Here is a 57,671-nt window from a genome sequence, read left to right on the forward strand (position 1 = left end):
GCGCTGCCATCTGCGGGTATTTGCGAAAGTTGCGTAATGGCTTCGCTGAATCCGCCGTTGCTCATTATGACTGCCACTATAACCGCTGTTATGCCAATTAACATAACGATGCCCTGTATGAAGTCGTTCATAACCGTTGCCATATAGCCGCCAATAACAACGTAGATGCACGTAATTACCGCCATTCCTATAACGCACACATCGTAGGGCAGCGCAAATGCCATACCGAATAAGCGCGAAAGCCCATTGTAGACGCTAGCAGTATATGGAATTAAGAAGACGAATATGATAGCCGCTGCAGCAATTCGTAATGCTTTGGAATTGTAGCGCTTTCCAAAAAATTCCGGCATAGTTTGCGCGCCAAGGCGATGCGTTATCTCGCGTGTGCGTGGACCTAATACCCACCACGCCAAAAGGCTGCCAAGTATTGCGTTGCCAATGCCAGCCCATGTGGCTGCTGTGCCGTATTTGAATCCGAATTGTCCAGCGTAGCCCACGAAAACTACTGCGCTGAAATAACTGGTGCCGTAAGCGAATGCGCTCATCCATGGACCCACTTTGCGCCCGCCAAGCACGAAGCCATCAACCGTTTTTGTGGTTCTATTGCAGTAGATTCCTACTCCTACGGCAATAGCCACAAACACAAGCACCAATAATATCTTAGCGACCATTTAATTCTCCTTGATTTTGAAACCTTGAAATGAACAGTGTAAGAATGAAGGCGCACGCGGCTTTTGCGTGTATCCGAGCATAAAAAATGGCCCGGGGCGAAAACCCGCGTGCCATCAATATCGGTAAACCAAATGAGGAGGAGTGCTAACACAGCATTCAGCCATGTGTTCGCTCATAACAGCACAAGCTGTTTCGCAGATACATTTTTGGGCAAAATGCTGCGTCATAATAGCGCAGTTGCCTGCAAACATAAATTCTGTATTTCCTGCATTAATATTCATGGGCGATACTTTAGCACAATAAAGTGATTGTGGCACTAATTTTTTTAACAGGTGGAATATCTAAGTGTTGCCTGCTTTTTGTCGTGCAAGCGCAAATTGGTCTTTATAATGACTGGCAATGGATAAGTTGGGGGTATCTATGAGCGAAAGACCATCGGCGCACACAGGGCGCAGCCAAGCTAGGCGCAGCCAGCCGTCGCGCAATCATGCCGCATATCGACAAGCTACGCACCAAACTACGCGCAGCCATGCAGCGTATAGCCAACCTGCACGCAAGTCGCGAAAAACTCCTGTATTGGCAATTATTATTGTGTTGGCAATAGTTATAGCAATTGTTGCACTAGGCATATTTGCCCTGAAAAGCTGCACCAATTCGCCCTCGGATGATGCAGCTAGTACGCTTCCTATAACACAAAAAGACACTGTAATATCGGAAGAGGTTATGGCTGAAGATGTTGTAATGACACTAGGTGGTAGTCGCAATACTTATGTACTTAAAGGCGAAGAATACTTAGAGGCGGGCTGCCATGCGGTAGACCCAGATGCACAAAATTCGCCAGACATAACATCTACCGTTCAAATATCTGGCAATGTAGATACATCGGTGCCGGGCACTTATACCGTAACTTACACCGCTAAAACTGAAAATGGGCAAGTGGCTGTGGCTGAGCGCACCGTACATGTGGTGGAATCTTTTGAAAGTGGCAACGCTGCTAGCATTCCGGTATTCATGTATCACTATCTCTACAATCCGGCAGCGCCGCCCGACGACATGAATAACAACCTTCTTTCCATAACCGATCTTGAGGCGCATCTGCAGTATCTTACGGAAAACAATTACTACTATCCCTCATATCAGGAGATACGCGCCTTTGCCGAAGGAAACCACACGCTTCCCGCCAATAGCGCCACGTTAACTTTCGACGATGGAGAATGGAATGTGTACACGCTAGGTGGAGAGCTGTTCCGCAAATACGAAGTGCCGGCGACTATGTTCCTTATTTGCAAAGACGAGAACATTCCTGAACGTATTGTAAGTCAGGCTAACCCTTATATTTCGTTCCAGTCGCACACATATGGCATGCATACAGGAGGGTCAGGTATAGGTCGCGGCGGTTTAATCCACGCATCGTCGCAGCAAGAGATATATGACGACATAGTAAAAGCGCAAGAGATACTGGGCACGACAGAGGCTGTGGCATATCCATTTGGCGACAATAACGAAACAGCTTGGGCTGCGCTAGAACAAGCCAACGTGCAATGCGCATTCACTATAGAAAATCGCCGCATAAAACCGGGAGACAACCCTATGGCGCTGCCGCGTGTCCGCATTAGTAACGGCTACGGCAAAAACGCTTTTTCAGCGCTTGCCGCAGCCGATCCTGTTGGTTAATAGCGGCTGTCGAAAATACGCTTGGTTTTCTTCTCGCTTCGGGGAAGCTCGCCTAGCGGAACGCCTTTAGCTTCGGGTGCGCATCCAATTTTCGCTTTGAAAATGGCAGCAAGCTGTTCTTCGGCTGCTGTGCGCGCGTCGCCTTCCAGTGGTGTTTCGAACAGCACAGTAAGTACGTCGCGCCCACTAATGTTTTCAATCATTACTTGATATTCGCTAGATGTACCGTCGGTTATGGCAATTACTTCCTCAACTTGTGCAGGGAAGATATTGCAGCCCTTCACCTTGAACATGTCGTCGGTGCGACCGGTTAGTATATCTATGCGTGGATGCTTTTCGCCGCACGAACACTTGCAATCGCCGGGCAAGATGCGTGTAAGGTCGTGTGTGCGATAACGAATTAGCGGAGCGCCCTGTTTGCGAAGCGTGGTTATAACAAGTTCACCTTCTTCGCCGTCAGGCAACACTTTGCCCGTAACGGGGTCAACAACTTCTATGTAACAATAATCTTCAAATATGTGCATTCCACAATGTTCATCGCATGAAATGCCAATACCAGGTCCGTATATCTCAGTCAAACCATAAATGTCGTAGATTTCTATACCTAATTCATTTTGAATACGCTTGCGCATTTTTTCGCCCCAGCGTTCGCTGCCTATTACACCTTTGCGCAGGGAAAGTCGGTCGCGGATGCCGCGCTTCTGTATTTCTTCAGCCAAAAGAAGTGCATACGACGACGTAGCGCATAGCACGCTAGATTGCAGATCTTCCATCATGCGAAGCTGCTTTTCGGTGTTGCCCGGTCCCATAGGAATAGCCATAGCACCTAAGCGTTCGCAGCCTGCTTGAAAGCCTATGCCTGCTGTCCACAGACCGTAACCCGGTGTAATTTGCACGCGATCGAGCGGGGTAACACCAGCTATTTCAAAGCAGCGGGCAAACTGGATAGCCCAGTCGGTTACATCTTGGCGTGTGTAGGGGATTATTACCGGTGTACCCGTGGTTCCAGAAGACGAATGGATGCGCACAATTTCTTCGTCGGGCACCGCTTGTAGCCCTAACGGATATGCTGCGCGCAAGTCGTCTTTTTCTGAAAACGGTAACTGTTCAAAGTCTGCCTGAGAGACTACATCTTCTACATCTATTCCATCGAATTTTTTGGCATAGAAAGCCGAGCGATCTTTTATCGTTTTCAGCTGTTCGCGTATTAATTCGAGTTGCTCAGGCTTCATTTGCATAATAATCTATCCCCTCTGCTACTTTATTTATGGCATCTATATTCATTTGCGCGAATTGCGGCTTTACACACGCAAGTACTGCGCCTTTTAAGTCGTCTAGTGAAATTGGCATGCAGTATTTTGCTACAGCAGCTCCAAGAAGAATGGAGTTTAACACTTTTCGATTATCTCCTAAGGCGCTGGTTACAGCCATATCGTCTACAACTACAAGTCGATGATGCTGGCTTGCGCGCCGCTGCCCTTCGCGAGTTGCAGTAACTGAATTAGCTATACGGTTAGCTACATCGTTGTAAAACGTAAGCTTTATGTTTTCAATTATGTCTTGTGAACGGTATGGTTTCGATGTAAGAGCCGCAGCCACAGGCTCTACTGCAGTGGTTGCAGTTACCACCGTGCCGCCCGGCGCTAAATAGCCTAAACAGCGTGCAGCTTCGCCGGGTTCGAAGGCTACGATAAGGTTCGCTGTGCCGTGTGTGACTAAAGGTGCGTGTACGCTTTCGCCCAAATTCCCCATACGCACATGTGAAACTACGCTGCCGCCGCGCTGCGCCATGCCTATTGTTTCGGCGGTACGAACTTGCCAGCCTTTTGCGGCAGCCGCCATAGCTAACACCTTCGCAGCAAGCACGGTACCTTGACCGCCAACTCCGGTCAGAAGTATATTAACCACGCCCATCCTCGCTTTCGTTTGCGTTATCTGTGTCGGTGTCTGCCGGATCGTTGCCCTCTATTTTGATGGTCAATGTGCCGCCGAAAACCCGTGAAGCATTTATTTGAAGCGTATCGCTATTCTTTGCGCGGCTATTCGAATGAGACACTCTTCTCGGTCTTGCTTTAGGTCTTTTCACACGACTTGGCATTGCAGCATGTTTTGGAGTGTTTTCCTCTTCTGTAAGCTCTTGATGCTCTTCCAGTTTAGGCTGCTCTGCCTGTTCCGGTTCTGTTTCGTTTGCAGCTGGCGTATTTTCCGATGCGGCTTCTGTGTCATTTGCTGCATCTTCTAAGTGGTCATCTTTGCTTTCGGTTTCGTTTGTTTCCGGTTCATTTTCTGCGGGCAGGTTATCTGCATCGGCATCTTCATTAGTTTCATTAGTAATACTGCTAGCGTCTTCGCCAACGTTGGCTTGTGTGGCTGCATAGCTTTCTGCGTAAGCAGCATTTGTCTCTGCGCTTTGCGTTTCTTGCGCCTTTAAGGTTGCGGTCATATTTATTTCAGAAGGTTTTGACTTAGACGCCTCTAGCGTTACGGCACCTGTGTCGCGCGCGGCATAATCTAATATAGATGGTATTTTTATGGCACCGAACGGGCACACTTGCAGGCAAAGTCCGCATCCGTTGCACAAGCTGGTGTCTATAACTGCCTGACCTCGCATTCCGCTTTTGCGCCCGCGCGCGTCGGCGGAGAAAGCTATAGCAGGGCAACCGATGTCGGTTATGCAGCGTTTGCAACCGGTGCATTGCTCTGTGTCAACTTCAGCTGGAATGCCGAACGGTCTTAGCCATACGCAGGGGCTTTGGAAAATAATAGCTGAAGGTCCTTCATGCTTTAAGGCAAGCATAGATATTTCTTCTGCCTGCACCCTGTTCAAAGGATCAGCGCGAAGTATTACCTGAACACCTAATGCTTCTAGTACTGCTTCAATGCTAATGGGTTTGTTGTGTTCTCCCATAAGCGTGGTGCCAGTGCCGGGGTGCGGTTGTGACCCAGTCATAGCGGTAGTGGAATTATCAAGTATGACGAATGTTACATCGTGGTTGTTGTATACGGCATTTGCAATGCCTGTCATAGCGCTGGCGAAAAATGTAGAATCGCCTACAAAGGCTACCTGCTTTTTATTAGGCTCGGCAATGTGGAAGCCCTGCGCCATGGTTATACCTGCGCCCATGCAAAGACATGTATCAACGGCGTTAAGCGGCAGAGCGTTTCCAAGTGTGTAGCAGCCTATATCGCCGCACAGCATAGCATTTTCACGCTTTACCCCAATTTTATCCAGTGCGCCTTTTATAGCGTAGAAGCTGCCACGATGTGGACAACCTGCGCATAAGACCGGGGGTCTGGGTGGAAGCTCGTATGAGTAATGCAGCAATGCCTTTTTGCCTATTACATCTTCCATAAGCCGAAGAATAGAAAGTCTGTTTCCGTCGCGATCAACTGCTTCGCCCGGTTTGCGCCGCTGTTGCGATGTTGGAGTTTGCACGACTTGAGTAACAGCGCTGGCACTTTCTGCTTTCAAAGCAGATGCAGGCGCTTTGTAACGAGCGGCATGCGTTTGTTTGCGCCGTGCAGCCAACTGAGCCCGCTTTTGAGACATGCTTTCAGGAGCAGCGGAGTTTTGGCTGGCGCTATAGTCGGCAGCAACGCCTATCAAGCCAATTTGAGGCTCTTCTGCCGGTTTAGTGTCATTAACATGGTTTGGTAGTCTGTGCGCAGCACGCTTATCTTTGCCGTTGTGTTTTTTGTCGCCGCTGTCCGAATTGGAGGTTGTTGATGCAACGATTATTTCTTGCTTTGGCGCTTTCGTATACATGTCAAAGAAGTGCGAAATTGCTACCACTGCGCTCTCGGTAGAATTTTCCCCGCGATCAGGTGCTTCACCAGTAAGCTTGCCGTGCACATGCGCAGAAAGGAAGTTGTTAGACGCAGTTACCATAAGTCCTTCTTCAAGCACCGAGTCTAGTTCCTCAAGAACTAATATGTGCGACAAGCCATCCATAAAGCGTCGCAAAGGACGTTTTGCCAGCGGATACGGAATGCCCATCTGCATAAACCTGTACGGTGGCAGCGCAACGCCTGCGCGCTCGGCGCAGCGCTCTATCATTTCTAGAGCTTCAAGTGCGTATTGCGTGGAAACACCGCCGGTGAAAATGCCCAAATAAGGCTCTTCAGCTGGCTTGCTTTCTTCTGCAGTAGCCTTGCTAAACATGGGCAGGAACTGCGAAAAATGCGCATCTAGCGCGAATATGCGTGTCATATCGTTTAGTCGGTCAATTATTTCGCCGTGAGCTTGATAAGACCTTTTCGGGAATATGACCCAATGGTCGGGATTATGTTTGAAGCCGCCTGCGGGAAGAGGTCTGGCTTGTGTGGTGTCTTCTACATCGAAGAAAGTTGAAGCGTGGTTAACGCGCGTTGTAGGACGCACTATAACGGGCGTGCCGTATTCTTCAGACAGCTCGAATGCCGCTTTCATCATGGCAAAGCCCTGTTCGGGAGTGGCAGGGTCAAATACAGGCACTTTCGCAAATTCGGCAAAACGGCGCGTATCTTGTTCAGTTTGTGAAGATATAGGACCGGGATCATCTGCAACAAACAGCACTAAACCGCCGCGCACCCCCACGTAGTTGAGAGACATTAGCGCATCGCTGGCTACGTTTAATCCAACTTGTTTACAGGTGAAAAGCGCTCGTGCGCCCGACATAGATGCCGCTGCGCAAATTTCTAGTGCTGCCTTTTCGTTAGTTGACCACTCTACGTGCACGCCCAGCGCTTTGCCCGCCGCGCGTAAACGTGCCACGGTTTCTACTAACTCTGACGAAGGTGTGCCCGGATAACCTGCTACAACATTAACGCCAGCTTCCAGCGCAGCATGAGCGAAGGCTTCATTGCCCATCAGGAGTTTCTTGGTCATTTTAGCGTTCCGTCTGCTTCGGTGTGACAAACGAATTTCTCAGCGCTAATATGGTCCATCTGCATTCCTATTCTGCCATTTCGCGCTTGAATGCGACTATTTTCTCGCGCATCTGTGCATCGTTTTCGCCAGTTCCGGCACCCATAATTTGTGTGGCTAGTATGGCTGCATTCTTTGCGCCGTTTATGGCAACGCATGCCACGGGTACGCCACTTGGCATTTGAACCATAGAAAGCAGCGAATCTAGCCCGCCTAAGTCGCTAGTTTTCATAGGTACCGCTATAACTGGCAGCGGTGTGAATGCAGCTACTACGCCGCCAAGGTGCGCTGCTTTTCCGGCGGCAGCTATTATAACGCGCATACCGCGAGAAGTTGCGGTTTCTGCCCATTCGTGCACCATATTGGGTTTGCGATGTGCGCTGGCTATTTTTACTTCATAGGGAATGCCGAAATCGTCCAACTGCTGCATGCATGGTTGCATAGCTTCCATGTCGGACTGCGATCCCATTATTATGCCTACTAACGGTGTGTCGGTGTTCAATTTGCCCCCTCAAACACAATTAAATGTATTGTAATGCGCCATAGGCTTAAAGTCAGTCTCAACCTCGCTAAAGTTGGCTATTTCTGGCTGTGTGTCAATGCAAATGGCGGCAAAAGCGCAAACTAGTAGTGGTGCCATGTCAAAAATGGGTACGCAATAGCGCGCATCGTATACGGGAGATATTACGCAAAATGCTAACAGAATAAGTGTAGGCACCAGCAAAATGCCGCAGCGTAGGCGCCGTCGCACTAATACAAAAATTAAGCCGGCGGGCAGCCAGAATACATATGTAACTATTAGCAAAGGTAAATTAATGCCGGGAGTTTCGGCTATAGCGGTATAGGCATCGTCCATGCCGTGGCGCAACCAATCTAGTTCATCTGGATTCCATAGCATATAGCGGTCATTGTCGCCCATGTGCGTATCCACTGTCACCATGCGTATGTTGGCGAAAGCGGTGGGTGCCACGTAGTAGCCTGCCAGCGATGCGAATGCCGCTAAATAAGATTCAGGGTGGCGTATCCCCATGGATATATAGGCTTTCATATAATCAAGTAACTGCTCTGGGGTGGCATCTATGTTATAGCGGTATTTCACAGAATCGGCGAAGTCGAATTGGTATTCGTCGGCTAATTTATCGTAGTCCAGCACGTTTTGTACGGCGCGTTTTTCCGATGCCGATATCTCATCGCCATGATCGACCAAATAGCGTGCGGTTTGCTGAAAAAGAGGTCCTAGAATTTCTTGTTTACCACCCGGACTAATATTGGCAAGCGGAAATACTAGCAGCGGAAGCAGCAGCGCCATTGTTGCCACGCACGAGCCAGCCTGTATAAGACATGCGCGCACCGCGCCGCTTTCTGCGAGATGCGGACGCTTGCCGCGCCGTAGGACTATGGCGGCTATAAGCGCTGTGGGTACCACCATGAAAATGCCCATTTTTCGCGTAAGACACAGCAGTAAACCCAGTTCACAGAAAAGCACTATAGCGAAAGCGCCGCGCAAACTTGCGCCGCGTGTGCGTACAGCTTCGAAAAGCATTATGAAGTAGGGGATGCATAATGCTCCGAACAGGCTATCTTTTACCATACACATCGCCCATGTGCTTATAAAAGGCATTATGCAGAAGAATAGGTATGCGCAAAAACATAATACTAGTGGGCAATGGCGCTGGCGCATGTAAGCTACGGCGCACGTGAACGCTATGATATGCGCTACGCCTTGAATGCACACGAACGTGAATACGCCTAGCATCCAGTTGCCGGTTAGCAAATCGGAGGCGTATCCGAAGGCACCATATAGCAGCGTGGTTAGCACTGGATGATGGTCAACCAGCCAAGCATCGGTTATGGTCTGTTCGCGAATTTCTTCCCATGGAATTATCGATATAGGATGATTTTCTGGGTATATCTGATATATCTGGTAGTAGGTATCCCAGTATGTACCGCCCGGGTAATTCGCTATTAACCACGGTAGCCAAAACAGCGCCATTATGGCTGCAAATATAGCAATGCTTTTCAATTGCCAATGCGGTGTTAAGCGTGCTAGTAGCGGTTTGCGCTCGTTTGGTAAGCGGTCATCTTCGCGGGCACGTGTAAGACATACCCAGAAAAACAAAACATCCATTAGGAAGAACACAATGGCTGCCACAATTGTGAATATTACAATTAAAAGTATTGTTTGTACCGTATCGAAAATAGCCCAGCCGCTGCCCGCTACATAAGACACTCCAATTACACCGCATGTAGACACAACAATAGACAATGCCAGCAATACTAGCCAATCGCGCAGGTGCATTTCGTCTAATGCGTCAAGAATCAAAGGAACCTACTTAGTAACTATATAACAAGGTGAACTGCGTCGCTGTGCATTATCTCGCAGCGACGCAGTTCACCTTAACAATAACTGCAAAACTATTCTAGTCTTTTTCGCCCGGTTGACGCACGGTTATCTCTTGTTCCTTTACCGACACACGGCTATGTGGCGGTACGCTAAACGTAACGAAGGTGCTGCCAGCAATAACTGAGCCTTCGCCGATAACGGTTTCGCCACCAAGTACGCTAGCGTTTGAATAAATAGTCACATTGTCTTCTATGGTTGGATGGCGTTTTACACCGCTTAGTCGCTGACCGCCGCGTGTACTAAGCGCTCCCAACGTAACGCCTTGATACAGCTTTACATGGTCGCCTATTTCAGTTGTTTCTCCAATTACCACACCTGTGCCGTGATCAATGAAGAAATATTCGCCAATTTTTGCACCCGCTCCAATGTCAATGCCTGTGCCGGAATGAGCCAACTCAGTCATAATGCGCGGAATAATTGGCACGTCCATTTCGTAGAGAATGTGCGCTAGGCGATACACATAAATGGCGTATAGCCCCGGATAGCTAAAGATTACTTCCTCTTTGCTGCCTGCTGCTGGGTCACCTTCGTATAGCGCTTCCACATCGGTTAGCAAAACTTGCTGCACGCGCGGCAGTTCGTCAAAAAAAGTAGTACAGACTTCAGCGGCGCGGTCTATTATGTGACACGGTGCACATTCGCCGCAATGCCCAATATCTATTGTGTTGCCGCACGAGTCATCGGTATAAGTTAGGGCAATTATTATCTGTTCGCGCAATTTGCGCTCAATTTGTATCAGTATTTCGCCGATGAAATAAGTGGGGCTAGTGTTAGGAGAGAGCATCTCTTCGCCGAAATAGCCGGGGAAAACTACACGTCTTAACCCTTTCAGAATTTCCTTTACGGCAGTTCTGCTGGGGAAACGTAAGCCGGGTTTCGTGAAGAATATCTCGTCTGCCTCGTAGTTTTTTTCGATGGCAGTAACTATTCTGTCTAAATTGTCGCCGAACATGTTTTCCTTTCACCGCCGCTAGAATGCGTGGGTTTTAAGTAAGTTGGCTACATTAATTTTGATGCGCTATGAGTAGTTAAACCAAGGATGCACATAGTAATTCCGCGCATTAGCAATAGCACGCTTAAAAAGATAGCAAATGTGTCGGGCATAAAGACAAACATAAGTCCGCATAGTAGCGATATTATGCCGTTAACAAGCATGACACCCCAAGTTGAGCCCATCTTGCGCACAGAAATTGCTGTAACAATAGCTATTATGGCGTAAGCGATAACAAACATGCCCACTATAAATGGCAAAACGCCAGCCGTTACTATGGGGTGCAGCAAAAACATCAAACCCAGTATTATGCTGCATATTGCACTTACAATAGCCCAGCCAGACGTAAGACCTGTTTTGCGAAATTGGAAATAGTGAATTATGTCAACGATGCCGCCAACAAGCATTAATGCACCAGCCATTTGGGCTATAACTACCAGCGAAAGCCCGGGCCAGAAAAACATAACCAGCCCTGCAATAAAGAACAGTATGCCGCCGATAACAAGACCCCAATCGCGTTTTGCTTTTGTTCCAGTTTGCTCCGCCATAAGAACCACCTCGTAATCTGTTGTCGTAATTCGCTTTGAAATTACCTATTTACTTATTCGGCAGCCACAAATCCTATGACATTCGCTTTTGCGATAGCAAGCTGAGTAGCTGCAGCTTCAATACCTTTACGCTTAGTTACAAATTCCTGTACGCACAATATAGTCGATCCGGCTACATTGGCAACATAAGAAAAGTCGGCTTGTTTAGTTGTTGGTGCGGCATTCAAAATTACTATATCGTATTCAAGCTGCGCCTGTTCTAGCATTTGTGAAAGTTTGGGGCTATCAAGTAAAGCGATTGGGCTTTGTTTGGGGTTTCCGGCGGGTACGTAGCTGAAACCTTGCGTAATTCGCACGGCATCACTTAGCTGAATTTCGCCGGTAAGTACATCGGATAGACCGTTGCCATCGCTTGCAAGGTTTTCTGCAAGTTGCGACTGTCCGTTCATGTCGGCATCTACAAGCAAGACGCGCTTATCTGCCTGTGTGGCTGCTTCTGCCAATTCTGTACATGTTTGCGCCGAAAGAGCTTCGTTGTCTATAGAAAGCACGCATACGCTTTTGTGTTCGCCGCTTGCAAAACGTACATTGGCAAACAATTGCTGGCGGTCGAGCGCTTTTTCTTGCTGATTTGGTTTCGGAATGCGTCCAAGTAGTTGTGCTTCGTAGTCTTCTTCCATGTCGCGTGCGCTATGAATATTGCCGCGCACAAGATCCATGATTACAACTATGCATACTGCGGCAAACAGCCCGGCTAGAAGGGCAATGCCGGCGCTCTTCGTGGTGCTGGGGCTTTCATCTGTAGCGGCGGTGGCGCGTTTTAAGTCCATGCGTACAGTTATGTTTACAACTTCGCCAGATACGTTATAGCGGCTAAACGCCTTTATGAATGTGGTATTCAAAGCCCTGTTGGCTGCTTTTATACATTGATTAGGGTCGTTGCCTTCGGCGGTAATTGTTATAACGCGCGTACTTGTATTGGTGGAGGCTTTGACTTCAACACCATTTTTGGACTGCTGTTCAGCTGCTGCGGTGGCAAAACTGCCTACTCCGGCAGGTTCTGCAGATGCCGTTATAGTAGATGTTGCCGAATATTCGTTTGGCATAAAATACAGAACTGCAACGCACACTATAGCGCAGACAATAGGTAAGCCAATTACTAGCCATACGCTGCGTTTTATAAGTTTCCAAAGATCTAACAGAGTCATTTCTAAGCCCTTTCAACCTCAACAAACACTAAGGTATATATTAAAGCCCGAGCGCGCATAAAGCTGCATCTCGGGCTTATTGCATTACGTGTGAACAAGGGATTAATCCTCGTAATCTAGGTTAATCATTAGTGGTGCTTGTGGCAATGTACCCGTAGCGCTTATTTCGCCTATAACGGAAACATGCGCACCGTTTGTTACTACGAATGTGTTGGCGGTCAATTCAAAATAGCTAGTAACATACGTTTTTCCGTCTAGTATTACGCGAATAGTGTAGTCGGAGCGCAGCAGCACGCGATCGTCGCGATATTCGATAACTCCGGGAACTTCTACCAGATCTCCTGTGGAGCATGTAAGTAGCATATCGCCACCGTTTGCGCCTCCGGTGTTCTCGGAAGTGCTTCCGTTGCTTCCGTTGTTGTTTTCGTTAGTGGGTTGATTCTGGTTTGTGTTGGGGTTTTCGCCTTGATTATTAGGTGCTGTGCCTATCCAATTTACAGTGGGAACCCACCCTTTAGTCTCGTCCCAAGCTACACCTACATTAGCATCAGTGCGCATGTGGGTTCCGTCAGCATTAGTCTTGTCTAATGTAAATGTTACGTCTCCACCGGTTGCGCTTAAATTCGAATTTGCAGTAATTGCTGCGCCTTCATACTGAGAGGCAATATTAGCGTCGTAGGCTTTTAGCAATTCCGGTAATGCTGCTTGTAGTGCGGCTACATCGGCAGGACCGGTGGGCTCAACTTTTTCGCCAGAGGACTGCACAGATGGCTTTCCAGCTTCCCACTGGGAAGATGATGCGTTGTAAGTAAACGGCAATTGTAGCGTCTGATCTACGCGAACTGATTCATTTTCGAATACGACCTGAGCGGTAGTAGAGCACGATGTTTTCTGAGCATCTCCTGAGCCGCTGCTTGTAACTTCGCCTATTTGAATGTTGGAAATTTGTGGATCGTCTAACCCTTCGGTGTTTATATAGCTATAGTCGGAAAGGGTAGGAGCATTTATATCGGCTGATTCATATGCCTTTTCAACAACATCGGCTGAAGGAGCGTTCACGGTTACGCTATGCGGGCGGCTCATAATGTAGCAGAGCGCACAAATTAGCGCTATTGCCGCTAGAGCACATACAATTATGCCTGCAATCAAAAGCCCGTTGTGCTTTTTGGGCTGCTTCGGACGCGGACCAGACGGGTTGATTGCCCCAGCTATTGGATGATATTCGGGCATAGGAACCGCAACTGGAAGGTTGGGTTGCTTGGGCGCTGCTTCAACTGCGGCTGTTGGTTGTGCGGTAGCCGCGGCAACACCGGGTACTGCGACTGCGGGTGTTGGTGCAGGTTTAGCAGACGAGGGTGCTGCGGAAGATGCCGTTTGAGCATTAGGTGTTGTAGCTACAGGCGCTGATGCTGGTGCTGACTGCGCGTGCGGCTGATTTGCGGCTTGCCCATTAGCTGAAGCTGCAACTGGCATACGTACTGCGTTGCCGTTAGTATTTGTTATGGACGACAACGGAACCGATTTTACGTTTGACGAAACTGGTGTAGAAGCCGACGAAGTAATATGCGAATCAGTTTCGCTCATACGGTTTGCTGCCTTCCTATCTGTTAACGCAATGCGAATGTGTAAATAGCACATTACTCATGCTAATTAATTCACTATTGAAGACTATACTATAAATACGCATTAAACGCACGATAAAAGGAGTCGCGAACCGCCGAATGCCAGCCCATAGTAACAAGCAACCGCGCCAACATAAGCAAAATTTTATAGCGAAGCTTGCAAATCAATGGTTCGATCGTGTAGTGGGCGCAATGAAAGGCGATGGGCTTTCAGCTGCTGAAGCGGCGTATGCTCCACACCGCACTACTCGCGATTTTATTTGGAACACAGCTGGTTCGGCTGCATGGGCATTAGTATTTCCGGTAATGACTATGGTGTCTACTCAGGTTGTCGGAGTTGAGCAAGCTGGCATGATTTCGATGGCGTTTATAGTGGCGCTATTGCTTATGTTTATTGGAAATTTTGGTACCCGTGCCTATCAGGTATCCGATCTAAGCGAAGAACACTCTTTTGCCGATTATCAAGTTAGCCGTTGGATAACTTGCATCGCTATGTTGGTTGTTGGTTGGTTGTATTGCAGCATTCGCGGCTACGATTCCGAAATGTTCAATATTTCCATGGGCGTAATTTTATTCAAGTTTGTTGATGCTTTGGCAGACGTTTATGAAGGCAGGCTACAGCAGGTAGACAAACTTTATTTAGGCGGACTTTCTCAAACTATTCGCTCTGTTATAGCTGTACTTGCGTTTTGTATCGTAATGCTAATAACGCATAATTCGGTGGTGTCGTGCTATGCAATGGCTATTGCAGCTGTAGTTACTTTTGTGGTTATAACATGGCCACTAACGCTTATGGAAACGCCAAAGTCGAAAGGTTTTAGCCTGCCCAGTTTTATGCAGCTGTTTAAGGCTACGGCACCTCTTTTTGTGGCAATTTTCCTGTTTAACGTTATAGAAAATACCCCGAAATTTGTTATGGAAGGGTCGCTGGCATACGATAACCAGCTGTATTACAACGCGCTATATTTCCCGGCACAGATGATATTGATAGGCGCTCAGCTTGTGTATAAGCCGCTTTTGCTGCGCATGACTGGGGTGTGGCAAGATGCGGCTAAACGTCGAAAATTCGACTTGCTTATAGTGGGGCTAATGGGCGTTATAGTGGGAATAACGGCGGCGGTATGGGCTGTTATGGCATGGGTTGGTCTGCCGGTAATGAGCTTCTTATATGGTGTAGATTTTGAGCCGTATCGCGGATTGTTGTACGTAATGCTTGCGTGCGGCGGCGTTACGGCAGCTATTGATTTTTTGTATCAAGTAATAACTATTATGCGCAGGCAGCGCGATGTAACTACTCTTTATTTGGTAACGTTCGGATTTTCGCTGTTCGTGCCGCTTTTGCTGGTTTCGTTTGCGGGTCTAAGCGGCGCAGTTCTTAGCTACCTTATTGTTGAGTCTATTTTGCTGGTGTTGCTTACTTGGGAATACTTCCGCATTCGCCGCGATTTATCGCGGGAAGGACAAGTGCGTGCTTACTCGTCTGCCGCAGATGCTTCTCGGCATGGTTCGCATGCCGAACATACCGAGCGCACAATGTTTTTGGCGAGAGATGATGCGGATAATCCCGAGCAGGAAGATGAGCCTACAGATCTTCAGCCTAAGCGCAGGAAGCGTCCTAGCGAATTGCGCGCAGAGCGCGAACATCGCAAAGAGGTACTTGATCGCCGATTGCATCGACACTAATCTGCGTAATGTTTAGCATTCATTTCGAAAGGCGAATTGCATGTCTAATTCTGAGAAAAAAATCAGCACAATAATTTCTACTTTTCCGTTTTTGCAAAAGGTGAACACGGGGATTGATGCGGGTGCGCCTGCAAGTGTGTCAGCTGATGTGCGCGGCGCGGCGAGCTCTAGCAGTATTGCGCGGAATGTGGTGTTTGCGCTGGCATTTTGCGCTGTGGCTGTAGCGGGGCGTGTGGCTTTTGCAAGCATAGCTAGCGTGCAGCCTGTTACTGCCGTGTGCATAATGGCTGGAATTTTGTTGGGTAGACGCTACGGGTTTGCTGTAGGCGCTATGGCTGCTTTTGCATCTAATATGTTTCTTGGGCAGGGTGCTTGGACTATTTGGCAGATGGCGGCTTGGGGGCTTTCTGGTTGGTTGGCAGGTGTGTTGGGTGCACGCGGGCTGTTCGGCTGTAAGGACGCGCCTAAAGTTCGTGCTGGCGCTGGAGGTGTTCGCACACTACTTGTATATGCGTATGGGTTTTTTGTATCGCTTTTGTTCGGGTTCATAATGAACACATGGATAGTTGCCATGTTTGGTGGTGCTATGCAATGGCAGGCGGTAGTGGGAGTTTATGCCGCTGGGTTGCCGTTCGATATTGCACATGCTGTATCTACAGTAGTATTCCTTGTGCCGATGTGCGCAATTTGGCGCTACGTAACGTATCCATTTGAAAATAGTGCAGAAGTGAAATAGTTCACTAATTGTCATTTCACCGAAAATTGGTTATTCTTGGCATGTAGTTTATTAACGATGCTCTATTGTTGTAGAGCTGTTAATTTGAGGAACAGGAGAGCAATATGTGTTTCAGACCAGCAGATGCATCCGCCGGCCCAATGAAGTGCCCCGAATGCGGTAAGCCCATTCAAATGCTTGGTGGCATGAAGATTGAGAAGTGCCCTTTCTGCAAGGCAGACTTCTCTGAATATATTAATGGCACCAAGCCTATGCCCGGCGCACCCGGTGCTCCAGCTGCCCCCGGCGCCCCGGCTGCACCCGGCGCTCCAGCTGCCCCGAAGGCTCCTGGTCAATAGGAGTTAGATCTTATAGGCAAAGAAAAGCCCCGCAATCGGGGCTTTTCTTTTTGGTGTTGTTATGTTGGTTGTGCGTCGCTTGTGCGTTGTAGCGTAATTTGTGTCAGGTAATTGCGCAGCGCAGGCTAAAGCAAACGCTCCAACTCGGCGATAGCGGCACTGAAAGCGCCCTTATCTTCCGGTTTCATCTTTTCAGGTTTTTTCATCAAGTATTTTTGTACGCTAGCTACAGCACTTTTCAGCTGACGTTTTGTATCCTTTTCCATCTGTTTGCCTTCGGCTTTTATACGCTCTTCAGCTTCATTAACTAGTTTCTGCGCCTTTTCGCGCTCTTGGAAAGCGTCGCGCCGCGCTTGGTCTTCGGCAGCGTATTTTTCGGCATCTGCCATTGCGGCTGCTATTTCAGCATCGGTCATGCGCTCGCTATCGGTTATGGTTATTGACTGCTCGTTGCCTGTGCCCAAATCTTTCGCCGTAACGGTAAGTATGCCGTTTGCATCTATGTCGAAACTAACGTTAATTTGAGGCACGCCGGCAGGGGCGCGCTTTATGCCTTTCAGCGTGAATTTACCTATAGATTTATTGTCGGCTGCCATGGGGCGCTCGCCCTGCATAATGTTGATTTCCACTTTGGTTTGGAAGGGTGCGGCTGTTGTAAATACTTGCTCGTAGTGGATGGGTAATGTGGTGTTGCGCTCTATTACTCGTGTGGCTATGCCGCCTACAGTTTCTATAGCAAAACTCATGGGCACAACATCAAGCAACAGCAATTCTCCACCACGCGGTACCATGGCACCGCCTTTTGCAGCCATCGCGCTTGACAGCGTGTTTGCTTGAATTGCGGCACCTTGCGCTACGCACTCATCTGGATTAATGCTGCTAGCAGGGCGTTTCCCTGTCAATTTCTGCACATGCGTCTGAACTGCCGGTATGCGCGTGCTGCCGCCAACAAGTAGCACCTCGCCTAGTTCACTTGCGGCTATGCCTGCATCGTTTAGTGCTTGCATAACGGGTTCAGTGGTTGCTTCAACCAAGTGGTTGGTTAGCCTGTCAAATTCGGCGCGCGTTATGGTTTGTTCCATATGAAGCGGACCGCTGGCGTTTTGCGCCAAAAACGGCAGGTTAACAGTGGTTGACTCCATGCTGCTAAGTTCGCGCTTGGCTTGCTCGGCGGCTTCAAGTACGCGCTGGTGCGCCATTTGGTCGCGTGTTAGGTCAACGCCGGTTTGGGCGCGGAAGTTGTCTAGCAGATGCTTCGTTAGCACTTCGTCAAAATCGTCGCCGCCAAGATGGTTATTGCCCGATGTGGCTAGCACTTCTATAACGCCGTCACCAATTTCTATAACAGACACGTCGAAAGTGCCGCCGCCTAAGTCGTACACCATTACTTTTTGTGCAGTTCCGTGGTCTAGTCCATACGCCAGCGCAGCGGCTGTGGGTTCGTTAATTATGCGCAATACGTTAAGCCCAGCTATTGTGCCGGCATCTTTTGTGGCGTTGCGTTGCATGTCGTTGAAGTAGGCGGGAACAGTTATAACCGCATCAGTTATGCTAGTGGCAAGGTAGTTTTCTGCGTCGGTGCGCAGCTTGCGCAATATCATTGCCGACAATTCTTGCGGCGAGAAATCTTTGCCATCTATGTTTTTGCGCCAATTTGTACCCATGTGGCGCTTTACGCTGCCTATTGTGCGGTCTGGGTTCATGGCTGCTTGGCGCTGTGCAACTGCGCCCACTAGCCGCTCGCCGTCTTTTGTAAAGGCCAGCACCGATGGCGTTGTGCGCCCGCCTTCCGCATTGGTGATAACTTCTGGCGAGTCGCCCTCTACTGCGGCTACGCAGCTATTTGTTGTGCCAAGGTCTATTCCGATAGCTGTCATTTATATGCCTTTCTTTTGGTTTGCCTATAGTCTGACATTACAGGTGGGGTTTGCGTTTGGAAAATACAAGAAAGTCATACGAAGTGAATATGAAACTGTGCGCCAAAACACTTCCGATTCTGAATTTCGAATAAACATTGTTGCGATTGTGCTATTTTTCCATGCAAGTTCATTCGTATTGCGGGAATAAGTTGGAGTCGTGGATTTAAATAGTCATTCTTTAAAAACATTGTTTTTAGCGGCATATTTAACCTGTATTTTGCTAAGATTCAGCCAACTAGAAACATAATTTACTACGAAGGAAATCGCTTGACGCAGCACGCAGCACATAACGCATCACGACCATCAGCATCAACTAGTCGTACTCCAATTTGGGCAATAGTGTGCATACCTGTTGTCGTTGTTGCGGCGCTTTTGTTTGTGGTGCTGTTTCCTTGGCCTTGCACTGCTGCGGTGAATGGCACGGATGTTAAATCTACAGTTCATACCACTGTGCAAGATCTTATAGAAAGCCAAAACCTAAACATAGTTCCCGGCGATTTGGTAGCGGTTGATGGAAGCGTTATTAAGCAAGGCGGCGGTGAGCCTATGCATATAACCGTGAACGGTGAAGACTTGCAAGATACTGGTCGTTTGGTTTGCGAAGGCGACGTTATATTGGTTGAAAATGGAAGCAACACTACCGAGCCATTTGTTGAAGAAGTGCAAGAAATAGCGCCTAGCGTGCGTTTTGAGGGCACCGGCGCTATGCATCGCTATGCCGGTGTGGGCTCACCCGGCGAGCAAGTTATAAGAACAGGCAACATGTCTGGGATTAGAGTTGAGGAAACTACGAAAGAGCCAGTTCAAGAGGTTGTTCGGAATTTCAACATAGATACCGGTGGACAAAAAGTGGTGGCGTTAACGTTCGACGATGGTCCGTGGAATGCGTGGTCTTCCGAAGTGCTAGACATTCTGGCGGCTAATGGTGCGAAAGCCACGTTCTTCACCGTGGGCGACAGAATTGCGTCGCAGGAAGATGTGGTGCGGGCTGCGGCTGCGGCAGGTCATCAGATATGTACGCATTCTTGGGATCATGCTGCCGGAGACGGGCACGGAGTTGATTTAGGGCGCATGAAGCCTGAAGATCGAGTTTCCGAAATAACAAAGGGTTTTGACGAAATAGCGCGTGTTACTGGTTCGCAGGCTAGTTCAATTATTCGCGTGCCCGGTGGTAACTTCAACGAAGAAACCGCGTCTGTTTTGCAACCTTACATAACTGCTGAAGTTGGCTGGAATATAGATACGCGCGATTGGCAAAAGCCGGGAGCAGCGTCTATTGCGCAGCGTATTCTTAGTGTGCAGCCCGGCTATATTGTGCTTATGCACGATGGTGGGGGCGACAGAAGTCAGACGGTTGCGGCTTTGCGCGACGCGCTTCCGCAGCTGGCAGCGCAGGGGTATCGTTTTGTTACGATAGATGAACTGCTTGCTTGCGCAACTAACGATGTTGTACAAGCAAGTGGAGAAGATACTCAGGTAAATAATGAAGCCAATATTGAAGGTGCCGCGGATGGTTCTGCGTAAAATGCGGCTGCCGATTAGATGCCATCGAAGTGGTTTTAGCGTATGTTTGGGATAGCGGTTGCGCGGCTAGATCAAGTTTCAGATGAAGAGAAAGAGCGCTATCAGGCGTTTTACTGTGGGTTATGCAGAACGCTAAAGCGGCGCTACGGTCAAGTTAGCCGTGCGGCGCTAAGTTACGATCTTGCGTTTTTGGTAATGTTTTTGGATTCACTGACTGAGCCCGCCCAAAACTGTGGAGCGGCGCATTGTATTTCACACCCGAAAAAACGCATGCCGTATTGCGAATCAATTTATAGCGATTACGCTGCCGATCTTAGTGTGGCGCTGGCGTACCATAAATGTTTGGATGACGTGTCTGACGACGGAACTGCGCGGGCGCGCACTATTGAGCATATGATGCGGGGGCACTACGCTAAAGCTGTAAAGCGCATTCCGGAAGAGTGTAGCGCCATAGAGGGCGCTATGCGCAAGATTAACCAGCTAGAAGCTGATGCTGATGCCCCGCCTGATGCTTGTGCGCGTGTGTTTGGTCAGCTTATGGGTCAATTGTTTGCCGCTGGGTGCGTGTGGGGTCGTTCGCTTTCGCCTGATTCTGCTTGGGAAGGCACCATGTGGGCGCGCGCGGCGGGTGAATTTGGCGCGCTTTTGGGGCGGTTTATTTATCTGATGGATGCCGCTGTTGATTACGCGGACGACAAAAAGACAGGCAGCTACAATCCGTTTGTGCGCCTAGACGCTAATCCCGGGCAAATGCGCGAAATATTAACCGTTTTGGCGGGGGATGCGACTAGTGCATTTGAGCGTTTACCGCTTGTGCAAGACGTACACTTAATGCGCAGCGTACTTTATGCTGGAGTTTGGCAAAAATTCAATCATACTTATAAGGAAATGTCTGAAGCGAAAACAATGGAAGGCGTGCCGTCAGAGTAGATGGATAATCCTTACGACATATTGGGTGTATCGCGCGACGCGTCGATGGACGAAGTAAAGAAGGCGTACCGAAAGAAGGCGCGTGAGAATCATCCCGATTTGAACCCCGGGGATGCGCAAGCAGAAGAGCGCATGAATAAGATTAACGAGGCATACGACCGCATAACCAACCCGGAAAAGTATGCTGCAAGCGATGCGCGCAGGCGTGGTTACGCAGGTCCTAGTGGTCCTAGAGGCTATGGTGGTACAACCTATGGACCGGGTGGCGCGGGTGCTGGCGGCGCTGGTGGCGCTGGTGGCGCTGGCGGTGCGGGAGGTTCTAGTAGTTCAGGCGGCGGTTATTACGACCCGTTTGGCTATGGCGGAGAACAAGGCGGTTCGAGTGGTCAAGACCCTTATGGGTGGACCACTATCAATTTCGACGATCTTTTTGGTGGTGCCTACGCTACGCAAAGTGCGCCCATACATCCAGAGGAAGCAGCGGGCGATTCACCCGAAGTAAGGCAGGCGATATATGCCATCAATTCGCAAAACTACCGCAACGCTATAAATATATTGCAACAAATTCCGTCTGGCGGGCGTAATGCGAGATGGTATTATTTATTCGCACTTGCGAATAATGGGGCAGGAAACACTGTTGCAGCGCACGACAATATACGTCGTGCTAGGCAGATGGATCCAAACAATAACGACTACGCGCGCGCCGAAAGCCAGTTCACACGCCGCGCCCAAACATACACTCAGCAGGGCGAAGGTCGTGGTTTCACTAGTTTTGGAATAGACCCAAATTGGCTTTGCTGTTGCATATGCTTAGGACCTACATGTTGCTCGTACTTCAGCCGCATGTGTGCCTATGGAGGCTTTGGCTTGTTCTAGCATGCCAGTATGCCAGCAAGGCATCCTCCGACTTCCGTTTTGTGGAGGGCTTGTGGTTTGTGGAAACAAATTTCGCGATATGACTTGCCAATTCTTTGCAAAGGGTGATTAAATGCAATCGCCTTTATAGGTGTAGCAACGGAAAGAAAACCGAAGTTCTCGCTACGGGACACACGGTGAAATCGAGCGAAGCACCCGGGACATAAGTGCGACGCTTCCGATGATCAGTGTGGGCGGAATTGAGGAAAAAGGGACGATATCATGAAGAATAGTTCGCGTGTTTTTACACGGAAGTCTATATCGCTATTGAGCGCACTTGCGCTGATTTCAACGTTAACGCCAGCAGCTGCGTTTGCTGTAGCGAGTGACGAATATTCTGCTGCGCAGGATGCCTCTCAGGATACTCAATCTATTTCCACTTCCGAGACGGCACAAGATGGACAAAAAGATACTGCTGACGCAATGCAAAACGCCAAGCAGCCCGAAGCAGCGCTTCCAGAAGAGAAAGCATCTAGCCTGCCGGGTTTGAAGGAAGATGCAATAGTTGATGTGCCAGAAATAGTGTCGGCTAGCGTTAATCTGGATTCTCAGGAATTGCAGCCGGTTATCGTATCAAGCAATGGTCTTACCTTTCAGGTAAATTCTCAAGATGCTACGAAAGCAAGTTGTATCGGTTGGAATGGTAATGCCTTACAAGGAAATCTTGTTATCCCAGAGCAAATTGATGTTGCGGGTACTCAGGTAACTGTTACGAAAATTTGCTTGGGGGGGGGGTATTTAAATGCTACTTCTGACAAGGTAGAGTCTCAAAATTCCAAAAATTTTTCGACCGCTAACGCGGCAACTACCAATGAAGGTACGGGTGAAAATGCGCCCGCCGCGAATGCGACTGCAGCAAATGCAGCCGCTGCGAATGCGGCAGCAGCAAACATGCCCGCCGCAAATGCAGCCGCCGCGAATGCGACTGCAGCAAACACGCCAGCCGCAAATGGCGAAAACTCCGCAGAACCCAATCCTTACACAACCGAATATTTTACCGATGCGGAAAAAGCACCTGAGGTAACCTCAATTACAATTCCGGCTACAGTCGAAGAAATCGACCTAGCTTTCTTCCAATTATTCCCCAACGCTCAGGCAATAACTGTTGCCGAGGGCAATCAAAACTACAAAAGCAATAACGGCATGCTGCTAGACGCAGCGCAAACTTGCCTCCTTCTCGTTCCAGAGGGTATGGAGGGCGCTGCCGTGCTTCCTGAACATACGGCCTCTGTCCCTGCTTGCGTATTTTCCCGATGCACCAAGCTTTCGGCCATAGAAACGGGAAGCGCGGTCCCTGCGCACTTCATCACTCGGAACGGTTTGTTATATACGCAAGACTTAACAACTTTGGTAGCTGCGCCCCCAGCGCTTGGTACCAGTGTGGTAATAGCGCCTGAGTGTATGCAGATTGCATCGGGCGCGTTCTGGGGCAATACAGCTTTACAAACAATTGTTGCGAACGGAAATGTTGAAAGCATCGCTATGAGGCTAGATAATGCTGAATTGGGCGTAACGGGTGTTGCAGGGCTAAGTGCTACACATGCAAATGCTGTCGAAAGCGAAGCATTTATTCCCTCTTTCAATCCTATAACAACGCAGAATGCAAAAGTGGCTACTCCTTATACCGCTGCTTGGAAGGCGGCAGGTTTTACCAATTTCATTGAACCTGCCAAACCCGGCAATACGGTTAGTGAAAATGGTTTCACCTACACCCTGCTAGACGATTTTACGCTTGCGGTTGGTTGGACTGGAGAAGGTAAGCCAGAAGCAGAATTGACAATTCCTGAAATGGGTGCTGTAAACGGAGCTGAATACAGCGTATCCACCATTACGCCGGAAGGTTTTGCTGGAATTGATTCCATTGTTGTGGCAAACATTCCAGCAAGCGTAATCGAAATAGGCAATTCTGCTTTCGCTAATTGCGTAAATTTAAAAACTGTACACTTGCCAGATACTGTACAAATAATAGGTGCTGGCGCGTTCGAAAACACAGCGCTTACCACTTTTGTTGTGCCTGCGCAGCTGCAAACAATAGGTGAAGCGGCGCTGTCTGGTCTAAATGAAACAACCATAGTAGACCTTCATGGCACAGCAGATATATCTCCAGCCGCGCTTGGTTCTACCACAAAAGCTAGCATATATGTTCCATATAACGAAAGGGGTGTTTACGCTTGGCAGCCCGGATTGCCCACATCGGGTAATGCGATTTTGCCATTCGGCATAAAGCTGGGCACTTCTTATTTTGATATGGAAGTGGGACAAAGTGCAAGCCTGTTCGGCGGTACGGGATATATATACGCGCCCGGTGATGCCTATGCAACTTGTAGGTATCCAGCCAGTGCATTCAGCATAAATGCGGAAGCGGGCACTATAACTGCGCTTCGTGAAGGCAATATGCGCTTTAACATTTGGTTGCAGCTATGTCTGCCAGAAACGCAAGTTGATGGCAGAGTGCAGGCGCGCCAGATAGATCTTACAACTCCTTAATACGTTTCGGCTAACTCGGCTGAACTTCACACGAATAAGCAGACCTTAGAACAGAGGCTTTGGCAGTTGCATGCCACGATCAGTAAAGGAAAAGGAAATGAGGAAACTAAGCTTGCCAAAAAGGATTACATCCTTAGCATTTGCTGCGGCTTTAGTGTGCACGATGGTTCCCGTCGCTGCGCAAACGGCGGCACCCGAAACGGCGTATGCTGCAGGTGCAGAAGCGAAAGCTGCTGGCGCACAGATTAACGTGTCAACACCGTTTTATGTAGATTTCGGCAGTCAAAGCAACCCTTACGATGTGGCGCAGCCCAATTCTGCCAATAGTCAGGCTGCGTTAACTTCAACAAGCTTTTTCGAAAATCATAGCGAATCGCGTCTTGCGTTGGACCAAGTGGAATGCACAAAGCCAAGCGATTGGACTGGTGTTGATAACAGCTGGATAATCAGCGCGGATGGCAACAATACTATGGATTCCTCTAAGGAATTATTTAGCTTATGGATAAAGAATGAAAACACGATAGACACTAACACAACGCCAAATTTGAAATTTGGGTACGCTACTCACGATGCTGATAAATTGCAGCGCTATAACGAGACGATAAACGAGCGCTTTGAATTCAATAAAAATGAAACTCTATACTGCACTTTCCGATTGAATCTAGATTCTGCTAGTGCAAAGGTGAACCCTAAAGCCGCTAATGGTGCTGCAGCGCGACAAGGTATAGGCACCGTGAAATTTACTTTTGACACAAACGTGTTTACGGGCGAAAAGGATGCGTTCACTACAAGTGCTACCCTTCTTGAGGACACAATTGTTATACAAGATAAAAGCAATGGACTTATAAGTTCGGGGCAAATTTATTCTGCAAGCCAAATAAAAGCTCAAGCAAAGGATTTATCACTCCATCAAAAAGAAGATGGAACAAACGATTCGGTTTATTACCCAATGTATAAGAGATTTGTCGAAGACGTTCAGTTGGGGGAAAGTGGTTATCCGATTAATACAGAATATACTGCAAAAGTCCGCTGGATAACGATAGAATACCCAATAAGAGTGATTGGTATATGTCAAGACCATCTTAGTTCGCAAAACTATTATGGATCAGCAAGCAATTATGCAGGTCTTAGTTTTTTGATAACTGGTGATTATAATCACACACATTCATTCCGGAACATGAATGATGAAATAACTTACACGAACACTAAAGGCGAAGTAGTTACGGACTTTTTTGCTTTTGGCGGATGGGAAAAATGCGATTTTAGAAGCGAATACATGATTCCTGAATCGGAAAACTATGCAGCATTTAGGAATTATATAGCTCCAGTTATAAAAAGAAGTACGACAACTTGGACTTTGTCGGAAAGCGATTCAGGACAGATGAATCCGGTGAAGGACGATAATGGGTATTGCGAGACCGAAGATAAGCTATTTCTTCTAAGTGCTTATGAAGTTTTTGGCGAAATGGTTAGTGGTGCTGGGCATAGGCAGGGCAGGGATGGCTTTTTTCAATACCAGTGGTTTAACAGTGCAACTTATGGTAAAGGCAATACGAAACACATGGTATCAAATATGTTGTTAGTGCCATATGAGCCTACGCCTGCGAACGTAGATCAGGAAAGCAGCGGCTATAAGTATGGTTTTAGATTGCGTAGTACCGGAGAAGCTGACTATAAAGTATTCAAAGTCTTAGGGTATGACGGAACTTATTCGACGGGTTCAGCTGGATATCAAAGAAATCCGCTTACTGGCTTTTGTGTCTAATCGTTAAGAGTAATTTAGGAATGTTCCACGTGGAGCATTTCTAAACCTATCAGTCTTACTGAGGGCATAGCAGAGCACATTCTGAAACCGATTTACAAAGCATTTTATAAACAGTAAATATCCAGTTCCGGCGACTTTATGTTGCCGGAACTAGGGGAACCTTGACAATCGAATAGAAGGCAAAATACAAACATTTGTTCTTGATTTCATCTCGATTTGATGCTAATATCAACACATTGAATGGAGCCAATGTACGCGATAGAGGTGGCTAATCCATCCTATTCCGAAGAGGCGAAGCGCTTTCCCTTTTGCCTGATGCAACGCTTACAAGATCCTCCTAAGCAGGAAAGGCATGTGGGTAACATGTGGGCGGAAAGGAATAGTATGGCTGCAACTGGTACTATTAGAATACATATTACTATATTGGAAGGAGGTGAAACAGGAATGTCACGCACAGAAGAAGAGCGCTACCGCAATATTGTTGAGGCGTGCCGGAAGTCTGCCGAACACGATCGCGAGATTGGTTTTACGCGTCTTACTCCACAAGAAAGTGACGCGCTAATAGATATCAGGCTCGAAGCTGCTGCAAAAGAATGGGATCGTGCAGGTGATGCTTTATGCTGCATATAACATTCAGCTCTGATTTTCACGAGTCTAGCTTTGAGATATTAGAAAATATAGCTTTTTGGTACAGAAAAACGTGTCCACCTATTGAAATACGTAAAGGGTTTACCGCAGCAAGAGATAAAGCGGCGCGTTTTGTCCAAGAATATCCTGATTTTGGTCGAGGTGTTTCAGGCGGACGGGTTTTCTCTTTTAAATATAAATCTAGAAAGTATATTGTTTTGTATAACATTGAAAACGGCGAGATAATTCTGCGAGATATAGCTGATGGCAGAAGCCGTAAGGCTTCAAAGTGGTTAGAGGGTCTTGAAGATCTTTAGTTTTAGCGCGGGCTTATACAAATAAATATTTGTCTTCTATTCGGCTGTCAAATTTGGCAGCCGTTTTTGTTGTAAAAGCGGCTGCATGAATTGAAGAAAGCTCCTGTAAGGGACTGTGTAACGGATAAAAGGCGGATAGCATGTTAGAAAAAGCGATGCTGCAAAAAACAAAGACTAATTCAGCTTTAAAGACAATGCTCTTTTTGGCAGTCTTGTGCGCATTTGTATTGACAATAGCTAATACAGGGCGTGCATTCGCTACCGGCATAGATTATTCCGGCGATATGGGTATGCATATTATCGATTCTACTGAAAACACATTCACTGGAAGTACAAGTGTAGAAACATCAATCAGTATGAATTTGTACGTTGTAGATTCCAGTACAGTCAGTCCAGTAGTCAGCAAGTATGAAGCCATAGAAACATCTACCAGTATGAGCATGTATGTTACCGACTCTACCAAAGAAGGCGGCATGGCAGATGGCAATACAGGTGGCAAATACAACGAAGCTACGGGCGCATTTGAAAGCAACATGCAACTAGGTCTGTGGGTTACTAATAGTTTACTTAAGGATGACGGAACACCTAACACATCTACTACAGGGGAGCTGAATACAAACTTAGGTATTTGGGTAACGGGTGGCACGCAGGTGCAGTCTTCTGATGCGGTTCATGTTAGCTGGGATTTGGGCATTCCGAACGCGCAATGGGTTGATGGTACTAACAATATCAAGGTGCAAAATATAGAACTGGAAAATGGGCAGGGTACGCTTAGTGCTCCACCGATGGATATTAAAAATATATGTGGTTACTACTTGGCAGGCTGGAAAGTTAACGGCAGCAATTATGCGCAAAGTTTAAACAACATAACTCTTCAGCCGTTTGCTGACTATACGCTCGTAGCCGATTGGCAACCCCGTATTTACGAGATAACTATAGATGCGACAGGTAGTAGTGTCGAAGATAATGCTTGGACGCAAACAAGCGGTACAAGCACATATACGGCGACTTTTACAGGTCCGAATGAAAGCGTTACGCTGCCGCCTGTTGCGCATCGAACCGGTTATACATTTAATGGTTGGGAAAATGCCCCTGCCAACAATGTAGTGAATGCTGCTGTAGTTGAAACTGATAGCACAGAAGTATCTGCAAATAGATTAAGCGCATCATATTGTGTCAAGTGGGACGCAAACACCTATACAGTAAAGCTATACAACGATGACACATGCGACGAAAGTACGCTGCTAGCTACTAGCGATGCGCTTAGCTATGGCGATGGAGAAGACAGCAAAGTTACGCTGCTTTCAAACGACAATCTTGCCAACGACAAGAAGCCTTACGGATTTGCTTTAGTTGGCTGGCGCACGCTGCCACAAAATAGCAATCTTGCGGCAACCACTTACAACCCGAACGGAGATGCTGCTGATAAGCCTACAGTAAAAGCGCTGGTAGACAACGTAGCTGGTCCGGCTGAATCGGGCGGCGTAGTTACTGGCAACGATGCGTTTGATGAAGATGGAAAGCAACTAAAAACCGCACGGTACATAAAGCTATATGCGGTATGGCAGCCCGTGTATAACATTGCGCTTCCGCTAACTAATGGCACAAATAGTCGTGTTGATATGACGCTAGATGTAACACTTCATCAAATTACGGCTACTTCGGCTAATGGGCAAAATAAGAAGCTGGTAGTGGAATCTCGTTCTCCGTTCGATGTGAATGTTCTGGCAAAGTCTATACCCGTGCGCGACAGCAGTAACAAATGCGTTATAGAGCAGCTATTGTGGCCCAAGGATGGCTCTACAGTTACGGTTGAAGATGCGCTGAAATTCCAGTATGCGGGTTCATATGTGGGAACTACTAACGCATTTAATCAGCAATTCAATTTTGATGGCAGCACCAATACTCAGGTAGGAACCCTGACGGCCGCTTCTCAAAATGGCGAGAAACAAATGAGTGGCGACTTAACACTTGTATTCCCGGCGGATGAATTCAACTACAAGACTGATGCCTTGGTAAGCGACTTACAGGTGGCAGATATTACTTGGACTGTGCAATACGCAGGTACTGGGGCTATTAATCCCGGTAATACCTATGTATATAAATTGCCCGCAAGCGTGGGGTAAATCCGCTTTGTATTTCACAACGTAAATCATTGACAGCAATCGATTTGAAAGAGAAAAAATGACGAACTATCAAAACAGCCAACAAGATAAAAACACGCGACCGACTGGCTATAGCATGCGTACAGCACAAAAGTCAGAGAGCGCTGCTGAAAACGACAAAAACAACAAGCGTTCTAGTGCGGAAAACAAGGCGCGACCGACTGCGCAAGGAGGCGGCAACAAGCGCACCATTTTCATAGTTATAGCCTGCGTAATTATTGCGCTTGTTGTGTGGTTGTGCGTGTGGCTGTTTGCTTGCAACGGGAATAGTCTGTTCGATCCCAACGCACAAACCGGGCAAGCACCCTATAAAAGTGAAGAAGAAATGCAGGCTGAACTTGACCGCGTGGTCGAAGAGGGCATGTTCAATATTTCCATTGCTAGCGTAATTGAATTTACTGATGGTACTTCATCGGGCACAGCGTACATAGAGAACGTGCCGGGCAATCGTTACAACATGCAGGTAACTATAACCGACGACAACTCTGGGGACGTGTTGTACGAGAGCGGCGTGCTGCAGCCCAATCAGTTTATAGAAAGCATTGTTTTGGTGAAAGATTTAGAGGCGGGAACATATCCAGCAACTGCCACATTCACGGCGCTTGACCCCACAACATATGACCAAGTGGGTCAGGCTGCCGCAAAGATAACGCTGAACGTGGCGGGTTAATCAAGAAAGTCAAAGTAGTTAAGACGGTGGCGGTGTGTTCACAAAGCGAGGACTGTAGAGCGACTGAGCATTTCACCACTGCCTTAACGGATAAGACAAGAGGTATCAAGCGGATAAATAGGGAAATCCGCTCGTACATAAGCAGGACGAAATGGCTGATAACTAAAGGAGGAAAAGCCATGAAAAAGACTAGTAAGTTATTGGGTGCTATAGGGCTTAGCGCTGCGCTTGCTATCGGGACAGCGGTGCCAGCATTTGCTGCTACCACACAATGGACAGATGCTGGCAACAATGATGAAACTACAGCATTGGGATCACTTGTTGAGGATGGAACTAAAGGGGAAATTGCTGATGGTTCTAACAGTTCTACTAAAGTTCATATCGGCACAAATATTTCGCAACTTAGTGTGCAGGTGCCTATTAAGTTGTACTTGGCTACCGAATCGGCTGGCGGTGCTCTTATAGCGCCTTCCGCTGGAACGTATACGATTAAGAACTATACGACGACTGCTGATATTTTCGTAACCAAGGTGCAATGCGACTATAGCACGGGTAATGCAGCTGGTAAAGATTGGCTACTAGTTGAGGATGGCGCTCTTGTAGGTGCTGGTGTTGCAGCTGCAGACGCAACGCATGCGAACCTAAAGGTAGACATGGCTGCGAAGCAACCATATAACGCTTCCGGCGATAAGTTGGCATCATCTAGCGCTCTTGGAAATTGGACTCTTTCTGCTGACACTACAAATGACAAGAATGTTAAAGATCTTTCTGCTGGTAATGGATGGGTTATTTACAAAGCCAAGGATGCCAGTACTCCCTGTGATATAGAGATTGACTTCTCAGGTCAAAGTTCAGTCGTGAAGGCTCCTGAGGGCTTCAACAGCACGGCTGGTGCAAATGGTAACAACGCATTCAATCTGACCTATACCATTAGCGCATCTAACGCGTAAGAAAGACAGGCATCCGTATGACGAATCGCGATCAGCATAACCCGATCTTCCGGGACGATACTTATCAGCAACAGGCAAATGCCAATCGCGTTCGTACGTACGGAATGAATGAAAGGGCTGTGCCGCCGAATGCGCCCAACGCGTTAACTGCGCCGTATGCGCCAAATGCGGCGCAAACTCAAGCGCAAGCGCAATACGCACAATACGCGGCGGCGCAGCCCGGATATTCAAGCAATACGTATCGTCCGCCTGTTACAAGTCAGCCGTCGCAAGCGTCCAAGCGCAAACGTGGCGCAGGGTTTTGGATAGGCATTGTCGTTGCAATTTTGGCGCTAATTGCAGCTGCCATTCTTGCTTACTTCATGCTGTTTAGCGGCGATGGTCGCGGGGCCCGTAGCGGCACTGCTGGTCAACTAGAAGGCAAAACGCCCGAAGAAGTGCAGGCTGAAATAGACCGCGTAGTAGAAGAAGGTATGTTCAATATAAGCATTGCTAGTGTGGTGGAATTTCAAGACGGTACAAGCGAAGGCGAATTCAAAATAGAAAATGTGCCCAACAATCCGTACCTAATGCGGGTAGTAATTACGCGAGAAGATACGGGCGAGCAAGTGTATGAGACGGGCATTATCGAGCAAAACTTTCATATTCAAAGCGATAAGTTGGATGTGGATTTGGCGAAAGGGCAATACCCCTGTGTAGCCACTTTCTATGCGCTAGACCCCGAAACTGAGGAAGAAGTAGGGTCGGCTGCTGCTCAGATAACAATAAATGTGCTTGGGTAAAAGTAAGGGAACTGGGAAATAAGGGACTTGCCATGAAATCATTGAAACACAAAATTTTGGCATGCATATTGGCAACAGTTTTAGCATTTGGGATGTGTCCTACTGCGGCATTTGCGGCTAATACAAACGGGCAATCTGAGCGTTCGGGTGCCGTTGAGCCAAATGTGCCTACAGTTGTAGATCCGGATGCACCAAACGTTACTACCGAGGGTGGTACGGGCACAACTGACGTATATATACTTACCGACCAAACAGTTGACCCTAGCACTTTTGCCATAGCGGAGCATACTGCGAGTCCTGTACAAAAGTCAGAGGTAAAAAGTGGTGCTGTTAATAGCCTGTGGGTGAATACTCAAAATGGCAAAAGTCCTTACACGGCAAAATGGGAGCGTATATATAGCGCCGACGAAAACTTCAGTATTAACGATTCGTCTTGGCAGGCGGGTACGCCCGGTTATGCGTTGCTTTCGGAAAGTGAAGTGCAGCCGCAAAATGTTCCTGCAGGTCAGCAGGGCGATGCGAAGTTTGGTTGGGCTATCGCTATGGATGATTTTCCCAATGATGGCGTTTACTACTATCGCGTTACTGTAACCGACAGTACTGGCAGCGCCAATGCGCAGTCTTACACTTTCAAGGTGAATTTTGTAGATCAGTATCATGGGGGCACTATCGAAGATGGTGACGAAAACCCTTCTATTTGGCAAGTTAGCGGTTATGAATACAACGATGCTAGTATGGTTGCGCAACTGCCCAGTGGCAGCATTCACAAAAGGACATGGCTTGAATATGCGCAGCTAACCAATTCTGCTGATTCCGATTTTTCAGCCATTTATTCAGCTGCTGCCGCGCAGGATGAGACAACACTTGGTGTTTGGCAATTGATGATAGATGGTGATGAAAACATCCCAAGCGACGAAGCGCTTTACATCAATGATGTTTTGGTCACTATGCACGTTCCGGAAGAGATGATAAATGACGGCAATTATTCTGTATGGTGGAAATACGGCGACACGTTAACTCAAATAAACAGTGCACCCTTGTCTAATTCCAAACAACCGCAGGTTGGTAGTCTGAAAATTAATCATGGCGAAAATGGCGACACGATAACTTTTCTGATAAGTGGTACTGGCGCCAAGCTTGGCACATTTGGCATTTCGAAAGATGTGCCGCAAGAGGTAAAGCAGTTCACCATAACACCCAAGGTGAGCGATTCTGCGGGTGGTCAGGTAATTCCAGCGCAGGCGCAAACCTTTACTGAAGGCGACGGCGTGGCACGTACGTTCGTCTTCCAGTCGTACGAGGACTGGGAAGTGGATAATGTTGTGCTACAGCGTAAATCTGGCGTACCCATTGTTGTTCCAAAAGCTGGTAGCGATGCTGCTGCGAATCCTGAGGTGGGCGAGTGGAGTGGCAATACTTATACAATTCCCGATTCTTGGACCGACGACGCAACGCTTACAGTAACGTTTGCGCAGACATCAAACGTTAATCCGTCTACAGACGAAGACGGTAACGAAGAAACGTTAAGCGCAGATGTTTCTGCAGGTGCTAATGGCGCTGTGTTTGTGGGTGAGAAAAAGGCTGCCAATAAGGTTAGCGAAAATACTTCAGCGCAGTTTGCTACTTCTTACAGTAATACCAGCGACAAATTTCAGCTGAAAGTAAACGAGGCAATCCAGTTGTTCTTCGAGCCTGCTACAGCAGGAACTGCGTATCGTGCAAAAACCGTAAAGATAAAACCGCATGCCAGTGCCGATTCGGAATACGTTTCCTATGCTGTTAGCGGCGATTCTTTCACTACTCCTAAGCTGCAATCCAGCATAGATATATATGTAGAATTCGAAGAGTACCTTGGTGGCGGCGAAGTTCGACACAATGTTGCAGCGGTGGTTGATGCTGCTAGCCCTGCCAATAGCGGTAGCGTTGTTATTGAGGGCACCACTAGTTCTACGGGTACTGTGTTAGATGCGCAAGGCGTTACATTTGTGGCTACGGCACTTCCCGGTTTTCAGCTTGCTAGTGTTGCTATTGTAGATAATGCGGACAACCAGTTAACGGATATGACCGATGCTGTGCGGTCTGCGCAGACGACGGCAGCAGGAACGCAATATACGCTTCGTGTAGCACCAGTTTTAAGCGATTTGCGTGTTAGCTTTACGTTTGAGCTGGCACCTATTTCGGTATTTTTCGACGTGCCAGATGGGGCGGGTATAGATGTATTAGGGCAGCCCGAATTCGACAAAGACGGAAATCCTGTCGTAAGGCAAGATGGCAGTCCTATCGAATTTGTGGTTACGCCGGATGAAAGCCATGATGTGTTATCTGTTTCTATGGGCGGCAACACGCTTTCTCCTACGAGCATGCAACATAATGACAACGGCATTCCCGTGTATATCTATCGCATTATTTTCGAAGATGCTCAGCGTGGCAATACTGTTAATGTGGTGCTTTCTCAGGTTGTAGTGGAAGACCCTACAAGTCCAGATGTTCCTGTTGGTGAAGACACATCAGATAAAACTATAACTGCCCGTACTGAAGGCGGCGGTAAAGCGTTTCCTGCAAGTGCAACTGTGAAATATAACGGGTCGGCTACTATAGATTTCATGCCTGATGAAGGCAATAAACTAGTTGCTATTCGTGTCGTAAAGTACGACAGTCATGGCAACGAAATATCAAATAAACGTTTCGAGTGGCAAACGCCCAGTTACACTGTTTCCGAAATAAGGGGCAACATTGATGTGGTTGCTTACTTCGAACCGAAGGATGCGGAAGATGGCTCTTCCGATTGGGCTGACCAGATAGGTAGCTATACGGTTAGCGTGCAGGCAAGCGCTGGTGGTGTGGTGAAGCCCGAAAGCGATGTTGCGGGCACTCATCAAGTTAGAATTAATGAAGGCAGTTGGCGCACGTTTACGTTCACTCCGGATGCCGGCATGGAAGTGGGCGATGTTTTCTTAATAGATTCTTCCGGTAGTAGTAAGCTGGTGGCTAGCGGTCAGACTAGCTATCAACTGAAGCCTGCGGGTGATTGCACGCTTCAGGTGAATTTTGTTGCTGCGGCTGCTGGCGAAAGTGGTGCTAGTGGTAATGCGCGCGCTGAGGTAGAGTCGGCTGTTCAGGTGTTTATCCAAACTGACAACACTTTCCTAGAAACAACTTTAGAAAACTGGGAAGACATTTTATCGGTTGACCCTATGTCAAAGTCTGTAAAAATGGGTGACTCTGCTAGCTTTATAGTTAGGATTAATCGCACAAAAGGGTACGTTTTTAAGGGCATAACTGCTGAAAGTGACGGACTTGCTGTAGATGTAAGTTTTCGACCTATCGTCGATGGCGAAGTTTTAGATACCGAGTACGTTTATAGCGCTGCGTCTCAGATGCGGTTGGTAAGAAATATGGCTAGGCAGGCTACAGCTCAGGCAATAGAAGATTACGAGGCGTATCTGGTAACTATTAAAACCGTGAATGCGAAAACTACTATGTCGCTAAAGCTGCAAAGCGAAGAAGATTACACCAATCAAACTGGTGTCTCAGCGGAAACAATCTCTTCGGGATTAACCAATAATATTTATATACAGTCCACAGGAGACGGTATTGTGGGCGTGTTTGATGCTAGTGGTGCACAACTAACAAATATTCCAATGGTGTCAGGCTATGTTGAGCGAATAAACGTTACTCCTAATCGTGGCGCTTATGTTAAGAAAGCGCTGCTATTTACTGGTAATGGTGTATCCACGGCAACAACTATTGAACAGCTAAGTAGTTTGCCAGATGTAAGTATGGACGATGTTACTAATATGGCGCGTGGTGGTACGGTTAGCATACTTGGCGGCAATCAAGATACGCGGTTGGTTGTGGAATTTGCTCATACCGATGTTGTTGATGGTGTTGCGGTGAATGTACTGAATTCTGCTGGGTCTGATTTAACGGTAGATGACGCGAAGTATCAAACTTATACGTCCACATTCACGAAAGCTGATGGCTCTGTACAGAATGTACGTTTCTACATGACGCCAAATGCTTCCAAAGGTTTTCCGCGCAATGTTGCGCAAAATTTCACCTTCCGTATTATCGACAAAAAAGTGGGCACGTACGCCATAGATACACTAATTTTGAATGGCGAGACTGCTAGCGTTACCCATGGAGCCGATTATGTTCAGCTTCCGATGGACGGCGATAGTAATCTTGTGCTGACTTTCCGTGAACTTGGCGAAGATGAGACACCAATAACTACAGATGTGCGCTACAAAATGAATGTAGAGCAGCCGACGGGTGCAGTTATTGCTCCTAGCACGCATGAGGTAGCGCTGGGTGCGTCGCCGGTGTTTCAGATAACGCCTGTAGATACAGGGAATAACCCCATTCAGAATGTAATCGAAGCAGTGTTGCTGGATGGGCATTATGTTTACCCGCAATACGATTCTTCCTATTTCGATTACGATTCAATTACGGGCGTATATGCGGTAAAAGAAACTGGCGAAAAGTTTATTTACGATGCCGGTGCTAGCAAGTTGTCGCTTCTTGAGGTTAGCGGCTCGCATAGCGTGGCGGCTGAAGTATTTCGTGCTGTTGGTGTGTTGGTGGACTACGAAGCTGAAGCCGAAAACGGTTTGGTAGTGCCAAATGGCGAGGTATGGTGGCCTGTAGACAATGAAGATGTACCACAAAGTTTGCGTTTATATGTAGCTCCAAGAAATGGATACGCGCTGAAATCTTTTACTGTAAACAATATTGAGCGCACTCCGTTTGAAGCAGAAGAGGCAAACGATGCTATAGCGAATTGGCAGCCTAAAGAATTACGTCCTATGGCGGCAGACGATATGTCTAAACAAGTTAGTAATACAGCACATGTAGGTTATGTAGCTTCTGAGAGCGCTTCGCTTATAAATACTGTACGCGAACTGGTATCTGTTGATACGGCATATGCCGATGAGGTGGTTTATGGGACTGGTCTTGCATATGATTTAACGCGCGACGATTTTCCAACGGAAAAATATGTGAAAGTTGCTGCGAAATTTGAGCTACCTCAGCATCAGAGTACATTTGACGTCAATGTGGAAGTGGTAGGCGGAGATAGTGGTCACGGTAGCATTCAGTTAAGTTCAAGCAGACTAGTTAGCCAAGCTACTTTTAATGTTAGGGCGGGCGATTCTCAATCTATAAAATTTACTCCAAATGTAGGTTATATAATTGCCGAGCTTACAGATAATGGAATAGACGTTACTGCCAATGTGCGCGATTTTGTATATACGCTTGCTAATGTTTCTGAGCGGCACGATATTAAGGTTACATTCAAGCGCGTATTAGGACCGGCTATGGGTACAGATCGCGCGGTAAAGCAGCTAGCGTCGCTAGCAAAGACAGGCGACTTAAATGCACCAGCATTAACGCTTTTGCTAGGTATTGCTTGTGCGGCTGTGGGCGTAGCTATTTTCTCTTCGAGCCGTCGAAAACGTTGCTAGAATATGCCAAAGCATCCTATTCATAGCATGCAATTACATATTAACTTCGTATAGATTTCCGCTTTTTTCGTAGTGTTAGTTTTGTTCGTTTACAATTAGCTGAACTGCGTGAAGATTTATCCGTTTAGGGATGCTAATGGCAAAGAAGAATAAGAAAAAATATGATATTGAGCCTGATTCTCAACAAGTACAGGTTCAACGAGTTACTCAGGCTGCTGAAGATGGCATGGCAGCAAAGGCAACACTAGATGCGGGCGGTAATCCTGCTGTTTCGAACGAGGACTCCGAGCGCGCGCTTAAAGAAGCTGTAGAAGCGGCACGCGAAAGTGCGGCTGTTCTTCGCGAGGCAGCTAATGCGTTGTCGCAGTCGGCGGCGCAATCTGTGGCGGTTTCAAGGTGGGGTCAGTTTCCGGGTCAGAACATGGGTATGCCGAACACTGGTGCAATGCCTATGCTGCCACCGCAGCTTCCACCGCAATATGCTGACAATATGCGTGCGCCTATGATGGATATGTCTGGCAGTTATCCTAGTGGTTACTATAACGATGCTGCTGTAAGGCGCAATTACGATTTACGTGAATCTGTAGGATACAGTCCGAAAGAACCCGGCGTTGCGAAGGTTGTCGATGAAGATCGCGGTGGCAAGCGTTGGAGTTCGCCAATAAAAAGCCTGAAGTCGCGCGTTGCTTCTGTTGCGGGCGGTTCTGCGGTTGCTGCGTCTGGCGTTGGGCAGCAGCCAGTGGTTGATGCGTCGGTGTTGTCGGGGCTTCCTAAATTCGGCGAAGCACCCGATCCTCTTCCCACTCCGCAAGAGATACTTGCCAGTTTGCCTTCATTTGAAGCGGTTGACCAATCGGCGCCAACGTCAGCGTCAACACCGGCGCCGGCGCCGGCACCAACATCAGCATCAGCATCAGTGGCACCTTCTGCTGCTGTGTCGGTAGAGCCTGTTTACCAACAGCCTCAGCAGTCTGTGCAAGTGCCCGTAGCCGATCAATCTGAAGCTATGGCTTCCGCTGCTTATGCCGACTCTGCAGCATTTTCAACAGACGTTTCAACTTCTGCAACTCAGGTTATACCTAGCCCTGAGCATGTTATAGAAGTTCCAGCGCAAGAGGTGGTTTACAGCGATATGCAACCAGCCGATCCTTATACTCAAACTTACAATAACGTGCCTGAGTTTGATCCCGCTACTATGTACGACCCAACTCAAGTATTCGAACCAGTGCAGCAGCTCTACGAGCCTATGCAGCCAATGTACGATCAAACACAGCAGCTCTACGACTCTATGCAGCAACCTTACGATCCTGCGCAACAGCTTTACGATCCGCTTGCTTACAGCAATGGTGCGGGTGCCTATAATTCCTACCCCGATGCGGTAATGTATACAGAGCCAGTCAAAGGCGGCAAAGCTACCATGTCGCTTATCTTGGGCATTCTGTCAATTTTGCTAGCTTTCATTCCGCCGCTTGGGTTGGTGTTAGCAATAATTGCCGTGCTTCTTGCGAAGTCTTACACTAAGAAAGGCGGTACTGCACCACGTGCAAGTACCGGTCGTGTATGCGGCATTGTTGGTATTGTGCTAAGCCTGTTGCTTGCTGTGGCTATTGGTGTATTTGTCGCTTATTTCATAGGTGGCTTGTATGGCGAATCGAATGCCGGCGCGATAATGGGATACCTGCAAACAACACCTTTGGCACAGTTTCTGTAAGGATTGATTGAATTATGGAAAAAGATTCCCATAAAGATAGTTCGTCAAAACAGAAACCTAGCTTTTTCGAGCGTTTTACAAACAAACGTGCCGAAGTGTCAGAAGATGAAATTCTAGAGCTATTAGATGAGGCCCCAGAACTTGCCGACGACGAAAAGCGCATGATTCAAGACATAATCGACTTGGGCGATACCGTTGTGAATGAAATATGCACTCCGCGTGTAGATGTAATGTTGGTCGAAGACAACGAAACTGGTCGGGCAGCACTAGAGCGCATGCGTGGTACTGGTTATTCGCGCCTTCCTGTGTGTCACGATAACATTGATGACATAATAGGAATAGTTCACTACAAAGATTTAATCGGTCCGCTTATGGATGGTTCTATTGACGAGCCAGTTACGCGCTTTATGTATAAGCCTATGTTTGTGCCCGAAACAAAAGATGTTATTCCTTTGTTGGGCGAAATGCAGGCTAAGCATCAGCAGATGGCAATAGTGGTTGACGAATACGGCGGAACCGAAGGCTTAATAACAATAGAAGATATAGTTGAAGAAATTGTGGGCGAAATAGCCGACGAATCTGACATAGGCGGCGAATTGCTAACTTTTATAGAGCCCGGTGTTTGGCGTGCTGATGGGCGCTTTCCCGTAGAGGATGCGATAGAACTTGGCTGGCCTGTGCAGATATCTGACGATTACGAAACTATTGCCGGTTGGTTAATGCTAACGCTCGATTCCGTTCCTAAGACTGGCGAAATGGTGGTTGTGGATGGCTATGAATTCAAGATACTCAAAATGCGCCGCAGCCGTATATCGTTAATAAATGTTAAACGCTTAGAGCATGAGGTTCTAAAAAACTAGGCAAGCAGTTATTACTCGCTCCTAATTCGTTGAAGTCGCATATTGCAATGCGTTTTCATCTTTCGACAGTATCGATGAGCTTCTAATAAAAGAAATCCTTTTGTTTCGGGTTAATAAGTAATGCGTAAATCTGCATTACGATGGGCGTTTGATCCAAAAAAGTTAGAAACTTGGTCAAAACTTCCGGCTTTCCACACTCAAACACACCTAATAGCACCCGCCGAGGCATCATTGAACACTGTTTGCCCAGTGTTCTCCACATTTCAAGCTACCTATTGGGCACTCTGACCGTGGAAAGTCGGAAGTTTTGACCATTTTTTCGCAAAAATTTACCTGATACTCATTTTTGTTTTGTTTATACAAAACCTATGCACCAATGATTCATCAGTGATGACTAGAAAGCACTTTGTTGCGCAGGGCGTATCTAGCCTGCACAAATCCGTCAGATCTAATTCTTAGTCGTTTGCCAAGCCCGTGTGCTATTAATTTAGCTATGCGTTCTGTATCGTTAATAGAATTTAATTCGTCTCTGGTTAGTGTTAATACATTTATATTATGTAGTTCTAGCATGTTCCGTCTGCGAGAATCGCGCGATATATCTTTAGAGTCGCAATGAAAGGCGTCGCTATCATATTCCAGTGCTATGTGTGCCTTTTCCCACAGCATGTCTACTCGAAGAAATTGCTTGCCTAAAGCATGTTGCTGACTTTTAGAAAGCTCAATTTTCTCATTTAGTTTTGGTTTTTCTAACCCATAACCGCCATAACGAGAAGGAAGCGTAAGAAGTAATGCTGCAGCTGTTTCTCTAGGAGATGCCGAACCGTCTATTGCGTTATGCGCGGCTTTACAAAGCGCTTTTATTCCGTAGGTGCTTTTTGCATGTTTAGTAAAAGCATGCAGTTTTTTAGTGGAAGTAAGTGGAGGGCGTTGGCGAAAACCGCGCGTATCGGAATTGTCTAAAGTATAGTGACCGCATGCTTCAAACATTATTAGTAGTGTGTCAATGAAAGATTCGGCATTTGCTACTTGAGCTAGCGCTAATTCCGGAGACGCAACATAAACTTTGCTGTTTATTTTGAACAGTGAATTTGGCGGCAATTCTTGTGTGATTAAATGGAAGCGAATATTTGGATAATTGCGTTTATTTGCGCAAGCAAGGTGTATTGGTCTTGAATCTTGATGAAATGAATTGCAGAATTCTTTTATTTCGCTCGGTGCTTCGCTGCATCGTCCAAGTCGTGTTGCCTTTGTTTTTGCAGACCTGTCTAAACAAGTGCCTGTCAGCATTTGCCAGCGCCAATATTCGAGTGCTGTGTAGCCTGTAATATAAATCGTCATGGTTATTACATTAGCATAAAGAATCCCCAGTTCAAGCCCGTTTTTTCTGTTAGATTTTTGCAAGGTTTACGATAGATTTTATGTGAATCTATGCAATGTTTTTGTAAGAATTAAGTGCGATTTATGCAAGGTTTTTGCAAGAAACACAGTCTATAAATAGCTTCGTAGTGTTCGCGAAAATATTAACGCGCATTTGTTGCTAAATTTGATATGCCTATATTCCTATATGCAGCTTAATCAAAGATATAGCATGAGCTACTTTGAGTCAGAAAACAGGAAAATCAACTTGCAAAACTACAGCAAAGAGGCAGCCTTAGCGGTGTTGCGTAAATATTTCGGCTATAACGCTTCGCCCAAAACAGAGAGAGGTGGTGTTTGTTGTGTTGTCGAGGCGGGATGTGCTTATAGTTATGTTAGCTGTGCAGGTAAATCTATGGGGCTGTAACAGAAGTCTCATCAATAAGAAACTTGCCACAATATGTGGTGGGTTTCTTGCATTTCATTTCAATATATAGCGGTTCAAGATAACCATTCAAGACTTTTGTTGCAGCCCCATAACGTCAAACGCAAAATTATTAAGAATGAACATTGAAGTACTACCCTAAACAATGAATTGTTTGAGCGGATTTGCGCAGCGCGCAAGCAAACAGGAAATAAGAAAAATACCTTTGTATATAGTTTTTTCGAATGCAGCATTGCGCGATATGTGTGTACGCATGCTGTGAACGTCCGAAGATTTTTCTAGAAGTAAAAGCATAGGAGCCCTAAAGTAAAAATATATGTTGATATCTTTTTAGCTGAAATAGCGAATTATTACTGATTTAGGTATTTATGAGCGTATTTTTGCTTTGGTATAAAAATTTGTAAAAACTGGTCAAAACTTCCGGCTTTCCATGGTGAAAAACGCCAAATTGCCTATGTTGGTGCGTTGGTATTTCATGTTTGCCCAGTGTTCTCCACATTTCAAGCGACCTATTGGGCACTCTGACCGTGGAAAGTCGGAAGTTTTGACCAGTTTTAGAAAATTTTCCTCTTAGCTTAAAGGTTAATGTTGCCAATGACGAATTGTTGATTGCGCGTCTTGTTTTATGCTGTAGAATATCCCAAAACATATTTATTCCATTGGCAGCAAATCCACCAACAATCCAGTCAGCTGTCACCGCTTCGGCGGTCGTTTTTGTGTTGGAAGGCAAAACGGAGAAGTTGACAAAGGGTAAACACATAGCAGCCAGCTCGAAAAAGGTTCAGCGCGTGCGCACGAATAAGCGCAGCTCTGCTTTTTATGCTGCTTCTGGCGCAAATGCGCATTCTTGCGCTGCTGTACGTCCTAATGTTGCTACTCGCAGATCGGCTGCCATTAAAGTTTCTGTAGCTATATGCGTTGCAATCGTTATAGCTTGGGGAGCAGGTTTAGGACTGGCTTCTGCTGGCGGTTCGGCGCTTATGTCATTTTCTAACGATAATCAGAAATCCGATCAACCCACCACCGAGACTTCAATAGATTTAACGAAGACTGCGGCGCTGGGTGAAGTTTCTCAGCGCGATGTGTCGGCGGGTGTCGCTGAAATTGCAGCCGAGGAGGAGGCTGCACGCATCGCCGCTGAAGAAGCAGCTCGTAGGCACGAAGCGCAATGCATCGAAAAAGCTAAGGCTGCACAGGTTAAGTCGGCTGCAAATGGTGGCATTGGCGTTTATGCGGTTGATTTTTCTATTGGGCGCGACGCGTTTATTGCAGAGTGGACTTCTCGCATCAACAACTATCTCGACGGTTCTCCGTTGGCTGGCTATGGTGCTACATTTGCGGAAGCTGCTTGGGAAAACGGTGTTGATCCGCGGTGGTCGCCCGCTATTTCGAATACTGAAAGCACAAAAGGTCGCAACTGTTTTTCGTGGCACAACGCTTGGGGTTGGACTGGTGGTTCGTGGCCAAGCTGGGATTCGGCTATACGTGCGCACGTAAAAGGCTTGGCAGAAGTTTATGGATTCACCATCAGTTTTTCTAATGCGCAGCGCTATTGTCCGCCGAATTATGCGAATTGGTATCGCGATACACTAAACGAGATGGCAAAAATCTAGCCATGAGCAACGTTATCATAGTCGGGTGCGGGCGTGTGGGTTCGCAATTGGCGAATATGTTGTCTGATGCGGGCAATAATGTTTGCTGTATTGATCGGTCGGTTGACGCTTTTGCAAATTTGGGGCGCAACTTTAATGGTTCTACAATTCAGGGAATTGGATTCGATGAAGAGGCGTTGCTGCGGGCTGGCATTGAGGAATGCGATGTTTTAGCGGCAGTTACTCAGCTAGACAATACGAATTTGATGTGTGCCGAAGTGGCAAACAGATTGTTCGATGTTCCGCATGTTATTGCAAGGCTTTATAATCCCGGTCGCGAACGCGCTTATATGCAGCTTGGAATTGATTACGTTTGCGGTACAGCGCTTGTGGCTGAAGAGATGTTTAGCAAGGTTATGAGCGGGCATGGCAGCCATATAGCTACATTTGGCGAATGTGAAGTGCTTGAATTTTCGCTAAAACTTGACAATAGCGACGATGCTTTTGCGGCGAGCAGCGTGCGTGTTGGTGAACTAGAGCGCGACCATAACGTGCGTATAATAGCGTTCGAGCGCAAGGACGGGTCGTCTAGCAGCATTCCTACAACCGATTCAGTGTTGCATAACGGTGATACAGTGTTAGCAGCTGTTCGCCACGACTATATCCAGCAGTTTACAAAGTATATGCAAGGGTAGGCGGCGCGATATGTATATCGTTATAGCCGGTGGCGGCAAAGTGGGCTCTTATCTGGCAAATGTGTTGCTGGAAAGCGGCAATCAGGTTGCCATAATAGAGGAGAACAAACAAGTAGCCGACTTGCTTTCGGTGTCGCTAGAGGGCGAGTGCCTAGTTATAAATGGCGACGGCTGCGATTCGCGATTCCAAGAAGATGCTGGAATGCGCCGTGCTGATATATTTGTGGGCGCAACAGGTCAAGACGACACGAATCTGGTCGCGTGCGAAATAGCCGGGTGCGTTTTTAATGTCAATCGCGTTATTGCGCGCGTGAATAGCCCGAAGAATTTGCGAATTTTTCGCAAAGTGGGAATCGAATGCGTTTCGTCAACCACGCTTATTGCGAATCTTATTGAGGAAGAAGCGCTGCTGGGAAATGTATCGGTGGTGTCTTCGCTGACGCATGGCAACGTTTCGCTTTCTGAATTTACCGTGGGGCACATGCGCCATCACTCCGACGAAGAGGGTGTTGCGCTGGGCGATGTAGAGTTGCCAGAAGGTGCACTTGCGGTGGCTGTGGCATACGAAGATGATGCCGAAGTTGCTAACGATGACATAATATTATTCCCGGGCGATCAGGTTATAGTAGTTGCCGACAGCGATGTATTAGATGAAGTGCGAGCAGTATTTCGTTCCTTATAGTTTTGCTTGGTGGACGGCTGCGTAAGAGGAAAGGGCTTAATATGATTGACCGCTACACACGTCCAGCTATGGGCAAAATATGGGATTTCCAGAATAAATTTGATATTTGGCGCGAAATAGAAGTGTTGGCGTGTGAAGCGCAGGCAGAGCTTGGTCAGTGCGGCATAACGGCAGAGGAAGCGAAGTGGATTCGTAATCATGCAGCAGCCGATGCAGGTCGCATAGCCGAGATCGAGCAGGTTACGAACCATGATGTAATTGCTTTCACAACGAATATGGCTGAAAACATTGATGCCGAAATACCCGAGGGTCAAGAAAAGCCTAGCCGCTGGGTGCATTACGGCATGACTTCTAGCGATTTGGGAGACACCGCCTTAAGCTATCAGATTGCGCAAGCGGCTGACATTATAATTGCGGACGTTTGTCAGCTTGGCGAAACTTGCAAACGCCGCGCGTTGGAAATGCGCGATGTTTTATGTGTCGGACGCACGCATGGTATACACGCCGAACCTATGACTTTCGGAATGAAATTTGGTAGCTGGGCTTGGGCGCTGCATCGGTGCAAAGTTCGCATGCAGCAGGCGCGCGAGGTGTGTGCCGTGGGAGCTATAAGCGGCGCGGTTGGCACGTATTCTAGTATCGATCCGTTTGTAGAGCGCTATGTGTGCGAAAAGCTAGGGCTTACGCCCGACCCGCTTTCCACGCAGGTATTAGCGCGCGACAGGCATGCGCAAATGGCTACAGCGCTGGCAACAACGGCAAGCACGCTTGAGAGCATCGCTATGCAGGTGCGCTTGCTTCAGCAAAGCGATGTTATAGAAGCCGAAGAACCGTTTACGCGCGGGCAAAAAGGCAGTTCAGCTATGCCTCACAAGCGCAATCCTATAACCGCTGAGCGCGTATGTGGTCTTTCGCGTGTGGTGAAAGCCAACGCGCAAGTGGCGCTTGATGATGTGGCGCTGTGGTACGAGCGCGACATAAGCCACTCAAGCGCCGAGCGTGTGGCGCTAGCCGACAGCTTCATAGCGCTAGATTATATGTTTGGAAAAATGCAGTGGATGCTGGATGGGTTGCAAACTTATCCGGCAAAAATGGAACACAATTTATGGCGTACACGCGGGCTAATATTTAGCAGCAAGGTTTTGCTTGCGCTGGTGAATGCGGGTCTTACGCGCGAGGACGCATATGTAATAGTGCAGCGCAATGCTATGCGCGTTTGGGACGATATTCAAAATGCGGTTGCTGGTCCTAGTTTCCGCGAGAATATAGAGGCCGACCCGGATGCATCTGTTTTGACACCCGAACAACTAGATGCCATTTTTGATCCGAAGGCATTCTTGACGCGAATTGATCCGATTTTTGAACGCTTAGAAACTTTGGAATTCTAAACAGTTTTCCAAACTTTCATACGGCATTCTTTAATGGGGTCGCCATTTATGGGCGTGTAGTCGATATTGGTGTATGTAACCAAATTTTGGCACGTGCCATACGATGCTAAGAATTCGCCATAATCTGGTGCGCCGTTTTCCACATCTAAGGCGAAGTAACGCTTTGCGCCTAAATCTACGCCCGACACGGCGCGTGTAGATTTAACAACGAACCAATTGTTGTACCAAGCAGGCGGTGTAACCGGTGTGCGCGGAAACCGGAACCATGTCGAGCTGCTGTACAGATCGGCAACTGCTTGGGCAGCTCTGGCGTTGGCTTCTTCTGCGTTGCGCTCTGAAAGTTGTCCATTTTTGTCGCGTAGCGAATTTTGGGCATCAGCTGTGGCGGTTTTTAAGTCGTATGTGGGTGCGGATGCAGGTGTGTATGTGCCAAGATTCGCTATGCCATCACCATAGTTGTATATGCCGTCGAAGCTGAATGCAAAACCACTTTCGCCATATGCCACATATATCGGGCGCATCGAGGCGGGCAACGCCAACGCATCGGTAACTTCGCCTGTTGCTGCGTCTATATGAGTTAGTTGGTAGCGCGTATCGCTAGTGTCGGCGCGTGGGGCACAGGCAATTCCCGAAGCTGAGGGACTAGGAGAACAAGCCATGCGCCCATGCGATGTGTACAATGTTCGCGCAGCCTCTGGGCTGCCTCCAAATTCTACGCACATCATAAGGCTGTCTTCTTTAGTGGCATTGCCGTTTAGCTGCGGCAACACTTGCCAGAATGCGTAATTGCCGCTGGCAGCCAATGTTGGCATCTCCCAATTGGTATCGCCTTCGTGCATTAATACTGGCTCTCCTAGCTGGGCACCGGAAAGTGTTGCCTGATAAACGCGCCAGTTTCCATCTAAAATGTCGGCTTCTGTCCATATTAGTCCGCTAGACGTAGCTCGGGCATCGTATATTTCAAAACCGTCAGATTGTCCGTGTGCTTTGTCTAATATTGTGCGGCATGTGCCTGCGCTAAGAGAAATAAGACCTACATTTGTTAGCGGTTTGCCCGTTTCGGTAGGCAATAAGCAGGCGGCTACGCTAGGGTCGGATGCCCATACCATAGTTCCATAAGGCAGCGAAACGGATGTAACCACGCGAAGCGCTTGATTGTTTTCAATATATTCGCAGTTATCGGTTGTGAAAACGCTGCTGGTTGGAACGGATAGTGCCGGAGTATCGTGCTTTGGCGAAAAGCCACCCGTAGCTGCGAATGCGGCAGTTCCTACTGCGGCAGCAGCGGCTACGCCTGCAATACCGTAAAGAAATCCGCGTCTGGTAAGCAATATGTTTGCTATGTTGGTGGAGTCATTTTCAACGCCGGTGTTTCGTGTGCTAGCCTGATCGGCTGTGTGTTTGCGTCGTGTTGTGCGCGACGAATTAGCCACGCTCGGTCGCACTCGCGTGCTGGCGTGTGCGTATTGTGAGCGCCTTTTGCTCTGCGGGCGTTTTCTGCCGTTTATTTTCATGCCTCTATTGTGTCATTTAGGCAACGCGATTTCATCCCTTAGGTTGCAAAAGGTACAATATTCGCAAGATTATTTTGTGTTGGTATGTGCTGCTGACTTTTCGGAGGCGTTAGTTATGAATAATGATACGCGACGCATTTTGCTTGTTGAGGACGAGAAGAATATTCGTGATGCTGTAACAGCGTATTTAGAGCGCGACAACTACTGGGTAACTGCTGTGGGCGATGGGCAGGATGCGCTAGATGAATTCGCGAAGCACCACTACGACTTAATCATTTTGGATCTTATGCTTCCGCGCGTTTCGGGCGAACGCGTATGCCGCACTGTTCGCGACAGTTCGGATGTTCCCATTATTATGCTTACCGCAAAAGGTGAAGTGGAAGACCGTGTAATAGGTTTAGAGCTTGGTGCGGACGATTATCTGGTAAAGCCCTTTAGCCCGCGTGAATTGGTTGCGCGTGTAAGGTCGCTTCTGCGCCGTGCCCATTCAAACGATGCGCCGCAGCGCGAGGTGTTAGAGTTTGGCGAGTTGATTATAGATATCTCAGGTCATAAGGTTTTGGTCGATGGCAAAGAGATAGACCTAACGGCTAGCGAATTTAAGTTGCTTACTACGCTTTCGCGCTATCCCGGTCGTGTGTATTCGCGTATGGAATTGGTTGAGAAAGTGCTTGGCTACGACTTTGAGGGCTACGAGCGCACGATAGACAGTCATGTGAAGAACCTGCGTGCCAAGATTGGCGATAATCCGAAGAATCCTAAGTGGCTTCATACCGTACACGGTGTGGGCTATCGTTTTGAAGATCCTACCCAGTCTATTTAGTGTGAACTGTAGAGCCCTGTAAATCTAAAGTAATGGACAGCGAAACTACTACGGATCAGAATACGCCCGAAGCTGCGCCTGCGGCAGATGAGAAGCGCCCTAGTAATTCTGAAGAAAATTTTGCTTCAGAAGACGCGGAAGAAACGAAGCGCAAGCGCAGCTTTTTTTCGCGCTTGCGCTGGGCAAACTTAACCTACGTAACACGTATTGCGCTATCGTTTGCAATGATAGCGGCGCTTACAGCCATAATTTCTGTATGCGTAGTTAGCGCTGTTTGGGGTCAATATTTTCAAGCTTATACCGCAGAAAATATAGAATCGCTAGCTTCAACTGCTGCTACTCGTATAGCTTTGGTTTACGAGAATTCGGGCGAATTGGACTCTGAAGCGGTAGAAACTATTGCTATGGCAGCGGAAGTGTCGCCCGAAGTTAGCATAAAAGTGTTAGATGCTGCGGGTAATACGATTTATGAAACTTCTAATGAAAGCGCCCCTAGGGGGGATGGCACATCGTTTGAACCTAGCGATCCTGCGCAAATTGCCGGCGCAAAAATTAAGGTGGGCGACAAAGTTGTAGGCTCGGTTCGCATGTGGGTTTACGGGTCTGACACGCTTATGAACAAGCTGGACAGGCAGTTCAGAGACAATTCATATGCGGCGCTGATTTTTGCGGGTTTGGCTGCTGTGGCGATTGCATCGCTGTTTGGCATGGTATTTGCGCGTCGCTTGGTGGCACCGATTAATCGTCTTACACGCACGGCTGCTGCGGTGAAGGCTGGCAAATTGAATGCGCGTTCTAATTTAACAGGTGAAGACGAGATAGCGCATTTAGGCGAAACTTTCGATGCCATGATTGCGTCGGTTGAAAACGATCGCAAGTTAGAGCAGCGCTTAACATCCGATGTGGCGCATGAACTTCGAACGCCACTAATGTCTATACAGGCAAACATGGAAGCCATGATAGATGGCGTATATGATACCGACGAAGAGCATCTGGAAAGAGTAAATAGTGAAGTTCAGCGCCTGAGCCGTCTGGTTGATGCATTGCTGAAGTTATCGCGTTTGGAAAATAGAAGCAATCCTATGAAGCAAGACGTGGTAAACCTTGGCGAACTTATTGGTGAAGTTGTGCAAACTCACGAGCAGTTTGTAACAGAATCGGGGTTGAAGCTTACTTTCTATACCGACGACCGCGTGCTTGTACTTGGCGACTCCGATATGATTCGTCAAGCTGTTGTTAATCTAATTTCGAATGCGGTTCGCTATACGCCCGAAGGTGGACGCATAGATGTAAGTGTACGTCGCAGTACTGCTATGGCTAATATTGCTGTTAGCGATACGGGCATTGGATTGTCTCCCGAAGAAGCCAAAATGGTATTTGGGCGCTTCTGGCGTGCCGATGCAGGGCGTGCTAGGGCAAGTGGAGGCTTAGGAATCGGTCTTGCGGTGGTAAAAGAAATTGTAGATCGCCATAAGGGATGGATAGGCGTAGAGGGCGAAACAGGCAAAGGTGCCACGTTTACAATACATATTCCGCTTTATGAAGATACAATATCGCGTGTTCGTGCACGTAGTAATTTGCAGCGCAACCGCATAAGCGACAGGAGGCAATCGTGAATCCGATAACAATCAAGCCGATATCTCAGGGTAAGGTGCGCGATATATACGATCTGGGCGACAAGCTGATGTTGGTGGCAACCGATCGTATATCGGCATTCGACTATGTCTTGGAAGACGAGATTCCCTATAAGGGCAAAGTTCTAACGCAGATTTCTAAATTCTGGTTTGAATTGCTTGACGATGTGGTGGATAACCATATGATTACTACCGATGTGGCAGATTTGTCGGATGAATTTGCGCCGTGGGCAGAGTGGCTTGACGGGCGTTTTATGATAGTGCGCAAAATGGAGATGTTCCCGGTAGAGTGTATAGTGCGCGGGTATTTGGCTGGTAGCGGTTTGAAAGAATATAAGCGCGAAGGAACGGTGTGCGGCATTCACTTGCCCGATGGGCTACAAAATTCTTCGAAGCTTCCCGAAGTGCTGTTTACGCCTTCCACGAAAGCTGAAATTGGCGATCATGATGAAAACATCAGCTTCGAGCGATGCGCGCAGATACTAGGCGAAGATGACGCGCAGGAATTAAGGCGGCTGTCTACGCTGGTTTACAATGCGGCTGCTGAATACGCTAGTCAGCGCGGCATAATAATTGCGGATACGAAATTTGAATTTGGGCGCGGTGCAGATGGTTGTATAGCGCTTGGTGATGAAGTGTTAACACCTGATTCGTCGCGTTTTTGGCCGGCTGATGAATATGCGCCTGGAAAAGATCAGCCGTCGTTCGATAAGCAATTTGTGCGTGACTGGCTTACGGCAAATTGGGACAAGCAAGGTACACCTCCGCGTTTGCCTCAGGAAATAATAGAGCGTACATCGCAGAAATACTTACAAGCTTACGAACTTTTGGTTGGTAAGCCGCTATAATTTTGCGTGTCGGACATATCGGGGCGTAAAGTCGGAAAGGTTACGTTCAGAGGCTATGCAGCCCCCACTCCACCTTTCCGACTTTACTTATGCAATGCGTGCCGCGATAGATATTCGGAATATAAAAACTAATGGCTACGTTCAGAAACTGCGCAGCCTTCACTCCGCTCTTCCGTATCGCCAGAATTTCTTGTCCTTTCCAACTTTACTTATGGTGCAATGTGTCGTTAATAGTGCGCGATAGTGCTTGATAATTTACTATAATTGGTAAGTTATTTAAGAACTCGGACAGGAGTTTTGCATGTCGCAGCGCAATCCTATGAATGAGCGGTATAACAGCGAGAATAAACACGGAGTTACACGTAAAAGCGCGGCTTCGGCTAAGCCGAAATCGAAAGCTGCAGCAACAGTTACGGTAGGGACGGCCAAAAAAACGCCAGCTGAACGAAAGGCTGCACAAAAGGCGGCACGCAAAAAAGAGCAAGAGCGCCAGCGTGAACTGGACAGAAAATATTACAAGCCAGATACCGCCCGCTATAAGAAATTGCGTATCACATGGATGTTGTCGCTAGGCGGCGCTATTGTGTGTGTTTGCGCGTCGTGGGCATTGCGTGGCGTGCAGCCCGATTGGCTGGCAATTGTGGCATTGTTCTTGGCGTATGCGCTAATAATCTTTGCATTCTATGTAGACTTTTCAAAAATTCGCAAAGAGCGCAAGGCGTATCAGGCGCGCATGGTGGCGCTTGAGGAAGAGGACGCAAGGGCTGCGCGCAAAGCCGGCAATAAAGCTGCCGCTGCAAAGAAAGAGGCTGAGGAAGAAAAAGCGAAGCCCGTGGTGCAGAGCCGACGCGGCTTAGGTGCGCGTCGAAAAAAGGCACAGCAGGCTGAGGCTGCTAAGTTAGCCGAGGAAGCTCGTAAGAAATCGCAAGTGGATGAGGCGAATGCCGAAGCGGATGCGTCAAAACCGGAGGCTACCGACAAGGCTGGCGAAAAGGCTAAAACTAAGTCTGCGAAGGTGGACGACAATGGTTAACAGAATATACGTAGAAAAGAAGCCGGGGTTTGATCCGCATGTTAGTCGCTTAACAAGCGAATTGCGTGATGTGCTGGGCGTGCAGGGGCTGCATGGTCTGCGTGTGTTGAATCGCTACGATGTGGAAGGTGCTGGTGATGAATTATTTGCCAGTAGCGTTGCAGGAGTATTCAGCGAGCCTCAGGTAGATTTCACGTATCGCACTTTAGATGAAGCGAACATTTCTGCGAAAGAGGAGGTATTCGCCGTTGAGTCGCTGCCGGGGCAATTCGACCAACGCGCCGATAGTGCAGCGGAATGTATGCTTCTGATAGGACAGCAGGTGCGCCCCGATGTGCGCACGGCTACTGTCTATGTTTTGGAAGGCAATCTTTCCGCAGACGATATTGAGGCTGTTAAGCATTACGTTATTAATCCGGTTGAGGCACGCGAAGCGCAGCTAGAACCAGTGAAAACACTAGAGCAAGACTTTCCAGAGCCTGCCGATGTAGAAGTGTTAGACGGTTTTCTTCAGTTAGACGAAGATGGTCTTGCGGGCTTTATTGCCGAGCGTGGGCTTGCTATGGATTTGGCTGATATAACGTTCTTGCAGCAATATTTTCGTGAAGAGGGGCGCTCTCCTACTATTACGGAAGTAAAAATGGTAGACACATATTGGTCTGACCATTGCCGCCATACCACTTTCGGCACGCAGCTAACCGATTTTGAAGTTGCCGATGCGAACGTGCAACGCGCGTTTGATAAGTATTTAGAATTGCGCCGCAATCTTGGTCGCGAAGATAAGCCTGTATGCCTGATGGATATGGGCACTATAGGTGCGCGATGGCTAAAGGCGCAGGGCATTATGCGCGGCGTGGATGAGTCTGAAGAAATAAATGCTTGCACTGTGCGCGTAAAAGTGGATGTTGACGGGCAACTGCAGGATTGGTTGTATTTGTTCAAGAACGAGACGCACAATCATCCTACCGAGATTGAGCCTTTTGGTGGTGCGGCTACGTGTGTTGGTGGTGCCATTCGCGATCCGCTTTCAGGGCGCAGCTATGTGTATCAGGCGATGCGCGTAACGGGTGCATCTGATCCTACCGCGCCCATGTCTGACACGTTGCCCGGTAAGTTGCCCCAGCGTAAGTTATGTATAACGGCAGCTGAGGGCTATTCGTCGTATGGCAATCAGATTGGATTGGCTACCGGGCAGGTAAACGAACTTTACCATCCGGGGTATGCGGCAAAGCGTATGGAAATTGGTGCGGTTGTAGGCGCTACGCCGGCTGATCATGTTCGCAGGGAAACGCCAGCGCCGGGTGATGTTGTGGTTTTGCTGGGCGGTCGTACCGGGCGTGATGGTATAGGTGGTGCCACGGGGTCGTCGAAGGCGCATGGGCTGAACAGCTTGGAAAACTGTGGTGCCGAGGTGCAGAAGGGCAACGCCCCGGTCGAGCGCAAAATACAGCGTTTGTTTAGGCGGGGCGAGGCTTGCCGCATGATAAAACGCTGCAACGATTTTGGTGCGGGCGGCGTTTCTGTAGCAATAGGAGAACTTGCCGATGGTTTACAGATTAACTTAGACGCAGTACCTTTGAAGTATGCCGGGTTAGATGGTACCGAAATAGCTATTTCTGAAAGTCAAGAGCGCATGGCGGTCGCATTGGCTTCCGAAGATGTTGAGGCATTCATTGGCTTGGCGCACGAGGAAAATTTGGAAGCTACTCCAGTGGCGCGTGTTACAGCTGAGCCGCGTGTACGCATGACGTGGCGCGGTAAGAATATTGTTGATGTTTCTCGCGAATTTCTTGCCAGCAATGGGGCACCGAAGTTTCAAGCTGTTGAAGTGCGAAAGGCTACAGGCGGCAGCAAGGCGGTTTTGCCGAATGACGACGACACTATCAAGCAGCGTTTCTGCGCGCTGTTATCCGATATAAACGTTGCTTCGAATAAGGGTCTAGCGGAACGGTTCGACTCTACAATAGGTGCAGCTACTGTTCTTATGCCTTTTGGTGGTGCCACGCAACTTACACCTGCTTTGGCAATGGTGGCGAAGCTGCCAGTTTTAGGTGGTAAGACCACTACAGTTTCTGGGCTTTCGTGGGGCTTTAACCCTTACTTAACCGAAGCTGATCCGTTCATAGGTAGCTATATTGCAGTATTGGAATCAGTGGCAAAACTTGTGGCTACGGGTTTCAAACGTGCTGATATATATTTAACATTCCAAGAGTATTTTGAAAAATTGCGCGACGAGCCTGCGCGCTGGGGAAAGCCAGTTGCAGCTGTTTTGGGTGCGCTAATGGCGCAGTTAGATTTCCATATTGGCGCAATTGGTGGTAAAGATTCTATGTCGGGCAGTTTTGAACAGCTTGATGTGCCGCCTACACTGGTATCTTTTGCGACAGCTGTGGGCTGTGTGGACAGAATTACATCGCCCGAATTTAAGCTTGCGGGAAGTCGCGTAGTGTTAGTGTCTCCCAAATATTCCAGAGACTATGCGAGCGACATTGTGCCTAGCGCGGCATCTGCGTGCGTCGTGCTAGATTGGGTGGAAGCCGCTATTGGTCGCGGCGAAGTGCTTGCCGCTAGCACTTCTGGCTACGGTGGCGTGGCAGAAGCGTTGTTTAAGATGTGCGTAGGCAATCGCTTGGGTGTTAGCTTAAATAATTTGCCTCCTATTTTTGGTGCAACTTCAGCTGCGGACACGCTGTTTAGCCTTGCATATGGGTCGTTCATCTTAGAGATGGACGAGCGTGTGCAGGTGCCTGCTTCCACAGACGATATAGAAATTAACGTTATAGGTACGGTGACAAAAGCTTACGAATTGGCGTTGCCCGAAGAAACACTTAACTTGGATGAACTTCAAGAGGTATGGGAATCTGGTATTGAAAGCGTATTTCCGTATCGCACTAAGCGTGAAGAAACAGAGGTGGCAGAAGATATTTCTGTAATTAGCTATAGCGCGGGCTCTGCAACAACTTATAGCGGCGCGGCTATTGCTCGGCCTCATGTTGTTATTCCGGTGTTTCCCGGAAATAATTGCGAATATGATTCTGCGGCAGCGTTTGAGCGTGCGGGCGCGCGTGCCACTACGTATGTTATTAACAATTTGTCGCCCGATGCAGTACGAGAAAGTACCGCTGAATTAGCGAAACTTATTCGAAGTGCACAAATAGTTATGTTGCCGGGTGGTTTTTCGGGGGGCGATGAACCCGATGGGTCGGCGAAATTTATAACATCGTTTTTCCGTGCGCCTGCTGTGACCGACGCTGTGCGCGATTTGCTACAAAATCGCGATGGTTTAATGCTTGGCATATGCAACGGTTTTCAAGCGCTGGTGAAATTGGGGCTTGTGCCTTATGGAGATATTCGTCCTATAGATGCCGATTGTGCAACGTTAACATTCAATCAGATAGGACGTCATCAAAGTCGTTTGGTGCATACGCGGGTGGCTTCTAATTTGTCGCCGTGGCTTGCAGAATGCAAGGTGGGTGACGTGCATACTGTAGCTATAAGTCATGGCGAAGGGCGCTTTGTGGCACCACCTGACCTGTTGGATAAACTGGTTGTGGCGGGGCAGGTAGCTACTCAGTATGTAGATTCTTGTGCTAAGCCTTCGATGGATTTGGCTGTTAACCCGAATGGCAGTATGTTGGCTATAGAGGGAATAACCAGTCCGGATGGACGAGTGCTTGGGAAAATGGGGCACACTGAACGCGCGGGAGCTAATTTGTACAAGAACGTTCCCGGCAATTTGTATCAGCCAATTTTTGAAGCTGGAGTAAAGTACTTCCAATAGGGTGTGTTGATGTGTAAAGCTGTAAAGCCGTAAAGCCTGAAAGACTACGTTCAGAAGCTACGCAGCCTTCACTCCGTCTTTCAGGCTTTACTTACGGATTGTAGATTAGGTTCTATATTCGATGCGTGAAATCAGGAAGGCTATGTTCGAAAGCTACGCAGCCTTCACTTCGTCTTTCTGATTTCACTGTTGATATTTTCATTGGATGGGGCAGTAGGCTATGAAAAAATCTGAGTTGGATTCTGATGAAAAGAGAAGAGTCGCGGCAAAAGCACACGGCTCTTCTAAGAAGTCTGCTAAGCGCGACCTTTATTTACGTGCCGCCAATGAAGATGATGACGGGTACGATCCGTATAGCGACAGACCGTATATCGAGCCTTTTTATGAGCCAGATCCGTGGGATTAGTTAATTCGTAACTAGGCGTATATTTCCTTCTCTACAACTAGGTCGTTTTTGATTTTGCCCACAAGCTTCTGTAGTGCGTCAATGCAGTTCGGGCGTATATCTGCGCCGATTAAAACGTACATCAGACTGTCGCCCACACCTAACTTACCTTCATTTAACCATACGCGCACATAATACACACCGGGCCACGTAAGCGCTTCTTCTATAGCTGCGTCTACACCAGCTGCATCGTAGCTGAATTCTACTTGCGCAACATTGCCTAGCCCTTCAACGCCTTCACGCACCTGTGCTTTCGGAGTTATACGCACTACGCCGTTGTGGGTAAGAAACATGCCGCATTGCTCTGCTTCCGGCGATGTTTTCGCTTCTTTTAGCCACTGATCTATAGATGGTTCTTGTTTGGACATGAGATCTCCTAAAGTGTTAACGAATTATGCGCAATCAAAAATAACGCAACATTAATTGGATAGCAACTAGTTAAAAATCTACCAGTTCGGTGCAGTTAACTTTTGCTTCGCGACATATCTGCATTAGCTTTTGATCTAGTGTGAACAAAGTGGCTCCATTGCGCCGCGTCATACACAGATAGAGCATGTCATATACGGGATGTTGAAACTTTACAGCTTGAGAGAAGACCTCCGTCATATAGTCTTCGGTATGTACAAATTTGGTAATAAGGCTTTCTGCGTATGTCATTCGTTCTTGGGCTGTAAGCTCGTCCATCTCGCCATGGACAATATATTTCCAAAATGAATTTCTCAATTCTATGCGAAAAAAAGTAGGGGCAATAATTTCTTCATTAGGCTGCAAGAGCATAAGAAGCCCGTTTCCTTTTTCATTGTCTAAAGCAATATTAACCGCGGCACTACAATCCATAACAACCATTATTTACCTGCTAATTCTGGAATTATACGATCCATTCGGGATTCGCGTTCTTGCCTTATCATTTCTGCCGTATCTTGAAAATCCTCAGATAGCTCGATCGGTTCTAATAAACTAATCTTTTCGAATAATTTCCTGCGCTGTTCTGTTCTAATTTTCAATCTAGTTTCTTCGTTAATATGGCACGCGGCTAAATTTGGATTAAATATCACACTATCGGGATTGGTTGTGCCACGCACCTGATTGTATAAATCTAGATAATTTCTAAGTATGTGCAGAGTTTGCTGGGCAATGCTTCGGTCTTCGTTGTTGGCACATATTCGTAATGTGTCGTATACATCAGGGGGGCAGTCTTTTAATTGCAAGGCTGGCATATTTACTCCTAATTGCATCCAAAATGAATGATAATTGCATTATAGTGTATTGTGTTTAATAAGGGAAGTAAGAGGCAAAAAATACTCTTTTAACTGGGAAATCTTCACATAATGTTCGATATTTAGAACGCTTGTATTATATCTTGATAAGATAATTGCATATCTGTTGAAATCGTGAAGGGCTCTGCCCATTCTCAAATTTATGCTTGCATTTTGCTTTGCGCGAGGCGTATAAATTGTTCAGCCTTAAAAGGCATCGGGTATAAAAAAGACGAAGTTCATCAAGGCAGTTATTGCACGGGACGCAATAGATGATGAACATTAAGGGACAGATAGATATGAGTGACACTAC

Annotated in this window: 47 protein-coding genes (2 of these 47 cut by a window edge); 30 read left to right on the forward strand and 17 right to left on the reverse strand. The window is 47.6% G+C overall.

What is annotated here, in order from left to right; all coding sequences use genetic code 11:
• Positions 1-671, reverse strand: partial view of a sodium:solute symporter gene (locus G7Y37_RS03540; protein WP_165061924.1) — the beginning only. The gene continues 964 nt to the left of window position 1, outside the view; only the first 671 of its 1,635 coding nucleotides appear in the window; its start codon is at positions 669-671; its stop codon lies beyond the left edge, outside the window.
• A 421-nt stretch (positions 672-1,092) separates the two neighbouring features.
• Between G7Y37_RS03540 and G7Y37_RS03545 the strand changes: the two genes are divergently transcribed.
• Positions 1,093-2,346 carry an immunoglobulin-like domain-containing protein gene (locus G7Y37_RS03545; RefSeq protein WP_165061927.1) on the forward strand — a complete coding sequence of 418 codons (1,254 nt, stop codon included), beginning with the start codon at positions 1,093-1,095 and terminating at the stop codon, positions 2,344-2,346.
• Here the strand turns inward: G7Y37_RS03545 and G7Y37_RS03550 are convergent.
• The 9 genes from G7Y37_RS03550 to G7Y37_RS03595 all read right to left on the reverse strand — a co-directional run bounded on the left by G7Y37_RS03550 (position 2,343) and on the right by G7Y37_RS03595 (position 13,987).
• On the reverse strand, positions 2,343-3,584 hold the full coding sequence (locus G7Y37_RS03550; protein ID WP_165061930.1) for a phenylacetate--CoA ligase family protein: 1,242 nt from the start codon (positions 3,582-3,584) through the stop codon (positions 2,343-2,345). The genes G7Y37_RS03545 and G7Y37_RS03550 overlap by 4 nt on opposite strands.
• Positions 3,568-4,254, reverse strand: coding sequence for a 2-oxoacid:acceptor oxidoreductase family protein (locus tag G7Y37_RS03555; RefSeq protein ID WP_165061933.1), 687 nt, complete (start codon positions 4,252-4,254; stop codon positions 3,568-3,570). Before G7Y37_RS03555 ends, G7Y37_RS03550 begins: the two co-directional genes overlap by 17 nt.
• Positions 4,247-7,213, reverse strand: coding sequence for a thiamine pyrophosphate-dependent enzyme (locus G7Y37_RS09200; RefSeq protein WP_241155992.1), 2,967 nt, complete (start codon positions 7,211-7,213; stop codon positions 4,247-4,249). The genes G7Y37_RS03555 and G7Y37_RS09200 overlap by 8 nt, the downstream gene beginning before the upstream one ends.
• A 67-nt stretch (positions 7,214-7,280) precedes the next feature.
• The gene (gene purE / locus G7Y37_RS03570) at positions 7,281-7,721 is read right to left on the reverse strand and encodes a 5-(carboxyamino)imidazole ribonucleotide mutase (RefSeq protein ID WP_165062039.1); all 441 of its coding nucleotides are present in this window, start codon (positions 7,719-7,721) and stop codon (positions 7,281-7,283) included.
• A gap of 42 nt (positions 7,722-7,763) precedes the next feature.
• Complete coding sequence (locus G7Y37_RS03575) at positions 7,764-9,575, reverse strand: DUF6020 family protein (protein ID WP_165061936.1); 1,812 nt, start codon at positions 9,573-9,575, stop codon at positions 7,764-7,766.
• A gap of 97 nt (positions 9,576-9,672) precedes the next feature.
• Complete coding sequence (locus G7Y37_RS03580; RefSeq protein WP_165061939.1) at positions 9,673-10,608, reverse strand: serine O-acetyltransferase; 936 nt, start codon at positions 10,606-10,608, stop codon at positions 9,673-9,675.
• A gap of 47 nt (positions 10,609-10,655) precedes the next feature.
• On the reverse strand, positions 10,656-11,195 hold the full coding sequence (locus tag G7Y37_RS03585; RefSeq protein ID WP_165061942.1) for an HdeD family acid-resistance protein: 540 nt from the start codon (positions 11,193-11,195) through the stop codon (positions 10,656-10,658).
• 53 nt (positions 11,196-11,248) lie between these two features.
• Positions 11,249-12,403, reverse strand: coding sequence for a polysaccharide biosynthesis tyrosine autokinase (locus G7Y37_RS03590; protein WP_165061945.1), 1,155 nt, complete (start codon positions 12,401-12,403; stop codon positions 11,249-11,251).
• 102 nt (positions 12,404-12,505) lie between these two features.
• The gene (locus tag G7Y37_RS03595) at positions 12,506-13,987 is read right to left on the reverse strand and encodes a hypothetical protein (RefSeq protein WP_165061948.1); all 1,482 of its coding nucleotides are present in this window, start codon (positions 13,985-13,987) and stop codon (positions 12,506-12,508) included.
• Positions 13,988-14,124: 137 nt separating this feature from the next.
• Between G7Y37_RS03595 and G7Y37_RS03600 the strand changes: the two genes are divergently transcribed.
• From G7Y37_RS03600 to G7Y37_RS03610, 3 genes are all read left to right on the forward strand, one after another.
• Complete coding sequence (locus G7Y37_RS03600; protein WP_165061951.1) at positions 14,125-15,708, forward strand: lipopolysaccharide biosynthesis protein; 1,584 nt, start codon at positions 14,125-14,127, stop codon at positions 15,706-15,708.
• Positions 15,709-15,748: 40 nt separating this feature from the next.
• The gene (locus tag G7Y37_RS03605) at positions 15,749-16,444 is read left to right on the forward strand and encodes an ECF transporter S component (RefSeq protein WP_165061954.1); all 696 of its coding nucleotides are present in this window, start codon (positions 15,749-15,751) and stop codon (positions 16,442-16,444) included.
• 104 nt (positions 16,445-16,548) lie between these two features.
• Entirely contained in the window at positions 16,549-16,782 is a 234-nt protein-coding gene (locus G7Y37_RS03610; protein WP_165061739.1) for a hypothetical protein, read from the forward strand.
• Between the two features lie 125 nt (positions 16,783-16,907).
• On the opposite strand, the gene dnaK is transcribed toward G7Y37_RS03610, so the two are convergent.
• A complete protein-coding gene (gene dnaK / locus G7Y37_RS03615; protein ID WP_165061957.1) occupies positions 16,908-18,659 on the reverse strand; it encodes a molecular chaperone DnaK in 1,752 nt (583 codons plus the stop codon).
• 309 nt (positions 18,660-18,968) lie between these two features.
• Here dnaK and G7Y37_RS03620 point away from each other — a divergent pair, with 309 nt between their 5' ends.
• The 14 genes from G7Y37_RS03620 (at position 18,969) to G7Y37_RS03685 (ending at position 39,866) form a co-directional block, all read left to right on the forward strand.
• Positions 18,969-20,225 (forward strand): polysaccharide deacetylase family protein, encoded by a 1,257-nt coding sequence (locus G7Y37_RS03620; protein ID WP_241155993.1) that lies wholly within the window; start codon positions 18,969-18,971, stop codon positions 20,223-20,225.
• Between the two features lie 42 nt (positions 20,226-20,267).
• Entirely contained in the window at positions 20,268-21,155 is an 888-nt protein-coding gene (locus G7Y37_RS03625) for a DUF5685 family protein (RefSeq protein WP_165061960.1), read from the forward strand.
• Positions 21,156-22,031, forward strand: a complete 876-nt coding sequence (locus G7Y37_RS03630; RefSeq protein WP_165061963.1) for a DnaJ domain-containing protein — start codon at positions 21,156-21,158, stop codon at positions 22,029-22,031.
• 261 nt (positions 22,032-22,292) lie between these two features.
• Positions 22,293-24,557: a leucine-rich repeat domain-containing protein gene (locus G7Y37_RS03635; RefSeq protein ID WP_165061966.1), complete on the forward strand. Its 2,265-nt coding sequence runs from the start codon at positions 22,293-22,295 to the stop codon at positions 24,555-24,557.
• Between the two features lie 97 nt (positions 24,558-24,654).
• On the forward strand, positions 24,655-26,322 hold the full coding sequence (locus tag G7Y37_RS03640; protein ID WP_165061968.1) for a hypothetical protein: 1,668 nt from the start codon (positions 24,655-24,657) through the stop codon (positions 26,320-26,322).
• A gap of 444 nt (positions 26,323-26,766) precedes the next feature.
• Complete coding sequence (locus G7Y37_RS03645; RefSeq protein ID WP_206214082.1) at positions 26,767-26,952, forward strand: hypothetical protein; 186 nt, start codon at positions 26,767-26,769, stop codon at positions 26,950-26,952.
• On the forward strand, positions 26,940-27,266 hold the full coding sequence (locus G7Y37_RS03650) for a hypothetical protein (RefSeq protein WP_165061973.1): 327 nt from the start codon (positions 26,940-26,942) through the stop codon (positions 27,264-27,266). The genes G7Y37_RS03645 and G7Y37_RS03650 overlap by 13 nt, the downstream gene beginning before the upstream one ends.
• Before the next feature lie 140 nt (positions 27,267-27,406).
• A complete protein-coding gene (locus tag G7Y37_RS03655; protein ID WP_165061975.1) occupies positions 27,407-29,392 on the forward strand; it encodes a hypothetical protein in 1,986 nt (661 codons plus the stop codon).
• A 58-nt stretch (positions 29,393-29,450) separates the two neighbouring features.
• Positions 29,451-30,101, forward strand: a complete 651-nt coding sequence (locus G7Y37_RS03660; RefSeq protein ID WP_165061977.1) for a flagellar protein FliS — start codon at positions 29,451-29,453, stop codon at positions 30,099-30,101.
• A gap of 179 nt (positions 30,102-30,280) precedes the next feature.
• Positions 30,281-31,051, forward strand: coding sequence for a hypothetical protein (locus tag G7Y37_RS03665; protein ID WP_165061979.1), 771 nt, complete (start codon positions 30,281-30,283; stop codon positions 31,049-31,051).
• 17 nt (positions 31,052-31,068) lie between these two features.
• On the forward strand, positions 31,069-31,833 hold the full coding sequence (locus tag G7Y37_RS03670) for a hypothetical protein (protein WP_165061981.1): 765 nt from the start codon (positions 31,069-31,071) through the stop codon (positions 31,831-31,833).
• A 32-nt stretch (positions 31,834-31,865) separates the two neighbouring features.
• Positions 31,866-37,295: a hypothetical protein gene (locus G7Y37_RS03675; RefSeq protein ID WP_165061983.1), complete on the forward strand. Its 5,430-nt coding sequence runs from the start codon at positions 31,866-31,868 to the stop codon at positions 37,293-37,295.
• A 136-nt stretch (positions 37,296-37,431) separates the two neighbouring features.
• Complete coding sequence (locus G7Y37_RS03680) at positions 37,432-39,006, forward strand: hypothetical protein (RefSeq protein WP_165061985.1); 1,575 nt, start codon at positions 37,432-37,434, stop codon at positions 39,004-39,006.
• Between the two features lie 14 nt (positions 39,007-39,020).
• Positions 39,021-39,866 (forward strand): hemolysin family protein, encoded by an 846-nt coding sequence (locus G7Y37_RS03685; RefSeq protein ID WP_165061987.1) that lies wholly within the window; start codon positions 39,021-39,023, stop codon positions 39,864-39,866.
• 384 nt (positions 39,867-40,250) lie between these two features.
• On the opposite strand, the gene G7Y37_RS03690 is transcribed toward G7Y37_RS03685, so the two are convergent.
• Positions 40,251-41,204, reverse strand: coding sequence for a hypothetical protein (locus G7Y37_RS03690; RefSeq protein WP_165061989.1), 954 nt, complete (start codon positions 41,202-41,204; stop codon positions 40,251-40,253).
• 250 nt (positions 41,205-41,454) lie between these two features.
• On the opposite strand from G7Y37_RS03690, the gene G7Y37_RS03695 reads away from it, so the two are divergent.
• On the forward strand, positions 41,455-41,649 hold the full coding sequence (locus G7Y37_RS03695) for a hypothetical protein (RefSeq protein WP_165061991.1): 195 nt from the start codon (positions 41,455-41,457) through the stop codon (positions 41,647-41,649).
• Positions 41,650-42,025: 376 nt separating this feature from the next.
• Here G7Y37_RS03695 and G7Y37_RS03700 read toward each other — a convergent pair whose 3' ends face one another.
• Positions 42,026-42,427, reverse strand: coding sequence for a hypothetical protein (locus tag G7Y37_RS03700; protein WP_165061993.1), 402 nt, complete (start codon positions 42,425-42,427; stop codon positions 42,026-42,028).
• On the opposite strand from G7Y37_RS03700, the gene G7Y37_RS03705 reads away from it, so the two are divergent.
• From G7Y37_RS03705 to purB, 4 genes are read left to right on the forward strand one after another with little or no spacing between them, the layout of a single operon-like run.
• Complete coding sequence (locus tag G7Y37_RS03705) at positions 42,408-43,280, forward strand: CMP-2-keto-3-deoxyoctulosonic acid synthetase (protein ID WP_165061996.1); 873 nt, start codon at positions 42,408-42,410, stop codon at positions 43,278-43,280. The two genes, G7Y37_RS03700 and G7Y37_RS03705, sit on opposite strands and share 20 nt — an antisense overlap.
• A 2-nt stretch (positions 43,281-43,282) precedes the next feature.
• Positions 43,283-43,954: a TrkA family potassium uptake protein gene (locus tag G7Y37_RS03710; RefSeq protein WP_165061998.1), complete on the forward strand. Its 672-nt coding sequence runs from the start codon at positions 43,283-43,285 to the stop codon at positions 43,952-43,954.
• A 10-nt stretch (positions 43,955-43,964) separates the two neighbouring features.
• Complete coding sequence (locus G7Y37_RS03715; protein WP_165062000.1) at positions 43,965-44,636, forward strand: TrkA family potassium uptake protein; 672 nt, start codon at positions 43,965-43,967, stop codon at positions 44,634-44,636.
• A gap of 41 nt (positions 44,637-44,677) precedes the next feature.
• Positions 44,678-46,024: an adenylosuccinate lyase gene (gene purB, locus G7Y37_RS03720; protein ID WP_165062002.1), complete on the forward strand. Its 1,347-nt coding sequence runs from the start codon at positions 44,678-44,680 to the stop codon at positions 46,022-46,024.
• Here purB and G7Y37_RS03725 read toward each other — a convergent pair.
• A complete protein-coding gene (locus G7Y37_RS03725; protein ID WP_165062004.1) occupies positions 46,021-47,457 on the reverse strand; it encodes a Tat pathway signal protein in 1,437 nt (478 codons plus the stop codon). The two genes, purB and G7Y37_RS03725, sit on opposite strands and share 4 nt — an antisense overlap.
• Positions 47,458-47,653: 196 nt before the next feature.
• On the opposite strand from G7Y37_RS03725, the gene G7Y37_RS03730 reads away from it, so the two are divergent.
• The 6 genes from G7Y37_RS03730 (at position 47,654) to G7Y37_RS03755 (ending at position 56,063) form a co-directional block, all read left to right on the forward strand.
• Positions 47,654-48,361, forward strand: coding sequence for a response regulator transcription factor (locus G7Y37_RS03730; protein WP_165062006.1), 708 nt, complete (start codon positions 47,654-47,656; stop codon positions 48,359-48,361).
• Between the two features lie 32 nt (positions 48,362-48,393).
• Positions 48,394-49,977, forward strand: coding sequence for a cell wall metabolism sensor histidine kinase WalK (locus G7Y37_RS03735; RefSeq protein WP_165062008.1), 1,584 nt, complete (start codon positions 48,394-48,396; stop codon positions 49,975-49,977).
• On the forward strand, positions 49,974-50,843 hold the full coding sequence (locus G7Y37_RS03740) for a phosphoribosylaminoimidazolesuccinocarboxamide synthase (protein ID WP_165062010.1): 870 nt from the start codon (positions 49,974-49,976) through the stop codon (positions 50,841-50,843). The genes G7Y37_RS03735 and G7Y37_RS03740 overlap by 4 nt, the downstream gene beginning before the upstream one ends.
• Before the next feature lie 301 nt (positions 50,844-51,144).
• A complete protein-coding gene (locus tag G7Y37_RS03745) occupies positions 51,145-51,876 on the forward strand; it encodes a hypothetical protein (protein ID WP_206214083.1) in 732 nt (243 codons plus the stop codon).
• Positions 51,869-55,657, forward strand: a complete 3,789-nt coding sequence (locus tag G7Y37_RS03750) for a phosphoribosylformylglycinamidine synthase (RefSeq protein ID WP_165062012.1) — start codon at positions 51,869-51,871, stop codon at positions 55,655-55,657. The genes G7Y37_RS03745 and G7Y37_RS03750 overlap by 8 nt, the downstream gene beginning before the upstream one ends.
• A 220-nt stretch (positions 55,658-55,877) precedes the next feature.
• Positions 55,878-56,063, forward strand: a complete 186-nt coding sequence (locus G7Y37_RS03755) for a hypothetical protein (protein ID WP_165061742.1) — start codon at positions 55,878-55,880, stop codon at positions 56,061-56,063.
• Positions 56,064-56,074: 11 nt separating this feature from the next.
• On the opposite strand, the gene G7Y37_RS03760 is transcribed toward G7Y37_RS03755, so the two are convergent.
• From G7Y37_RS03760 to G7Y37_RS03770, 3 genes are all read right to left on the reverse strand, one after another.
• Positions 56,075-56,470, reverse strand: coding sequence for a molybdenum cofactor biosynthesis protein MoaE (locus G7Y37_RS03760; RefSeq protein WP_165062013.1), 396 nt, complete (start codon positions 56,468-56,470; stop codon positions 56,075-56,077).
• Between the two features lie 70 nt (positions 56,471-56,540).
• A complete protein-coding gene (locus G7Y37_RS03765; protein ID WP_165062015.1) occupies positions 56,541-56,948 on the reverse strand; it encodes a type II toxin-antitoxin system VapC family toxin in 408 nt (135 codons plus the stop codon).
• On the reverse strand, positions 56,948-57,319 hold the full coding sequence (locus tag G7Y37_RS03770) for a hypothetical protein (protein ID WP_165062017.1): 372 nt from the start codon (positions 57,317-57,319) through the stop codon (positions 56,948-56,950). Before G7Y37_RS03770 ends, G7Y37_RS03765 begins: the two co-directional genes overlap by 1 nt.
• 311 nt (positions 57,320-57,630) lie before the next feature.
• Here G7Y37_RS03770 and G7Y37_RS03775 point away from each other — a divergent pair, with 311 nt between their 5' ends.
• Positions 57,631-57,671, forward strand: the beginning of a protein-coding gene (locus G7Y37_RS03775) for a hypothetical protein (protein WP_165062019.1). Its footprint extends 424 nt past the window's final position; only the first 41 of its 465 coding nucleotides appear in the window; the start codon lies at positions 57,631-57,633; its stop codon lies beyond the right edge, outside the window.

The sequence above is a fragment of the Adlercreutzia sp. ZJ154 genome, from assembly GCF_011039055.1.
Taxonomy (GTDB): domain Bacteria; phylum Actinomycetota; class Coriobacteriia; order Coriobacteriales; family Eggerthellaceae; genus Adlercreutzia_A.

Bases quoted from the DNA above. Each gene is read 5' to 3' on its own strand.
- G7Y37_RS03545 (WP_165061927.1), top strand. From the start codon at position 1,093: ATGAGCGAAAGACCATCGGCGCACACAGGGCGCAGCCAAGCTAGGCGC.
- G7Y37_RS03550 (WP_165061930.1), bottom strand. From the start codon at position 3,584: ATGCAAATGAAGCCTGAGCAACTCGAATTAATACGCGAACAGCTGAAA.
- G7Y37_RS09200 (WP_241155992.1), bottom strand. From the start codon at position 7,213: ATGACCAAGAAACTCCTGATGGGCAATGAAGCCTTCGCTCATGCTGCG.
- purE (WP_165062039.1), bottom strand. From the start codon at position 7,721: ATGGGATCGCAGTCCGACATGGAAGCTATGCAACCATGCATGCAGCAG.
- G7Y37_RS03580 (WP_165061939.1), bottom strand. From the start codon at position 10,608: ATGTTCGGCGACAATTTAGACAGAATAGTTACTGCCATCGAAAAAAAC.
- G7Y37_RS03585 (WP_165061942.1), bottom strand. From the start codon at position 11,195: ATGGCGGAGCAAACTGGAACAAAAGCAAAACGCGATTGGGGTCTTGTT.
- G7Y37_RS03590 (WP_165061945.1), bottom strand. From the start codon at position 12,403: ATGACTCTGTTAGATCTTTGGAAACTTATAAAACGCAGCGTATGGCTA.
- G7Y37_RS03595 (WP_165061948.1), bottom strand. From the start codon at position 13,987: ATGAGCGAAACTGATTCGCATATTACTTCGTCGGCTTCTACACCAGTT.
- G7Y37_RS03600 (WP_165061951.1), top strand. From the start codon at position 14,125: ATGCCAGCCCATAGTAACAAGCAACCGCGCCAACATAAGCAAAATTTT.
- G7Y37_RS03605 (WP_165061954.1), top strand. From the start codon at position 15,749: ATGTCTAATTCTGAGAAAAAAATCAGCACAATAATTTCTACTTTTCCG.
- G7Y37_RS03610 (WP_165061739.1), top strand. From the start codon at position 16,549: ATGTGTTTCAGACCAGCAGATGCATCCGCCGGCCCAATGAAGTGCCCC.
- dnaK (WP_165061957.1), bottom strand. From the start codon at position 18,659: ATGACAGCTATCGGAATAGACCTTGGCACAACAAATAGCTGCGTAGCC.
- G7Y37_RS03625 (WP_165061960.1), top strand. From the start codon at position 20,268: ATGTTTGGGATAGCGGTTGCGCGGCTAGATCAAGTTTCAGATGAAGAG.
- G7Y37_RS03630 (WP_165061963.1), top strand. From the start codon at position 21,156: ATGGATAATCCTTACGACATATTGGGTGTATCGCGCGACGCGTCGATG.
- G7Y37_RS03635 (WP_165061966.1), top strand. From the start codon at position 22,293: ATGAAGAATAGTTCGCGTGTTTTTACACGGAAGTCTATATCGCTATTG.
- G7Y37_RS03640 (WP_165061968.1), top strand. From the start codon at position 24,655: ATGAGGAAACTAAGCTTGCCAAAAAGGATTACATCCTTAGCATTTGCT.
- G7Y37_RS03645 (WP_206214082.1), top strand. From the start codon at position 26,767: ATGTCACGCACAGAAGAAGAGCGCTACCGCAATATTGTTGAGGCGTGC.
- G7Y37_RS03650 (WP_165061973.1), top strand. From the start codon at position 26,940: ATGCTGCATATAACATTCAGCTCTGATTTTCACGAGTCTAGCTTTGAG.
- G7Y37_RS03655 (WP_165061975.1), top strand. From the start codon at position 27,407: ATGTTAGAAAAAGCGATGCTGCAAAAAACAAAGACTAATTCAGCTTTA.
- G7Y37_RS03660 (WP_165061977.1), top strand. From the start codon at position 29,451: ATGACGAACTATCAAAACAGCCAACAAGATAAAAACACGCGACCGACT.
- G7Y37_RS03665 (WP_165061979.1), top strand. From the start codon at position 30,281: ATGAAAAAGACTAGTAAGTTATTGGGTGCTATAGGGCTTAGCGCTGCG.
- G7Y37_RS03670 (WP_165061981.1), top strand. From the start codon at position 31,069: ATGACGAATCGCGATCAGCATAACCCGATCTTCCGGGACGATACTTAT.
- G7Y37_RS03675 (WP_165061983.1), top strand. From the start codon at position 31,866: ATGAAATCATTGAAACACAAAATTTTGGCATGCATATTGGCAACAGTT.
- G7Y37_RS03680 (WP_165061985.1), top strand. From the start codon at position 37,432: ATGGCAAAGAAGAATAAGAAAAAATATGATATTGAGCCTGATTCTCAA.
- G7Y37_RS03685 (WP_165061987.1), top strand. From the start codon at position 39,021: ATGGAAAAAGATTCCCATAAAGATAGTTCGTCAAAACAGAAACCTAGC.
- G7Y37_RS03690 (WP_165061989.1), bottom strand. From the start codon at position 41,204: ATGACGATTTATATTACAGGCTACACAGCACTCGAATATTGGCGCTGG.
- G7Y37_RS03695 (WP_165061991.1), top strand. From the start codon at position 41,455: ATGAGCTACTTTGAGTCAGAAAACAGGAAAATCAACTTGCAAAACTAC.
- G7Y37_RS03700 (WP_165061993.1), bottom strand. From the start codon at position 42,427: ATGTGTTTACCCTTTGTCAACTTCTCCGTTTTGCCTTCCAACACAAAA.
- G7Y37_RS03710 (WP_165061998.1), top strand. From the start codon at position 43,283: ATGAGCAACGTTATCATAGTCGGGTGCGGGCGTGTGGGTTCGCAATTG.
- G7Y37_RS03715 (WP_165062000.1), top strand. From the start codon at position 43,965: ATGTATATCGTTATAGCCGGTGGCGGCAAAGTGGGCTCTTATCTGGCA.
- purB (WP_165062002.1), top strand. From the start codon at position 44,678: ATGATTGACCGCTACACACGTCCAGCTATGGGCAAAATATGGGATTTC.
- G7Y37_RS03730 (WP_165062006.1), top strand. From the start codon at position 47,654: ATGAATAATGATACGCGACGCATTTTGCTTGTTGAGGACGAGAAGAAT.
- G7Y37_RS03735 (WP_165062008.1), top strand. From the start codon at position 48,394: ATGGACAGCGAAACTACTACGGATCAGAATACGCCCGAAGCTGCGCCT.
- G7Y37_RS03745 (WP_206214083.1), top strand. From the start codon at position 51,145: ATGTCGCAGCGCAATCCTATGAATGAGCGGTATAACAGCGAGAATAAA.
- G7Y37_RS03750 (WP_165062012.1), top strand. From the start codon at position 51,869: ATGGTTAACAGAATATACGTAGAAAAGAAGCCGGGGTTTGATCCGCAT.
- G7Y37_RS03755 (WP_165061742.1), top strand. From the start codon at position 55,878: ATGAAAAAATCTGAGTTGGATTCTGATGAAAAGAGAAGAGTCGCGGCA.
- G7Y37_RS03760 (WP_165062013.1), bottom strand. From the start codon at position 56,470: ATGTCCAAACAAGAACCATCTATAGATCAGTGGCTAAAAGAAGCGAAA.
- G7Y37_RS03765 (WP_165062015.1), bottom strand. From the start codon at position 56,948: ATGGTTGTTATGGATTGTAGTGCCGCGGTTAATATTGCTTTAGACAAT.
- G7Y37_RS03770 (WP_165062017.1), bottom strand. From the start codon at position 57,319: ATGCCAGCCTTGCAATTAAAAGACTGCCCCCCTGATGTATACGACACA.